At 51.3% G+C, this 55,118-nt stretch carries 67 protein-coding genes and 5 pseudogenes (2 of these 72 cut by a window edge); 20 read left to right on the top strand and 52 right to left on the bottom strand.

Annotation, left to right across the window (positions count from 1 at the left end):
- From IPG80_RS21680 to IPG80_RS21665, 4 genes and pseudogenes are all read left to right on the top strand, one after another.
- Positions 1-311, top strand: the final stretch of a protein-coding gene (locus tag IPG80_RS21680) for a tRNA-dihydrouridine synthase family protein (protein WP_345111804.1). Its footprint begins 661 nt before the window's first position; only the last 311 of its 972 coding nucleotides appear in the window; its start codon lies off the left edge, out of view; its stop codon occupies positions 309-311.
- A 113-nt stretch (positions 312-424) separates the two neighbouring features.
- Positions 425-814 (top strand): annotated as a pseudogene (locus IPG80_RS21675) (DUF6391 domain-containing protein); the annotation flags it as partial.
- A gap of 74 nt (positions 815-888) precedes the next feature.
- Entirely contained in the window at positions 889-1,653 is a 765-nt protein-coding gene (gene holA, locus IPG80_RS21670) for a DNA polymerase III subunit delta (protein WP_345111796.1), read from the top strand.
- On the top strand, positions 1,640-1,861 hold the full coding sequence (locus tag IPG80_RS21665) for a hypothetical protein (RefSeq protein ID WP_345111789.1): 222 nt from the start codon (positions 1,640-1,642) through the stop codon (positions 1,859-1,861). Before holA ends, IPG80_RS21665 begins: the two co-directional genes overlap by 14 nt.
- Here the strand turns inward: IPG80_RS21665 and IPG80_RS21660 are convergent, their stop codons facing one another.
- The 6 genes from IPG80_RS21660 to IPG80_RS21635 all read right to left on the bottom strand — a co-directional run bounded on the left by IPG80_RS21660 (position 1,862) and on the right by IPG80_RS21635 (position 4,312).
- A complete protein-coding gene (locus IPG80_RS21660) occupies positions 1,862-2,104 on the bottom strand; it encodes an antibiotic biosynthesis monooxygenase (RefSeq protein ID WP_345111787.1) in 243 nt (80 codons plus the stop codon).
- A gap of 143 nt (positions 2,105-2,247) precedes the next feature.
- Positions 2,248-2,628, bottom strand: a complete 381-nt coding sequence (locus IPG80_RS21655; RefSeq protein ID WP_345111785.1) for a hypothetical protein — start codon at positions 2,626-2,628, stop codon at positions 2,248-2,250.
- A gap of 227 nt (positions 2,629-2,855) precedes the next feature.
- Positions 2,856-3,137 (bottom strand): MGMT family protein, encoded by a 282-nt coding sequence (locus tag IPG80_RS21650; protein ID WP_345111783.1) that lies wholly within the window; start codon positions 3,135-3,137, stop codon positions 2,856-2,858.
- Between the two features lie 3 nt (positions 3,138-3,140).
- Positions 3,141-3,317 (bottom strand): hypothetical protein, encoded by a 177-nt coding sequence (locus tag IPG80_RS21645; RefSeq protein ID WP_345111780.1) that lies wholly within the window; start codon positions 3,315-3,317, stop codon positions 3,141-3,143.
- Between the two features lie 104 nt (positions 3,318-3,421).
- Positions 3,422-3,712, bottom strand: coding sequence for an MGMT family protein (locus IPG80_RS21640; protein ID WP_345111777.1), 291 nt, complete (start codon positions 3,710-3,712; stop codon positions 3,422-3,424).
- A gap of 135 nt (positions 3,713-3,847) precedes the next feature.
- A complete protein-coding gene (locus IPG80_RS21635; RefSeq protein ID WP_345111774.1) occupies positions 3,848-4,312 on the bottom strand; it encodes a hypothetical protein in 465 nt (154 codons plus the stop codon).
- 25 nt (positions 4,313-4,337) lie between these two features.
- On the opposite strand from IPG80_RS21635, the gene IPG80_RS21630 reads away from it, so the two are divergent.
- On the top strand, positions 4,338-4,610 hold the full coding sequence (locus IPG80_RS21630) for a hypothetical protein (protein ID WP_345111771.1): 273 nt from the start codon (positions 4,338-4,340) through the stop codon (positions 4,608-4,610).
- 39 nt (positions 4,611-4,649) lie between these two features.
- On the opposite strand, the gene IPG80_RS21625 is transcribed toward IPG80_RS21630, so the two are convergent.
- The 10 genes from IPG80_RS21625 to IPG80_RS21580 all read right to left on the bottom strand — a co-directional run bounded on the left by IPG80_RS21625 (position 4,650) and on the right by IPG80_RS21580 (position 10,148).
- On the bottom strand, positions 4,650-5,342 hold the full coding sequence (locus IPG80_RS21625) for a hypothetical protein (RefSeq protein ID WP_345111768.1): 693 nt from the start codon (positions 5,340-5,342) through the stop codon (positions 4,650-4,652).
- A gap of 56 nt (positions 5,343-5,398) precedes the next feature.
- The gene (locus IPG80_RS21620; RefSeq protein ID WP_345111765.1) at positions 5,399-5,575 is read right to left on the bottom strand and encodes a hypothetical protein; all 177 of its coding nucleotides are present in this window, start codon (positions 5,573-5,575) and stop codon (positions 5,399-5,401) included.
- The gene (locus IPG80_RS21615) at positions 5,572-6,912 is read right to left on the bottom strand and encodes a hypothetical protein (RefSeq protein ID WP_345111762.1); all 1,341 of its coding nucleotides are present in this window, start codon (positions 6,910-6,912) and stop codon (positions 5,572-5,574) included. The genes IPG80_RS21620 and IPG80_RS21615 overlap by 4 nt, the downstream gene beginning before the upstream one ends.
- Positions 6,902-7,597, bottom strand: a complete 696-nt coding sequence (locus IPG80_RS21610; protein WP_345111759.1) for a hypothetical protein — start codon at positions 7,595-7,597, stop codon at positions 6,902-6,904. Before IPG80_RS21610 ends, IPG80_RS21615 begins: the two co-directional genes overlap by 11 nt.
- Before the next feature lie 12 nt (positions 7,598-7,609).
- Entirely contained in the window at positions 7,610-8,068 is a 459-nt protein-coding gene (locus IPG80_RS21605; protein WP_345111756.1) for an ASCH domain-containing protein, read from the bottom strand.
- Positions 8,065-8,346, bottom strand: coding sequence for a hypothetical protein (locus IPG80_RS21600; protein WP_345111753.1), 282 nt, complete (start codon positions 8,344-8,346; stop codon positions 8,065-8,067). Before IPG80_RS21600 ends, IPG80_RS21605 begins: the two co-directional genes overlap by 4 nt.
- A 2-nt stretch (positions 8,347-8,348) precedes the next feature.
- A complete protein-coding gene (locus tag IPG80_RS21595; RefSeq protein ID WP_345112250.1) occupies positions 8,349-8,606 on the bottom strand; it encodes a DUF2721 domain-containing protein in 258 nt (85 codons plus the stop codon).
- A gap of 2 nt (positions 8,607-8,608) precedes the next feature.
- Positions 8,609-8,800 (bottom strand): DUF2721 domain-containing protein, encoded by a 192-nt coding sequence (locus IPG80_RS21590; RefSeq protein ID WP_345111750.1) that lies wholly within the window; start codon positions 8,798-8,800, stop codon positions 8,609-8,611.
- Positions 8,797-9,564 (bottom strand): 5'/3'-nucleotidase SurE, encoded by a 768-nt coding sequence (gene surE / locus IPG80_RS21585; protein ID WP_345111747.1) that lies wholly within the window; start codon positions 9,562-9,564, stop codon positions 8,797-8,799. Before surE ends, IPG80_RS21590 begins: the two co-directional genes overlap by 4 nt.
- A gap of 335 nt (positions 9,565-9,899) precedes the next feature.
- Positions 9,900-10,148 (bottom strand): hypothetical protein, encoded by a 249-nt coding sequence (locus IPG80_RS21580; protein WP_345111745.1) that lies wholly within the window; start codon positions 10,146-10,148, stop codon positions 9,900-9,902.
- A 143-nt stretch (positions 10,149-10,291) separates the two neighbouring features.
- Between IPG80_RS21580 and IPG80_RS21575 the strand changes: the two are divergent.
- Positions 10,292-11,308: pseudogene (locus IPG80_RS21575) on the top strand (NAD(P)-dependent alcohol dehydrogenase).
- Between the two features lie 43 nt (positions 11,309-11,351).
- Here IPG80_RS21575 and IPG80_RS21570 read toward each other — a convergent pair.
- Together IPG80_RS21570 and IPG80_RS21565 are read right to left on the bottom strand one after the other, a co-directional pair.
- Positions 11,352-12,239: a VOC family protein gene (locus tag IPG80_RS21570; RefSeq protein WP_345111743.1), complete on the bottom strand. Its 888-nt coding sequence runs from the start codon at positions 12,237-12,239 to the stop codon at positions 11,352-11,354.
- Positions 12,240-12,278: 39 nt separating this feature from the next.
- Positions 12,279-12,683, bottom strand: coding sequence for a hypothetical protein (locus tag IPG80_RS21565; protein WP_345111740.1), 405 nt, complete (start codon positions 12,681-12,683; stop codon positions 12,279-12,281).
- A 633-nt stretch (positions 12,684-13,316) separates the two neighbouring features.
- On the opposite strand from IPG80_RS21565, the gene IPG80_RS21560 reads away from it, so the two are divergent.
- Entirely contained in the window at positions 13,317-13,493 is a 177-nt protein-coding gene (locus tag IPG80_RS21560) for a hypothetical protein (RefSeq protein ID WP_345111737.1), read from the top strand.
- A gap of 37 nt (positions 13,494-13,530) precedes the next feature.
- Here the strand turns inward: IPG80_RS21560 and IPG80_RS21555 are convergent, their stop codons facing one another.
- The 13 genes and pseudogenes from IPG80_RS21555 to IPG80_RS21495 all read right to left on the bottom strand — a co-directional run bounded on the left by IPG80_RS21555 (position 13,531) and on the right by IPG80_RS21495 (position 20,456).
- The gene (locus IPG80_RS21555) at positions 13,531-13,911 is read right to left on the bottom strand and encodes an SIS domain-containing protein (protein ID WP_345111735.1); all 381 of its coding nucleotides are present in this window, start codon (positions 13,909-13,911) and stop codon (positions 13,531-13,533) included.
- Entirely contained in the window at positions 13,821-14,582 is a 762-nt protein-coding gene (locus IPG80_RS21550) for an SIS domain-containing protein (RefSeq protein WP_345111732.1), read from the bottom strand. The genes IPG80_RS21555 and IPG80_RS21550 overlap by 91 nt, the downstream gene beginning before the upstream one ends.
- Before the next feature lie 138 nt (positions 14,583-14,720).
- The gene (locus tag IPG80_RS21545; RefSeq protein ID WP_345111729.1) at positions 14,721-14,903 is read right to left on the bottom strand and encodes a hypothetical protein; all 183 of its coding nucleotides are present in this window, start codon (positions 14,901-14,903) and stop codon (positions 14,721-14,723) included.
- Between the two features lie 100 nt (positions 14,904-15,003).
- Positions 15,004-15,231 carry a hypothetical protein gene (locus IPG80_RS21540; protein ID WP_345111726.1) on the bottom strand — a complete coding sequence of 76 codons (228 nt, stop codon included), beginning with the start codon at positions 15,229-15,231 and terminating at the stop codon, positions 15,004-15,006.
- A complete protein-coding gene (locus tag IPG80_RS21535) occupies positions 15,228-16,100 on the bottom strand; it encodes a hypothetical protein (protein ID WP_345111723.1) in 873 nt (290 codons plus the stop codon). Before IPG80_RS21535 ends, IPG80_RS21540 begins: the two co-directional genes overlap by 4 nt.
- Before the next feature lie 95 nt (positions 16,101-16,195).
- Positions 16,196-16,474 carry a DUF6688 family protein gene (locus tag IPG80_RS21530; protein ID WP_345111720.1) on the bottom strand — a complete coding sequence of 93 codons (279 nt, stop codon included), beginning with the start codon at positions 16,472-16,474 and terminating at the stop codon, positions 16,196-16,198.
- A complete protein-coding gene (locus IPG80_RS21525; protein WP_345111715.1) occupies positions 16,471-16,671 on the bottom strand; it encodes a hypothetical protein in 201 nt (66 codons plus the stop codon). Before IPG80_RS21525 ends, IPG80_RS21530 begins: the two co-directional genes overlap by 4 nt.
- A 462-nt stretch (positions 16,672-17,133) precedes the next feature.
- Positions 17,134-17,268, bottom strand: coding sequence for a hypothetical protein (locus tag IPG80_RS21520; RefSeq protein ID WP_345111712.1), 135 nt, complete (start codon positions 17,266-17,268; stop codon positions 17,134-17,136).
- Positions 17,269-17,280: 12 nt separating this feature from the next.
- A complete protein-coding gene (gene rsmI, locus IPG80_RS21515) occupies positions 17,281-17,979 on the bottom strand; it encodes a 16S rRNA (cytidine(1402)-2'-O)-methyltransferase (protein WP_345111709.1) in 699 nt (232 codons plus the stop codon).
- Between the two features lie 134 nt (positions 17,980-18,113).
- Entirely contained in the window at positions 18,114-18,308 is a 195-nt protein-coding gene (locus tag IPG80_RS21510) for a hypothetical protein (protein ID WP_345111706.1), read from the bottom strand.
- A 306-nt stretch (positions 18,309-18,614) separates the two neighbouring features.
- Positions 18,615-19,581, bottom strand: a pseudogene (locus IPG80_RS21505) (serine/threonine-protein kinase).
- 126 nt (positions 19,582-19,707) lie between these two features.
- Entirely contained in the window at positions 19,708-20,106 is a 399-nt protein-coding gene (ssb, locus tag IPG80_RS21500) for a single-stranded DNA-binding protein (protein ID WP_345111703.1), read from the bottom strand.
- A 134-nt stretch (positions 20,107-20,240) separates the two neighbouring features.
- Positions 20,241-20,456 (bottom strand): hypothetical protein, encoded by a 216-nt coding sequence (locus tag IPG80_RS21495; protein WP_345111701.1) that lies wholly within the window; start codon positions 20,454-20,456, stop codon positions 20,241-20,243.
- A gap of 99 nt (positions 20,457-20,555) precedes the next feature.
- Here IPG80_RS21495 and panC point away from each other — a divergent pair, with 99 nt between their 5' ends.
- Entirely contained in the window at positions 20,556-21,389 is an 834-nt protein-coding gene (gene panC / locus IPG80_RS21490; protein ID WP_345112245.1) for a pantoate--beta-alanine ligase, read from the top strand.
- 241 nt (positions 21,390-21,630) lie between these two features.
- Positions 21,631-22,311 carry an alpha/beta hydrolase gene (locus tag IPG80_RS21485; protein ID WP_345111699.1) on the top strand — a complete coding sequence of 227 codons (681 nt, stop codon included), beginning with the start codon at positions 21,631-21,633 and terminating at the stop codon, positions 22,309-22,311.
- A gap of 60 nt (positions 22,312-22,371) precedes the next feature.
- On the opposite strand, the gene IPG80_RS21480 is transcribed toward IPG80_RS21485, so the two are convergent.
- The 17 genes and pseudogenes from IPG80_RS21480 to IPG80_RS21400 form a co-directional block, all read right to left on the bottom strand.
- Positions 22,372-22,800 (bottom strand): SRPBCC domain-containing protein, encoded by a 429-nt coding sequence (locus IPG80_RS21480; protein ID WP_345111697.1) that lies wholly within the window; start codon positions 22,798-22,800, stop codon positions 22,372-22,374.
- Positions 22,801-22,810: 10 nt separating this feature from the next.
- Complete coding sequence (locus IPG80_RS21475) at positions 22,811-23,170, bottom strand: DUF1801 domain-containing protein (RefSeq protein WP_345111695.1); 360 nt, start codon at positions 23,168-23,170, stop codon at positions 22,811-22,813.
- A 42-nt stretch (positions 23,171-23,212) separates the two neighbouring features.
- Positions 23,213-23,440: a hypothetical protein gene (locus IPG80_RS21470; RefSeq protein ID WP_345111693.1), complete on the bottom strand. Its 228-nt coding sequence runs from the start codon at positions 23,438-23,440 to the stop codon at positions 23,213-23,215.
- 148 nt (positions 23,441-23,588) lie between these two features.
- Positions 23,589-23,933: a hypothetical protein gene (locus tag IPG80_RS21465; protein WP_345111690.1), complete on the bottom strand. Its 345-nt coding sequence runs from the start codon at positions 23,931-23,933 to the stop codon at positions 23,589-23,591.
- A 117-nt stretch (positions 23,934-24,050) separates the two neighbouring features.
- A complete protein-coding gene (locus tag IPG80_RS21460; RefSeq protein WP_345111687.1) occupies positions 24,051-24,311 on the bottom strand; it encodes a cyclic-di-AMP receptor in 261 nt (86 codons plus the stop codon).
- Positions 24,312-24,369: 58 nt separating this feature from the next.
- Positions 24,370-24,705: a cyclic-di-AMP receptor gene (locus tag IPG80_RS21455; protein WP_345111684.1), complete on the bottom strand. Its 336-nt coding sequence runs from the start codon at positions 24,703-24,705 to the stop codon at positions 24,370-24,372.
- A 157-nt stretch (positions 24,706-24,862) separates the two neighbouring features.
- Positions 24,863-25,156 carry a hypothetical protein gene (locus IPG80_RS21450; protein WP_345111681.1) on the bottom strand — a complete coding sequence of 98 codons (294 nt, stop codon included), beginning with the start codon at positions 25,154-25,156 and terminating at the stop codon, positions 24,863-24,865.
- Between the two features lie 58 nt (positions 25,157-25,214).
- Positions 25,215-26,406: pseudogene (locus tag IPG80_RS21445) on the bottom strand (cation:proton antiporter).
- A gap of 97 nt (positions 26,407-26,503) precedes the next feature.
- Positions 26,504-27,597 (bottom strand): annotated as a pseudogene (locus tag IPG80_RS21440) (calcium/sodium antiporter).
- Positions 27,598-27,721: 124 nt separating this feature from the next.
- Positions 27,722-28,159 carry a hypothetical protein gene (locus tag IPG80_RS21435; RefSeq protein ID WP_345111678.1) on the bottom strand — a complete coding sequence of 146 codons (438 nt, stop codon included), beginning with the start codon at positions 28,157-28,159 and terminating at the stop codon, positions 27,722-27,724.
- Positions 28,156-28,881, bottom strand: a complete 726-nt coding sequence (locus IPG80_RS21430) for a glycosyltransferase (protein ID WP_345111675.1) — start codon at positions 28,879-28,881, stop codon at positions 28,156-28,158. The genes IPG80_RS21435 and IPG80_RS21430 overlap by 4 nt, the downstream gene beginning before the upstream one ends.
- Positions 28,878-29,060, bottom strand: a complete 183-nt coding sequence (locus IPG80_RS21425) for a hypothetical protein (protein WP_345111673.1) — start codon at positions 29,058-29,060, stop codon at positions 28,878-28,880. The genes IPG80_RS21430 and IPG80_RS21425 overlap by 4 nt, the downstream gene beginning before the upstream one ends.
- 1 nt (position 29,061) lies before the next feature.
- Positions 29,062-29,520 (bottom strand): universal stress protein, encoded by a 459-nt coding sequence (locus tag IPG80_RS21420; protein ID WP_345111670.1) that lies wholly within the window; start codon positions 29,518-29,520, stop codon positions 29,062-29,064.
- 29 nt (positions 29,521-29,549) lie between these two features.
- Positions 29,550-30,761, bottom strand: a complete 1,212-nt coding sequence (locus IPG80_RS21415) for a glycosyltransferase family 4 protein (protein WP_345111667.1) — start codon at positions 30,759-30,761, stop codon at positions 29,550-29,552.
- Positions 30,758-32,101 (bottom strand): glycosyltransferase family 4 protein, encoded by a 1,344-nt coding sequence (locus IPG80_RS21410; RefSeq protein WP_345111664.1) that lies wholly within the window; start codon positions 32,099-32,101, stop codon positions 30,758-30,760. Before IPG80_RS21410 ends, IPG80_RS21415 begins: the two co-directional genes overlap by 4 nt.
- A gap of 770 nt (positions 32,102-32,871) precedes the next feature.
- Positions 32,872-33,792 (bottom strand): alpha-amylase family glycosyl hydrolase, encoded by a 921-nt coding sequence (locus IPG80_RS21405; RefSeq protein ID WP_345111662.1) that lies wholly within the window; start codon positions 33,790-33,792, stop codon positions 32,872-32,874.
- A gap of 94 nt (positions 33,793-33,886) precedes the next feature.
- Positions 33,887-36,268, bottom strand: coding sequence for a hypothetical protein (locus IPG80_RS21400; protein ID WP_345111659.1), 2,382 nt, complete (start codon positions 36,266-36,268; stop codon positions 33,887-33,889).
- 136 nt (positions 36,269-36,404) lie between these two features.
- Here IPG80_RS21400 and IPG80_RS21395 point away from each other — a divergent pair, with 136 nt between their 5' ends.
- From IPG80_RS21395 to IPG80_RS21350, 10 genes are all read left to right on the top strand, one after another.
- Positions 36,405-36,854, top strand: coding sequence for a MaoC/PaaZ C-terminal domain-containing protein (locus tag IPG80_RS21395; protein WP_345111656.1), 450 nt, complete (start codon positions 36,405-36,407; stop codon positions 36,852-36,854).
- A gap of 57 nt (positions 36,855-36,911) precedes the next feature.
- Complete coding sequence (locus tag IPG80_RS21390) at positions 36,912-40,085, top strand: transglycosylase domain-containing protein (protein ID WP_345111653.1); 3,174 nt, start codon at positions 36,912-36,914, stop codon at positions 40,083-40,085.
- Positions 40,082-40,792, top strand: a complete 711-nt coding sequence (locus tag IPG80_RS21385) for a hypothetical protein (protein WP_345111650.1) — start codon at positions 40,082-40,084, stop codon at positions 40,790-40,792. The genes IPG80_RS21390 and IPG80_RS21385 overlap by 4 nt, the downstream gene beginning before the upstream one ends.
- Before the next feature lie 306 nt (positions 40,793-41,098).
- Positions 41,099-44,932 (top strand): DNA-directed RNA polymerase subunit beta', encoded by a 3,834-nt coding sequence (rpoC, locus tag IPG80_RS21380; protein ID WP_345112242.1) that lies wholly within the window; start codon positions 41,099-41,101, stop codon positions 44,930-44,932.
- Positions 44,910-45,293, top strand: a complete 384-nt coding sequence (locus IPG80_RS21375; RefSeq protein WP_345111647.1) for a hypothetical protein — start codon at positions 44,910-44,912, stop codon at positions 45,291-45,293. Before rpoC ends, IPG80_RS21375 begins: the two co-directional genes overlap by 23 nt.
- A 62-nt stretch (positions 45,294-45,355) precedes the next feature.
- Complete coding sequence (locus tag IPG80_RS21370) at positions 45,356-46,162, top strand: methylase (RefSeq protein WP_345111644.1); 807 nt, start codon at positions 45,356-45,358, stop codon at positions 46,160-46,162.
- 47 nt (positions 46,163-46,209) lie between these two features.
- Complete coding sequence (locus tag IPG80_RS21365; RefSeq protein WP_345111641.1) at positions 46,210-47,139, top strand: SH3 domain-containing protein; 930 nt, start codon at positions 46,210-46,212, stop codon at positions 47,137-47,139.
- Positions 47,140-47,456: 317 nt separating this feature from the next.
- The gene (gene gyrA / locus IPG80_RS21360) at positions 47,457-50,066 is read left to right on the top strand and encodes a DNA gyrase subunit A (RefSeq protein WP_345111638.1); all 2,610 of its coding nucleotides are present in this window, start codon (positions 47,457-47,459) and stop codon (positions 50,064-50,066) included.
- A 96-nt stretch (positions 50,067-50,162) separates the two neighbouring features.
- Positions 50,163-50,438, top strand: coding sequence for a type II toxin-antitoxin system Phd/YefM family antitoxin (locus tag IPG80_RS21355; protein WP_345111635.1), 276 nt, complete (start codon positions 50,163-50,165; stop codon positions 50,436-50,438).
- Positions 50,435-50,851: a type II toxin-antitoxin system VapC family toxin gene (locus IPG80_RS21350; RefSeq protein WP_345111632.1), complete on the top strand. Its 417-nt coding sequence runs from the start codon at positions 50,435-50,437 to the stop codon at positions 50,849-50,851. The genes IPG80_RS21355 and IPG80_RS21350 overlap by 4 nt, the downstream gene beginning before the upstream one ends.
- Positions 50,852-50,938: 87 nt before the next feature.
- Here IPG80_RS21350 and IPG80_RS21345 read toward each other — a convergent pair whose 3' ends face one another.
- From IPG80_RS21345 to IPG80_RS21330, 4 genes are all read right to left on the bottom strand, one after another.
- Positions 50,939-52,444 (bottom strand): sulfatase, encoded by a 1,506-nt coding sequence (locus IPG80_RS21345; RefSeq protein ID WP_345111629.1) that lies wholly within the window; start codon positions 52,442-52,444, stop codon positions 50,939-50,941.
- Position 52,445: 1 nt separating this feature from the next.
- Positions 52,446-53,012 (bottom strand): HD domain-containing protein, encoded by a 567-nt coding sequence (locus IPG80_RS21340; RefSeq protein ID WP_345111626.1) that lies wholly within the window; start codon positions 53,010-53,012, stop codon positions 52,446-52,448.
- A gap of 63 nt (positions 53,013-53,075) precedes the next feature.
- Positions 53,076-53,723: an ElyC/SanA/YdcF family protein gene (locus tag IPG80_RS21335; RefSeq protein WP_345111623.1), complete on the bottom strand. Its 648-nt coding sequence runs from the start codon at positions 53,721-53,723 to the stop codon at positions 53,076-53,078.
- 4 nt (positions 53,724-53,727) lie between these two features.
- The gene (locus IPG80_RS21330; protein WP_345111621.1) at positions 53,728-54,738 is read right to left on the bottom strand and encodes a PhnD/SsuA/transferrin family substrate-binding protein; all 1,011 of its coding nucleotides are present in this window, start codon (positions 54,736-54,738) and stop codon (positions 53,728-53,730) included.
- Between the two features lie 122 nt (positions 54,739-54,860).
- Between IPG80_RS21330 and IPG80_RS21325 the strand changes: the two genes are divergently transcribed.
- Positions 54,861-55,118, top strand: the start of a protein-coding gene (locus tag IPG80_RS21325) for a DUF4230 domain-containing protein (RefSeq protein ID WP_345111617.1). It continues 414 nt past the right edge of the window; only the first 258 of its 672 coding nucleotides appear in the window; the start codon lies at positions 54,861-54,863; the stop codon falls past the right edge of the window.

Raw genomic sequence — 55,118 nt, 5'->3', positions numbered from 1 at the left:
CGCACGCCAACGTTGATGCAGTCATGATCGGGCGCGGAGCCATTCCCAACCCGTGGATATTCTCGCGCCTCGACCGCGACCAGGTCCCGCCGGATGTGGTCAAAGCCACCATCCGCAAGCATCTTGCACGCTGCGTGGAATTCTACGGCGACGAAGACGGCTCACGTCTCTTCCGCAAGAACGCCGTGCAATATGTGATGATGAATCACCTCAGCCGTGACGAACGCAAAGAGATCCTCAAGTCACGTCCATCTGCCGAGTTCCTTGAACTACTCGAAAAGATTTATGATTCTCCCGTCATGCAGATATAACATATAATCATCCTATGATCCTCGATCTTCCCCCTCATTCTCGAAACACGGCGCAATCATGCGTTTGAGCATGCCACCATTCATTTGCTGTCACACAAGCATCCCGGCAAACGCATGGCGGGACATTCCAACCCGACCGGCTTTTTCTACTTGGCGATCTGACCACGCAGCAGATCTGGGAATCTGCAACGGAAGCTCACACGCGACTCAACTCCGGCGAAAGCGGACTCGCTGTCCACCCGGGCTGCGGAACCAACATGGCGACCACCGCGCTTCTTGCCGGTTCCTTTGCCTGGATGCCGCTGCGGGGAACCAAGTCTACACTGTGGCGTCTCTTACTCATTCCGCTTGCTTTGTTGTTCGCGCTGGCTGGTTATCAACTCAGCAAACCGCTCGGACCGTGGCTTCAGAAATACGTCACCACCGAAGCGAATCTGGGCTCGATGCAGATCATAGATATTGTGCCTGTCCGCAAGGGTGTGCATCGCGTCATCACAAAATGATTAACCACAAAGATACACAAAGTTTCACAAAGGTTTTCCTTCGTATACCTTTGTGACCTTTTGTGGTCAAAAATATGCCAACTATTTTTTTACTCTACGGCAACGACGAATTTGCCATCACGCGCAAGCTCAAAGATTTCGAGTCTGAGTTCACCGACCCCACCACGGCGGACATGAACACGACCCGTCTCGAAGCGCGCTCCATGACCGAGAATGACTTGAACAATGCGGTCAATGCCATGCCGTTCCTCGCACCGAAGAGATTGGTTTATATCGCGTATCCTTCTGGTAAATTTACCAAGCCCGATGCCCGCAAAAAGTTTTTGGAATTTTTAGAGAAAGCGCCTGATACGGCAAAAGTTGTTTTGTATGACACGGTTGAAAAAGCCAAAGATGCCGAAAAGCATTGGCTCGTCAAATGGGGCGAGAAGAATAAACCGCATGCTCGCATGCAAGCCTTCTTCCTGCCGCAACAACGTGATATGCCCGGGTGGATCATCAACGAAGCCAAGAATCAAGGCGGGCAGATCGAACCTGCGGCAGCGGCGCGTCTCGCGGAGATGTCCGGCGTGGACACCCGTCAGGCGGGCATGGAAATCTCAAAGTTGCTGGCGTATGTTAACTGGGAGCGACCCGTGCGCGGGTCCGATGTGGAGGCGGTTTGCATCGTCACCTCCCAGCAAAGCGTGTTCGACTTCGTCGATGCTTTGTCGCAGGGCAATGCTAAAACAGCGCAAAAGTTATTGCATCGTTTGTTAGAGAATGAAGACCCATTTTCATTGTGGGGGATGGTCGTGCGTCAATTTCGTTTGCTGCTTCAAGCGCGTGAAGATCCTTGATGCGCGCGGCAATAAAGACGATGTGGCGCGCGCGCTGGCGATCCATCCGTATGTTGCCGAAAAGACCACCGGACAAGCCGGACGTTTTTCCATGGATGCTCTCGAGGCGATCTATCACCGTTTGTTGAACATTGATGAACGAGTCAAAACGAGCCAGATCACACTGGACCTGGCTCTTGATACGCTAGTGGTTGAACTGGCGCGTTAGTTAACCCTTCTTCCAATCCCCTTCTTCCGGATACAACGCTAAAAATTCATGCCCATCGCCTTTGCGCTCCTGCGTGGCAAGGTAGACGTCTTTCCATTTCAGGAAGTGTTCGGTTTGCAGGTGCGCATCACGCGCCGCCATATCGGCATAGACCTCGAATAGACTGAAGTGCGCCGGATCTGCTGCGTCTTGGAAAAATTCAAAACGCAATACACCCTGGCTCAAGCCGTGTCTTTTGTGCATTTTCCAGTGTGACGGCTTTATAGGCTTCGATGCCTTCCGGTTTGATATAGTGATGGACTTGAAAGATATACATAATTTGCCTCCGTTGCTCCAAATGTACTTGAAAGGGAGGAAGGTAAATTATGCAATTTCATGACAAAGAACTAGGGCGCAAACGAGGGCATATCTGCAGCGGAGATGCTGCCAACGGCGATCAATATGAGTAGTAGGCAATAGGGTGCAAAACAAAGGAAGTTGATTATCAACCCGGCGATGGCGATACCGCGTTTCGGGTCTGCTTTCCGAAGCGCCATCACGCCAAGGATGATCCCTGCAAGGGTGAGCAGTACAGTTAAGACCGCCATCACCACGCCGCCGCCGAAGACAATGGCGTATCCTGCGGTTTCACCGTCCATGCCGAAGGTGGCGCCGCCCTCGGTCATGGCGGCGAAGAGGGCGAAGTAAATACACCAGAGCACGACAACGATGATGGCGAGAATGAAAGATATGGTTCCGAGCTTGGTTGTTTTTTCGGGGGATTGCATGGGTATACTCCTTGATAAAGTTTTTTTGAGACGATAGATAATTAACTCAAGTTGCTACCTTACATGTTTTGCGTGACGCGTCGAATTTTTTTCGCGAAGTTGCTAAGGCGCTACGATTTAAGTGATCGAAATAAATTTCAAAAGAGCATCATCCTTGCAGGGAAAAGCGTGGCTCTCCATGCCGGAAATCTTGTTATTTTTCCATACGGAATTTTGATCAAAAGCATTCAACTGCCCGTTTCTGTTACCTGTTTAGAACAGGGCTGCCTGTTTTGGCACATCGTCTTCGTTCTTTCCGCTCCAACCGAACTTTTCAAGTCTACTTTGCCTTTGGCATCAAAGACCACGCCTTCTGCTTCGAGCAGCGGACGTTGCCTCTCCGCACCCGGTCGTTCGCTGATCTTGCCTTGCGAGTTGATCACTCTTTGCCACGGCACATCATCAGGGCAGTTTGCCATTGCGCCGCCAACCCACCGCGGACCGAATGCAGCATACGCTTCGAGTTCCACCCATTAGGCGGCGGAATCATTTTGCGATCTGCCCGTAGGCGGCGACTTTCCACGCGGGATGAGGCGGGCGATCGCCCAGACTTGTTCGTAATAGGCTTGCGGGTTGGGGGAGAAGAGAAGGACATAAGTTTTAGAATTTTGAATGCAGAATGAGGAATATGAAGATGGATAATGAACCATATGTTATCTTCCATTGTCCGTGGTCTGGAGTTTATTTTGTTTTCCATCCCAGCCATATTTTCGCATATCGATGCGCCCTCTGGGATTAAAATGGGACGCCCTCATCATAAAGCATGAGTTTTGACGCTTCGCCTGGAGTCCATCCCGTTCGGTGATCTCCCTTTGAGTTGACCACCCGCTGCCACGGAACTTCGTTGGGGCTGGCGGCGACGGCATTGCTGACTCCACAGCGCGCCGAACTCGGCGAAGGTGGCTTCATCCACACCGGCGGGCGGTGGCAGCATCTTGGCGATCTGCCCATAGGAAGTAACTTTTCCGCGTGGGATGCGGGCGACAATGTTCCATACTTGAGCGTAGAAAGCTTGAGGGTCTGGGGGAGTTGGAAGTTCGGGCATGGGGGCCTTTTTTGACGGTGGACGATGGATTTTCCATGGTCTGCGGTCTGTCGTCCATGGTCTTGAAATTAACGTTTGGTTATATTTTTATAGAAAAATGCCTGTCGAATATTGGCGATGAAGTTCTGGGAAAGTTCATCGGTCATGAATTGAAGTGTTGGCAGGGCATCTGCAGTGAGAGCCGGGATGTTCTTCTTCCGGTTTGCCGGGTTGGGCAAGTTTGGTGATCGGGTCTGGAGGAGAAATCACAGGCGGCGCAAATCTTGCAGGGAAGTGGTAATCGTAAGTGCGGTAAATGGAGCGGTTGATTTCGTAGATTGGGGTGAGGGAACCTAAAATCAGTAAACAGTAAACAGGAATTAGTAATCGACGTGGAGCGGATTTGTCGAAGATCATTTCACCAGTCATCAGCATGAGGTAAAAGAGTGGCGCAATGGAGGCGCGCATGACGAAGTCGCGGTCGCTGCCGAGCTGGATGAAGGGGATGAGGGCTAGGAGAATGCCGGTGATGATCCAATGTGGGTCTTTGTATTTGGATGGGGCGAGCACCAGCCAAAGAACTCCGCCTTCAAGCAGGAAGAAGGCGAGGAATTTATCCACGGGCAGGGGATTGGAATCCGCGGGATTGGGCCGCGGTGTTGGCGGTGAAGAAGAAAAAGGAAAGAAGAAAGATGATTACGGCAGAGAGAAGTTTCTCCCAATGGAGGTTTTTGAATGGAGATTTGAAGTCGGTTTGTTTGATAAGTTCGATGATGATGTAGGGGAGAAGCCCCACCGAGGCGAGGGGGGCGAAGAAGAAGCAAAACGACCAGAGGAGAATGATTTCGCTTCGCGTGTCACTCTGAGCGGAGCGACCCATGCGCCGCAGGGTGGTGAGAGTCTCTGGCGCAACATTTGAGAGACCTTCAGCGCTTCGCGGCTCAGAATGACAATTAAGTTATGCATAACCATGCCGGAATGGCTTGATTGAAGACCCAAAACAACTGAGTGGTGAAAGATGAATATTGTAAATTCCCGCCCAGGTTTCGAGGTGGGTGATAGGTGGCAGAAGAGTGGGATAGTCTTTGGCAAAGAAAAGCGTGCCAAGAACATCAAGTCCGCTGAAGAAGAGGAAGAGGATAGTAGCTTTGAGGTTGGAGGTCTTGAAGAAATTGCCGAGTTGATGAGTAACGAGTAACACGCCAAGGAGTGACCAGATGAAAAGGGCGAAATTGGCAACTTGCCAGTTGGTAAATTTTGCAATGAGAGCCGAAGGCAGCCAAAAGCCGACGTAATAGACGAGCATCTTGACCGGTCCGCTTTCGGGTTGGGCGTAGTAGACGGGCCAGTCGAAGTTCATCAAGTCACGCAGGACAACGTTGCGCCAGTTATGGTCCCAGTTTTGGAAGGCGTAGCCGCCGATGCCGGAGAGGAAGAGCCAAAGAGCAGTTATTAGTAACCAGTAAGCTGTTGATGGTTGGTGGTTGACCGTTGATGGTAATTGGTAATTGGCGATTAGTAATTTGTAGAGCGTAAAGAGAATGATGATGGCAAGAGGGATAGCGATGGTGAGGTGGACCCAGCCGAAGAGGAAGAGGATGAAGGGAAGAGTGAGGTAGAGAAATGAGAGTTGGCGGGTTGATTTCAGCAATTAGGCCGCGGATGACGGACAGCAGACCTTTGGCAAGCTCAGGACAACGCCATGGTCTATCGTCGTTCGTAGATGATGTAATCTTCTTTTTCCATTGTAACGGAATAATACTCATTCAGAAACGCGCGCAGTTCGGGGAAGTCGCGAGTGGTGTCTTCGCCGGTGACCCAGGGTTTGTCGATGGCGGTGACTTCGATGATGAAGCGCGGCTTGGATTCGCTTAGTTGGGTCATGAAGTCTGCGCGCAGGGATTGGATGTAGGGATTCGAGATGTGATGATAGAAATAAAAATCGAAGACATACGAAGTGGCAATTGGTGCGCGGGTTTCGAGCATGGCAAGCAACGTGCCGCCGGTCCAATCCAATGGCTGAACTTTGTCTCCGGGTTCGAGATTTTTTCGAGAAAGGCTGATATCTGCGCGGCGCGGTCTGCGGCGATGGCGATGTCTTTGCCTTGGAGTTGGCGTAGGAAGGTTTGGGAAGGTTTTACGGTGATGAGGATGGTGGCGAGGAGGATGAAGGATGAAAGAGGAAAGATGAAAGAAGGTGGATTGGTAATTGGTAATTGGTAATTGGATGATAGTGAAAGCGATGCAACGAGGATGATGGTGTAGATGAATGGAATGTAGTGATAGGGAAAGAACTGCCCTGTCAGCGCGGGATAAATGGCATAGATGGTTGCAAGGCTGGCGAGTAGATAGGTTTGGCGGTTGCGATGGAGATAGATGCCAATCCCGGCAGGGATGAGCCAGAGTCCGCTTCCGCCCAGACGCCAGAGTTGATTTAGCAAGTAAGCCATGCTTCCGCTGATGGTGTGATCGCCATCTCGCCGTTGATCTGGGTGTAGAGTGGGACGTAGTTGAGGATAATATCGATAGAGAGGGAAGAGAGATTGAGTGAACGTTAGATAAAGAATGACGAGTAAAACGGGAATTGCAAACCCAATGGCAACAGGAAGGATGATTTGCTTTGCAAGCGATGACAGAGAAAGTTCACGGCGTTGTCTAAGGTCTGCAATGTCAAAGAGCAGGAAGGGGAGGAGTCCGAGCGCGGCGTGAGGTTTGAGGGTGGCGGCGAGTCCGTAGAGGAGACCCAGCATGAGGCGTTTGCGAAAGGTCAGAGAGTCGGTCACGCCGATCCAGATCGAAAGAGAAATAAAGATGAGGATGATGTATTCGCGTTGCAGCGAGAGGTTGGGACCGCCTTGCAAGTATTTGAGCGCGAAGAGGATGGGCGCGGCAAGGGCTGTGAATTTTCCAAAGCGGCGCATGGCGAAGTAGGTGATGGTTGAGATGGCGGCGAGGATGATGAGGTCGAGGATGCGGATGCGAAGCGGACCGAAGTTGCTGAGGATGCCGAGAAAATAGTAGGCGAAAAAACTTCCGGGCATTTGAAAGTCGAAGAAGTCTTTGTAGGGGATCTGCCCGTTTTGTATAAGGAAGGCTTCGTAGAAGAGCGGAGCTTCGTCGTGGGCGATGGGCCATTGAAGCGAGAATGCCGCCTGTGTGAGGAGCAAGGCGGCAAGCAAAACGAAAACGATGGTTGTGATGCGTTGAAGATTATTTGACATCTTCTCCAAGGTCCATTTCGGTGGTGGATAGAATTTCACGCGTGATGGGGTTGACCCTGGCAATGAAGTTCTTGTCGTTGACGTTGTAAATGATGATGAAGTTGGAAGAGTCTTTGTAATATTGCGATTGGATGGCGTCTACGTTTTCGATCAACTCGGTGTAGTTGCTGCCGCTGACATCGGAGATGCCAATGGTGAGTTTGTCGCGGTAGTCGAAGAAGGTATCTCCGTTCGTGTCGGCTTTGACAATGTTGTAAATCCAAAACTCGATGACCGGGGCGGGCTTTTCGGGGTCATTGGAATCATAAACGAATTGAGGGAACCCGGCAGTTTGCTGGATGACAAGATCATTTGTGGGCAGGAGGCGGTGATATTCCCCGGTCTGTGTGTTGAAAAAAACGTAGTTATAGGTGACGTAGGAAGAGTAGCCTGAATATCCGCTGCTGCTGATCCACTCGAAGGGATTGAGGCTGGAGTCACGAGCCATTTCGATGGGGACAATGCCCGCCATGAGATAGTCGGTGCCAGCGATGGCGGTGAATGAAGAAAGAGTCTTTTCAACCGGGATAGGTGCAGCGGGCTCCTCCACGCTTGGGGCGGAACTCTGCGGGATGATGTTGCGGCTGCAAGCAAAGGTTGAGAGGGGAAGAATAAGAACGAGCAGTGGGATGAAAAAACGTTTCATGACAACCTCACTTTATTTGTAGATGACGCGAAAGCGTTCACAGACGAGCGGCATGTCTTCTGAAAATTCTTTGCCGATGGGAGCTAGGGTGCGGGTGAAGAAGCGTTTATGCCCTGCACGCCAACTTTCAAGCGTTAGATCATCTTCGCCTTCGGCACGGGCAAAGTCTGCATCCACTTCGTTGTATTTGCGGAAGGTCACTTCGATGGTTTCGACCACACACATCGGTTCGTTGCGTCCGTCGAGTACAAGCCAAAGCGTGCCGACTTGTGGAATGGGTTCGCCTTCGGCTTCGTAATTCCATACGGCAGAGCAGGTGGCGGATTTAAGTCCGCTTAAGACGAGGTTGCCGAGTTCATCGGCAAGGGCGGGGTTATCGCCAAAGGGTTCGGCAATATAAGGTTTGCCCTGATAAGAAGGATTCGCGGCGAGGAAATTTTCCCAGTAGGCTTCGATGTGTGGTTGTGTCACTCTACGAACTCTCCGCCAATGACTTCCTGTTCGATCATTTTTCGGTCGGCGTTGAATTTGAAATTGGCTTCAATGCGTTGGAAGCATTTGTTTTCGCCGATCAACACTTTGCGGGCATAGAACACGTCGCCGTCTGCTTCGTATTCAACACTGAGGTCGTTGTCAATGTCGATGCGTCCGGTGATGGTCTCGCCGCAGCGTTTGCATTTGACGGTAAAGGTGTAATATTCTTTCTTGTAGGGTTCGCGGGGAGCAAAAAGTTTTTTGAGAAAATCCATGATTAACCTTCCTTGGTTTCATACCCGTACAACTCCACCTTGAAAGCGGAGAGTGAGCGGTTGATGTCGGTGATAAAAACGATCAGTGATGCGATCAATGACCCTAAACACGCTATGAAAATGATACTGAGCAGCCAGGCGTCTTCAATGCCGAACAAAGCGGTGATGAACAAAATAATGATGAGCAAAGCCGCGCACAATAAACTGATAGCAGCGAAAAAGATGGAGAGGCGGATCAACTTTGCCTGACTCCATAAAATATCTATCTGTGCAAGCGTTTTCTGTCGGGAAGGTCCGCCTTGGGTCTCGAAATTGCCAATAAATTGCGGGCACGATCAATGACGCGCGAGAGGCGGTTGGTCATGCTGAGCAAAAGCAAGCCAACCCCCGAAATCAAGATCACGGGTCCGATGGCGGTTTGCAAAACGGGGATGAGTTCCTGGATCGAGGTCATTTGAAATTCCACTTCTTCAACACATCCATCGCTTTGAGGTGAGTCAAATCCAATTGCAGCGGCGTGATGGAAACCATGCCCGCACGCAATGCGCCAAAGTCGGTGCCGGGTTCATCCACGCCGGTGGGGGCTTCGCCGCCGATCCAGTAATAGGGCTTGCCGCGCGGGTCACTGCGCACATCAAGCGCATCGCGATATACACGCAAGCCTTGCCTTGTGATCATATAACCCTTGAGTTCGGATTCTTTCAGATACGGAACATTGACATTAACCACGACGCCTTCCGGCAAGCCATCGGCAATAACCTGTTCGACAACGCGCCTTCCTACTACGGCGGCAGTTGAGTAATCGAGTGGACCTTTGTGACCCTCGGGCGAATCCAATGAAACGGCTACGCCGCGCACGCCCGCAATGACGGCTTCCATCGCGGCAGTGACGGTGCCGGAGTAGGTCACATCGTGCCCCAGGTTGGCATTCGGGTTGATCCCGGAAACGACGATGTCAATTGGGTCTTCGATCAGTCCGAGCAATGGCAATGCGACACAATCCGATGGCGCGCCATCCGATGCGAATGCAGATGTACCATCTGCAAGAGTCACTTCTTTGACGCGCAAAGGACGTTCCATGGTTTTGACATGTCCCGATGCAGACCAGTTCTTGTCCGGCGCAAAGACGGTCACTTTGCCAAGTTTGCGCATTTCCTGCGCGAGTGCGAGGAGTCCGGGGGCGGTGACGCCGTCGTCGTTGGTGATTAGGATATGCATGATTTAATTTTCCGATTTTGTTTGAAATTGGTGATTGGCGATTGGTAATTGAATTATACGCCATGCGGTTGGCAAAGAAAAACGCCCTGCTTTGCGGGCAGAGCGCTTTAGGGATGATGTACGATAGACCACTGACCATGGACTGACAAAGATCGTCCTGGTCTATGTCTATGGTTAGGGTATCAACATGATAAGCAAGGTAATCCCCAACCCTACCAAAGTTCCTTGGCAATGACTTTCATCGCCTGACGCTTGATCTTGGCATCTTCTGCTGAGTCTTTGACCCGTTCATACTTATCTGAGGTGCGGCGTACACTACGCGCGGCGAGGGCTACTCAGGTTTTGTCGAGGGCTTGAAAGATGGAAACCGCGCCGGAGGAGAACATGGCGAAAAGCGGCAGCCGCCAGAGCTTGTCTGCGCCGAAGTAGAGCATGGCGGCAAGGATGCCAAAGGTGATCACAAGCTGGAGGATGCCGAAATCCATGCGCTTTTTTCGTTCGGCTGGGCTGATATTGGGAACGCAGGCATCGCCTGTGCTGTTGCCTTCGGGGTTGAAGACGATTTTGGGGGTGGGTTCGCTCATACAAATCCCTTTCGTGGTTTAGAGACGCTCCCAGTTTTGATATTTTTACTGAAATTAAACTGAGCTCCTTTGCAACCAAATTTGCAAACTGGCGTAAATCTTCTCAACGTACTCTAAATTCAAAGGAGCAGATAGGAATTTACATGAAAGCGATCATTGCAGAGCGATATGGCACTCCCGATGTGCTGGAATTCAAGGAGACAGCAAAACCTACCCCTAAAGATAACGAAGTATTGGTAAAAATCCATGCGGCGTCCTTAAACATGTTTGACTGGCATTTATTGACCGCGGATATTTTCCTTGTGCGTTTGAATGCCGGGTTGTTCAAGCCCAAGTATAAAATCCCTGGTGCAGATGTTGCCGGGCGGGTCGAAGCCGTTGGTAAAAAATGTGACTCAGTTCAAAGTTGGGGATGAAGTCTATGGCGACCTGGCGGCAAGCGGCTGCGGCAGTTTCGCAGAATATGTGGCGGTGCCGGAAAAGCGCTGGCGTTGAAACCGGTCAACCTGACTTTTGAAGAGGCGGCGGCTTTCCCGATGGCGGCAGTGACAGCCTTGCAAGGTTTGCGTGACGCAGGCAAGATTCAAGCGGGGCACAAGGTCTTGATTCAGGGCGCTTCGGGTGGAGTCGGTTCGTTTGCGGTGCAGATCGCCAAAGTGTTGGGTGCGGAAGTCACTGCTGTGTGCAGTACCCGTAATATAGAATTAGTCCGTTCGCTGGGCGCGGATCATGTCATTGATTACACCAAAGAAGATTTCACCAAGAATGGAAAACAGTACGACCTGATCCTTGCTGTGAATGGGTATCATCCCATCAACGATTACAAACGCGCGCTTACCCCCAAGGGAATTTATGTGATGGCGGGCGGTACAACGAAGCAAATTTTTGAAGCGGTACTGCGTGGTTCGTTCGTTTCTGAAAATGACGGCAGGAAATTAGGTGCACTAACGGCGCAGCCTAAACAAGAAGACTTGGTCTTTCTAAAAGGTTTGGCAGAGGCAGGTAAGATTAAGCCTGTCATCGATAAACGCTATCCATTAAGCGAAACTGCACAAGCCCTTCGATATCTTGGAGAAGGACATGCGTGCGGGAAAGTTGTTATTACCGTAGCATCGTTGAATAAAAAAATCCTGAAGGTTTACTTCAGGATTTTTGTTTAATTGGATGGCGCAACTTAACGTAACCACACCATTTTGTGAAGGGTTACATGAATAGCACCCGTCTTGGCAGGATGCCATCATCCGTCTTGTTGTAGGGGATGCCTGCATTTTCCACGCGGGCGGTGACTTCGGCGAGCACGGAAGGATTCGGGTAATCCACGGTCATGAAGCGCAGACCTACGGCATCGGCGGGGGGCGGAGGCGCGCCGCGTCCGTTCCAGGTGTTGAGACCGATGTGGTGGTGATATCCACCAGCTGAGACGAATGCCATGCCGATTCCCTTTGAGATGCCCATCACGTCGAAGCCGAGGACGCCGTGATAAAAGTCGATCGTTTCAGGGATATCGCGCACATGCAAGTGGACGTGCCCCATGCGGGTTTCAGCAGGGATGTTCACATCGAGGCGGTCATCTTCTTTGAGGTGAGTGAAAAGCGCATCGACATCGAGCGCTTCGCGTCCATCGCTCCAGCGTCCATCTGCCCAGCGGGCTTCGTAGTTGCCGTCTTTGATCGTCCATGAACCATCTTCGGGAGATTCACAATACAGTTCAATGCCGTTGCCTTCGGGGTCATTGAGATACGTGGTCTTGGTCATGACATGGTCGGTGGGCGAGTTGGGAACTTTCAACGCAAACAAACGCGCCATGGCAATGGCAAGTTCGCGGCGATTCGGGAAGACGATGGCAAAGTGATACAAACCGGTTGTGCGTTGATATCGCTTGAGGTTCGGTTCTTCGGTGAATTGAAGAAGATCCGCGCCGCCAGCGCCGAGCCCGGCTTTGTTGCCTTCGCGCCAGTGGACTTTGAAGCCCATGGCTTTTTCGTAAAAGAGAATCTGATTCTCAAGGTTGGCAACGGTCAGGGCGACGTGTCCCATTTTGGTGGCGGGGTGAACCGAATATTCCTGAAGCGTGTTTGGTTGCGTCATCATGTTTACCTCTAACTGAGCGTGTTTGGTTGCGTCATCAGTTTACTCTGACGCGATCTTGGTGTCCGAGGATCCCTGCAACACGATGTGCAGCAACTGAGCGCCTCGATCTGGCGGGCGCGGAGCCGGTCCACGGCGCGCTCTGGTGACAATTGGCGACCTGGCTGCATCGGCATCGTCACCCGCGATGAAGACATCGAGCTTTTGTCCGCCTGCCTCACCGGCAATGAGTGTGCCAGCAAAGGTGGTGTTGAAGGCTTTCACAACCTTCGCACCAGCCACGAGAGCCTTGGCGAGATCTTCGGCAGAGGAAGAATCAGGCGCGGTGGCGAGACCATCGTACGTAGCGTTGAGCGGGTTGGCAATATCCACAACGACTTTGCCAGCGAGTTTATTGCCAAGCTGCTTGGCAATTTCAATGTTGGTGCCATACCAAACGGCGAGCACGACCACTCAGGGGGGGGCGAGGTGGCGCTTCGGCTTTCAAATCTGCGGCGGTTTTTTGAGCGGTTTCGGGGTTGGCAAGTCCAAAGACCTTGTGTCCCCCCCCCCCCCCCCCCCCCCCCCCCTCCTTTTTTTCCCCTCTCTGGAAAATTTGATTATGACAATGTAAAGCGACCGTATGCTGCAATGATTGCCAGCACCAAAAGAACAATGTTCACAGGAATGACCTGATATTCTTTCTTTGGCAGGTGTACGGTGAAAATAGCAAGCACCTGAATAATGGCAAGCCCAACAGCCGCCAACGGTGTGAGCCAGGCAGAATGCCGGTGAGGGCGGGATGATCAATCCCACTGCGCCAAGCAATTCAGAGATCCCAACAAAGCGGATGTAACCATCCTGTTTGCCATGTGCCCAGGTCATTTGCGGATTTGTGCGCACTTTATCTGGTGTGAAGGTCTTCATACTACCTGCCATGCCGTACATGCCCGCCAATAAAACTTGTATGATCCATAAAGCGATGTTCATTCTTGACTCTCCTTGAGTTGTTTGATAATATACATCCGTTGTTTACACAACAGATGTTGCCTAATTTACCAATCCCCACTTTGAAAGTCAACCAACAAAGACTTTCAATTGTTGACTAAGCAACAAAGGAGTGAAAATGTTGCCGAACCCAAGCCCGCTACCGTTGCCACGTGGGCGATCTATGGCTTGGCATCACACTACAGCCACATGAAAAAACGCCCCGCCCTCGAAAAATTCGTGGACGAAGCGTATCCGTTGGTGGCGGTCAATTTAGAACAGTTTGCGTAATGATATTGTAGGGGCGGATCGCGATCCGCCCCTACGATTAGGATAACGATCTTTTGAAATTCACAAACGCATCTTCTTCAGAGGGGTCAGCGCCGTACGCCATGGCGAGATAATACGCCATGTAATCGCCAAAAATGATCAACGTCCACAAATGAGCAATGATCGATTCGCCGCGTGCATCGATCACATCCGTGTTCAAGGCTTCGAGCATGAAGGCTTGACGCATCAAGTCTGAACGCAGTTTGTTGCGCGGATGGTCGCTGGGCGCGCGCATGAAAAGCGTCATCGTGTGCGCGTTGAGAGTCGGATTCGGGTTGATGGTGGCGATCAGCGTGTTATGCGTCGCTTCGGGGATGATCTCGATGTTCGCGCCAGCTTTGGCAAGCTGATTGATCTGAGTCTTCCAGCGATATGCCACGGGGCAAGATTTTCAGTCGCAACGAAGGTCACCCAACGTCCCACTAATTGACCGGCATAACGTTTTGCAGGATTCTTCGCCGCGATCATCTCTGGGACGATGTGCTGTTGCGAGCGCTTCATCATCGCTACGGCTTCGGCAACATCTTTTGATGGGTCAGGGATGAAGCCGAGGCGGGCGAAGAGGGCGAGGGTCAACGCGTAGGGATAGGCAATGGCGGTTGTGTCCATGCCGGAGTAGGTGAAGTTCCAAACGGGGAGATTGTTGGCTTGGGCTCGTTTGGTTAGCTCGCCGCCGGTGGAGATGACGATCACTTTACATCCATTTTTAAGTGCGGACTCAAATGCATCCAACACTTCTTCCGAATTGCCGGAATGCGAGAGACATACCACCAAGGTATTATCTGTGGCAGAAGCAGGCAGCCCATAGCCGCGATGAACGCTCACGGGGAGTGAGAGGCTTGAGAAAATAGAAGCAACTACCAGTTCGGCAGCCGAGCCGGAGTCTCCCATCGCACTGAGGATGATGTTGTGGATGTCATCCAAAGTTGGCAGCGGCAAAGTCTGTGCCAAATCCCATGCGGATTGAAGTTGATCGGGCAGACCGTTGATCTGCGCGATCATGTTTAGTCTATCTATTTGTTTGAAGAGGTCGAGGTCGTCAAGATTCATTTTTCTTTTTACCCATTCTGTGACAAATGCAAACAAGATCAGCCCCACGAAAGGACGCTGAAAATACTAGGGGTGTAGTTTAGGATACTTCTAATTGTTCAAGCGACCCTGGAAAACGATATGAGTTGATCCATATTGTTAACCGTCGGTAAATTGATGACGTCGAGAGTCTGACCAGCGCCGCGAAGAACAGGCGATGATGAATAGAACGGATGCACGGGGCGATACGCGAAACTTCACCAAGGCAAGCACAAAGCCTGCCAGCCAGATCAAACATAAGATAGGGGTTGCGTAAACCTGTATTTTTGCTGCAAGTACCATACTGTTCCTTTAGTTCTAAAGAATTGGCTGAAGCAGAGTTCTTAACCTGACTCAGCCGATGGACGATAGACCATGGTCTATCGTCCATCGGCTATGGTCGTTAACTTGCATCCTTGATAAATTTGCTCAGATCTTTTTTCATCTGCTTGAGCGAAGGCATGTGGACGTACATCATGTGACCGGCTTCGTAATAGCCCATGCTGATATTGCCGCGCAGGGACTCGTCGAGGGCGAGGTGATCGAAGGTGTATTCGGTGGCGAAATAGGGCGTACCGAGATCGTAGTAACCGTTGGCGACGAAGACCTTGAGATATTTATTGAAGGTCATTGCGGCGCTAGGGTTTCAGCGACGTTGACATATTGATTCTCAAAGTAGCCATACGACCATTGCCGCCAGACCTTCTCGCTCAAAATTTCGTACGTGGTATCGGTTTCGAATTTGAGTTCGGTGCGGATGTAGTCGTTGAATGCCGCGGTGTAAGGTCCGTTGACCTGCGCAAAGAGCGGGTCATACTCAAAGGTCTCGGTTACGCCGAGGCGGTCGATGCCGGTGTAGCGGCTGTCGAGCCGACCAACGGTCTTGCCTTGATCGCGCAGGAGTTCCTTGAAGAAGTGGAAGGTATGAATGCGCAAGTTGCCGCGTTCAATAAACTCAACAGAAATGCCTAAATAGCCCGAGAGTCCTGCCGCGCGGGTAGTGCCATAAGATTCGCCCGCGAGGAATTTCGGCGAGAGCCAGCGGTTGTAGCGCGTGGTGTACAGGCGGATGAAATCGCCGACCGAGGCAATGTCTTTATGAAAAGTGTGAAAATCTTTCGACTTCTCGCCTTCCACCGGGCGGCTGAAGCCGGTGCTCATCGGGTCGATGAAGACGAGGTCGGAATCGTCTAGGATGGAGTATTCGTTGTCGGTCAGCTTGAAAGGCGGCTTGGGCATTTCGCCGTCATCGGTCATCACCACACGGCGCGGACCGAGCACACCGAGATGCAGCCACACGGATGAAGAACCGGGTCCGCCGTTGAATGAGAAGGTGATCGGGCGTTTGGCTTTATCGCGCACACCGTCGAGGGTATACGCAGTGAAGAAGATCTGCGCGCGCGGCTTTTCGACCTCATTCTCCTTTTCAGTCACCTCTTCTTTCAAAACCATCGTTCCGGTCGTCACGGTGTATTTGAGCGTCTTGCCGCCGATCTTCACCGAATGCTTGGTGGTGACGATATTGTCTTTCGGGGTTGCTTTTTCGTCTTTCTTCTCTTCATCTTTCTTTTTTCTTCAGCCATGGGAATCTCCTTTTATGAACGATATAAACGTTCCGTCAACGTTTGAATTTCAGGGATGATCGATTTTAGTACAAAGAACGAAATCCATTCTACGGGAAGCAATATCAAATAAGCAATATCCGCGAGAATTGGATTTTGGATATACCTCGCGAGGCGTTTGCCAAGGACATCATACAAGCGCCGCATCATTCTGTGACTTGGAGCTGATACGCCCATCAAAGCAATTTCCAGCGCCTTGAGCCTCTGCAACTGACGGTTGACTTGCATGGATTTTCCGTTTGCCAACGTCACCTCTTGCGAGCCGACGAAGCGTGGATGTCCATTCGCGGCGGCGGTGGCGATGTAGCAATTGGGCGGCTCGGGTGGAGGGCGGCGTAAAGCTCATACATTTTCAAGATGTTGAAGCGCAATGCGAAAACATACGCCGAAAGCCAGGCGAAGATGCCAAGTCCGCGTGCAAAAGAAAACTTGGTTTCGTAGTGTTTCAAAAGCCAACGAGAAGCTTGTAAGGCGATAAGGAATGACCAGAAAGGGGAAGCCCGAGCCAAAGATCGCTAGCACGAAGAAAATGGCCACAGCAGAAGGGCTTTGATAGATCAATGGAATAGCAATGCAACAAATCGATCCAATTTGAATAATGTACTTCCCATTGAGCGGTTGACCAAGGATACAACTTTGGCAAGATGAGTGGGGAAAAAATGCCAGAATGACGAACCAAAAGAACAGGCGCAATGAATGAGTCAGAAGGCTGTATTGCAGGGCAAGGAATGTGCCGCTATAAATTCCAAGCCGGATGATCATAGGATTTGGCATAACGCTCAGTGTCCCAAAGCAGGAGGATGTAACTTAGAACTGCATAGGTAAGGAAAGGGAAGAACCAAAGCGAGGCTTCTGGCAGAAAGGAACAACTAGATGTAGGATGAGAAATTTCCATCCTGCCATTCGGGTTTTCAATAATTCGATAAGATGAAATTGAAGATCGGGGCAGCGACAACAAAAAGCCCAAAGAGAATGCGCTTCCAGGTTTTATCTAATAATGGCGGAACAATATTTTCCCCGCTGGGTGTTTGAACTACTTCTTCCATGCACGGCTCCTGTTATTTGAGCTGATTCACCAGCGCGTACACTTCCTTTTTATTCCACCCGCTTTTTCTCGCCAGTTCTGCAGAAATTTCTTTGGCAGATTTACCAGCCTGTAATTCATGCTTGATTACTTCTATAAGTTGTGCCTCTGCCCACACGGTTCTTTCTTCTTTTTTCTTTCCTTCGATCACCAACGTAAATTCTCCGCGAGGCTCTTTACTCTTGAAATACTCAATTGCCCCATGAATATCTCCGCGCCAGAATTCTTCATACATCTTCGTCATCTCACGCGCAACACAGATGCGACGATTGCCAAACATGGCGAGCAGGTCTTCGAGTGAGTCAATGAGACGATGCGGAGTTTCGAGGAAGAGATGAGGTGCAAAGCCTGAGACTTCTCCTACAAAGCCGCGGCGTTCGCTGGATTTATGAGGGAGATAACCAAGATATAAAAACGAATCCGTGGGTAGCCCTGAAACGGTCAGAGCGGAAATGGGGGCTGAGGGTCCAGGGACAGGTCGAACGTCGAAAGAGGCGGCGAGGGCGGCTTGAACCAATTCATAGCCAGGGTCGTTAATCGCGGGCGTCCCTGCATCGGATACCAAAGCCACATCGCCTTGAGTTAGTTTTTCAAGGATGAAATCAAGTTTGTTGAGTTTGTTGTGTTCGAAATAACTGGTGAGTGGGGTTTTGATCTCGAAGTGAGCGAGCAATTTGCCGTATGGCGGGTGTCTTCAGCGGCGATGAGAATTGATTCCCGCAGAATCCGCAACGCACGCGCTGAAATATCTTCAAGGTTTCCGATGGGAGTAGCGACAAGATATAAAATGCCCATGTAGAGATTGTATCAAATAAAAAATCGGGCTTGCGCCCGATTTCGTTTAATTACAGCCTTTAAGTTGTATTTCTTGTACCACGCAACCTGCTTCGTCCAGCGGAACCGCCACACAACAAGATTTTCAGCGTTGAAGGTGGAGTCTGCCGAAACACGCCAGGTCAGCTTTGTCAGCGTTGGTGGTGTGCAGACCTTGGATTTCGACATTCGAGGAAATCTGGGCCTGTAACAGGTGAGGACTTTGCTTCTCGTTGTCTTGCCTTGCATGCACTTTTTCCCTCAGCAGTTAAGACTTTAAATTCGGCATCTGCGAAATGGCACGTTGTATAGGGATCTTTTGTTGACAAATTGGGTTGGTCTCTTTCGCTTCGGGCAACGGGAAGGCGACACTGGCGGAACAGGCCGGAGCGAACGCTGATTCTGTAATCGTTTCGCGTGGCGCGCTTCGGTAGAGATGCAAGTTTCGTTGACGGCAATAGGAGCGCGGTCGGTTCATCGGATGCGAAGAGTTGATTACTGACCAGGAAAAAGCCAGCCACTGCCACCAGCAGAACAACACCAGCCACGACCAAACCGGTGGTCTGACCACGGGAAAGTTGCGTTGTTTTGGAAGATTTTAAGCGAGGGTGAAATGCCTGTGTTTGTATGATAGGTAAGGTTGCCTGCACTCCCAAATGCAACCGTGTTCAAGGCTTTCGCCAATTCGATGGTGTTGGGATAGCGCTGTTCCCTGTCTTTTGCCATGGCGGTTTTGATCACCGCATCGACTTCGGGTTGCAGGGTTGGCAGGATCTTTAAGATTTCTGGCACAGGTTCAGTGATGTGTTTGACCACCACGCCCATGGGAGTATCTGCACTATAAGGTTGGTGCCCGCTCAACATTTGATAAACGATGACGCCCAATCCGTACACGTCACTGCGCTGGTCGATCTCCATCCCTTGTGCTTGTTCGGGGCTCATATAGCCGGGTGCCGATCACGCCGCTGCCGGTCAGGTTGCTGCCAGATTCAGATAACTTGGCAACCCCAAAATCTGAGATGAAGGGTTCGCCGTTTTCATCGAAGAGGATGTTATCGGGTTTTAAGTCGCGGTGAATGATGCCCTTGCGGTGAGCGTAGGCGAGTCCCTGGGCGATCTTTTCGACAAGGCGGGCTGTATCTTGAATGGGGATGCTGCCAGCCTCGATCAGATCAGATAGCGAGCCGCCATTCATGAAGCGCATAACGAAGTAGGGCTGCCCATCTTCATTACCCACATCATAGACCGGGACAATAGCCGGGTGCTCAAGCGAGGCGATCATTTTGATCTCGCGTTCGAAGCGCGAACGAAACTGCGGGTCGTGCAGCATTTCGCGCGGTAACACCTTGATGGCAACCTCACGATCAAAACTTGGGTCGAAGGCGCGGTAGACAGTTGCCATACCGCCGCGTCCAAGTTCTGATTTGATTTCGTAGCGTCCGATTTTTTCAGGGATTGGCATGATGGCAAGTATAAACCAGCCAAAACATAGATGCAAGCATTTTATTATCGAGTTACAGCCTTGGCATGGATGTGCTAAATAAAAAAGACGGTTACCCGTTCAAGGTAACCGTCTTTTGTTTTATTGTTACTCCCCAGCCAATTCGTACTCGCCGGGTTCTTCTTCAACAGCCATCATGGGCTCGTCTTTTTCTTTTTTATCGAGGAATTGCAGGCTTTGGCTGACAACCTTGGTGAAGTACTTGGTCTCGCCGTTTTCCCGGTCTTCGTATTTATCGGTCTTCAAGCGACCTTCCACAAAGATCAGGCTGCCTTTCTTGAGGTATTCCTGGCAGATCTCGCCAAGCCTGCCCCAAGCCTCAATGTTGACCCACTCAGTGCTTTCTTTGGTCTCGCCGTTCTTGTCTTTCCAGCGGTTGCTGACGGCAAGGCTAAAGTGGCAGACTTTCTTGCCAGTGGGGGTGTACTTGCTCTCTGGGTCCTTGCCCAGACGTCCGATCAATTGAACGCGGTTTAGTGAAGGCATGTCGGCTCCCCTTTGGTTTTAGTGGCTTTTAGATGCTGTGTACGTGTCATAATTAGTCTCCTATTTATCTAAAAGAACAGGTTTATGTATTCTGCCCGAACGCCGGGCAAAAATTGATCAGGGTTATACTTGAGTTACGACCCTGTGTTCTCCGTATTGGTTGCTGCGGCGGGTGCTTCAGCCTGAACCTTCTTCAGCACGAGCATACCGGTCTTCATTTCGACCACGTTATACCCGGCGGGAACGGCATCCAGAGCGCCATCTTTCACTTCCTTCGAGAAGAAGAACATTCTGCCGTTGGAATGCAGGTAATAGGTAGCCCCTTTAGAATTAGTGTGTGCGTAAGCCATTTTTGTCTCCTTTAGACTGAATTGTAATAAGAGTGTAGAACAAAATTTCTAGCCTGTCAAGTAGTACTTTAGATAATGTCTAGACAAATCGAGGTTTCAATGGATGTACTTTCCTCTCTTGCTGACTTACGAGCCGCCCGCCTCTCTCTCAACGGGACGGTTGGTCTGGTTCCCACGATGGGTTATCTCCACGAGGGGCATTTATCGCTTGTCTCTCGCGCCAAGGCTGAGAACCAGCATGTGATCGTGACCATTTTCGTCAACCCGACTCAGTTTGGCGCGAACGAAGACCTCTCGAAGTATCCGCGTGACCTTGAGCGTGACCTAAGCTTGCTCCGCCCGCTTGGCGTGGACCTGGTTTGGACGCCCACAGCGGAGGTGATGTATCCGCCTGGCTACCAAACCTGGGTGGAGGTAGAGGCGTTGACGAGTCCGCTAGAAGGGGCGATGCGACCGGGTCACTTCCGCGGGGTGACGACGGTGGTGGCGAAGCTCTTCAATGCCACCCAGCCGACGAAGGCGTACTTTGGTCAAAAGGACGCCCAACAGGCGGCGGTGATCCGACGCATGGCAGTGGACTTGAACTTTCCGCTCGAAGTCATCATCTGCCCGACCACGCGTGAGGCAGATGGGCTGGCGATGTCTAGCCGTAACAAGTATTTGAGTGAATCCGAGCGTAAGGGCGCGACCGTGCTGTTCAGGGCGTTGAGCGCGGCGAAGGCGTTGTATGAAGGTGGGGAACGCGATGCGGAAAAACTAAGAAGAAAGATGAAAGAAGTGCTGGTGAGCGAACCGCTGGCTCAGATGCAATACGTTTCTTGCGCCGACTATGATTCCTTGCAAGAGTTGGATGCCGTGACAGGCAAAGCTCTGCTCTCGATGGCGGTGTATTTTGGCAAGACACGCCTGATCGATAATTTTGTGTTGGGATAATCATTGGTAGGGGCGAGGTCTCCTCGCCCTTTGATATTTATGAAAAGAATTCGTTACTGGCTGAATCTTATCGGCGCAGCTATTTTGTTTGTCCTGACGGGCACTCTGGTTGGAGCCTTGATTTTTACCAATCGCTGGACTCAGTCTATTTTGCATCCGCATACGCCTGTATCAACAGGTGACTTACTTCTAACAGAGGCATACCCTTTTTGAAAATGTCACACTCGCCACAAAAGACGGCTTGGAACTTGCCGCACGGTATACACCTCCGCAAAATGGCGCGGTGATCCTGATCGCGCATGGATACAACGACAATCGCCCTGAAAGCATCTATGCCATGTTCGTAGAAAATGGATATGGCGCCCTCGCCTGGGATTTTCGCGCCCATGGCGGTAGTGATGGGGAAATGTCCACATTGGGCTATTACGAACGAATGGATGTAGAAGCGGCGCTGGATTTTGCATTTGCGCAAGCAGGCGTGGACCATGTTGGTGCATGGGGCGGTTCAATGGGTGCGGCGACGTTGATCCTTTCGACGGCGGAGAATCCTGAGATCGAAGCCCTGGTGGCAGATAGCGCCTATCCCTCTTTGGAGGATGTACTGCGATTGAACATGCCGGTTAAGTTATTTCAACCCTTTGTGATTTTCTGGGCTGAGTATTACAGCGGCGCCGAGATCGACGATGTGAACCCGGAACTCGTGATCGGACAGATTAGTCCACGCCCGGTTTTCGTCATTGACGGGTGGGAGGGCGGCGCAATTGAAATGAACGCACCGTATCGTCTATATGAGGCGGCGAACGAACCAAAGGAAATTTGGGCGGAAGATGATGTTCCGCACTTAGGGACGTTTACACAGTATCCGAATAGATACGAAGACAAAGTGGTTGGTTTTTTCGATCAATGGTTGTTGGGCGAATGAAGCTCATTCAATAAAAAAGCTTGAAGTGAACTTATCACTTCAAGCTTTTTTATAATTACGTCAGTCTATTTTTGTGTTTTCCGCACGTTTCTTGAGCGCAGCGGCAAAGTTGTTGAAATTTTCCGTCAGGTCAGGGATGTTCTTCCCAAAAATAGGTAGAAGCAGCCCGCTGAAGATTTCTTCTGTCTTGAACGTAATGCTGCCGTCCTGGTTGGCGGTTAGCGTATGAGTTCGTTCTGACTTGAATAACCCCAATGGCATGCCGCCTGTGAGCACCATCTTCCTGCCGGGTTCAAAGGCTGTGACTTTCACCGGGAAGGCTTGCGCGCTTAATTTGGTGAAGAACTTGACGGTTTCGCCCAGTGCCAATTTGCCTTCGATGTGGTCCATGCTCAAATCCCATGAAGGATACCCCTTGGCATCTGTTAGGATATTCCAGACCGTTTCTGCAGATGCATGGATGGTTGTAGTTGCGCTGTATGTTTTCATGGAGTGTGTCCTATTTCTCGTTTTTCAAGGTTTGTTTGACGTAATCGGTCAGTGCCTTTTTATTGAACTCAGAAGAGGTAATGCGCATGGTTCGCGCCTTGCTGCCGTCGCCTTCGAGCAATCCGTATTTGTCATTTAACGATACGCCTTCGAAAAAGATCAAGGAGACCTTGCCCTTGCCGACCACGGTTTGAATGTGATTCTTCAACGTGGAATACACAAGGCAGTTCTTCCACTTGATGCTTTCGTTGAAGGCTGGTCCCGCCGCCAGGACGCAATCACGGATATCAAGAAAGAGCGGCGCGATCTCTGGGTCTAGTCCTTCGATATAATCGTTCACAATATCGTTCTTTGATTTCTTGAATTTCATGGTTGTACCGCTTCCTTTCATTGAATGTATCGGTATTCTATACTACCCATTGGGATTCTCATTGTAAGAAGCGGACATTAAGTTGTCTTGCAAGATCGAGTTGTTCTCAAAATACTCCACGGGTGAAAACCCGGTCATCTTTTTGAAAGCATGGTTTAGGTGGGGTTGATCATAAAATACATCGGGTGTGACGTGTTCAATAATACGCGGGTTTTGATTTCCAAAATCGCAGGTTTGCTCCAGAAAGATATGCAGGTTTTTGATGTTCACGAGATCTTTTCGACTGATTCCAAAGGCATTTTGGTAAAGTCGTCGTTTATGACGGGCTGAGTAATGGGTCAACCAGTCAGCCTCATTTAGATTTTTTGAAATTAAAGGACGGGGAATTTATTGAATTTATGCCTGCGGATGAAGTCTTTTATTTGAATGGAAAATCGCCAAGGTCTGTGACCTTTTTGCTTACCCACCTCTGTTCCGGGATCGAATTGGCTGTCATCTCTCCCCAAAACAAAGATGCAAAACTTAATGAAAGGCGTGCTCCATATAGAACGATTGGAGTAGAGAATTCAAGAACGAGAGGACGAGTATGCAAAAACTTTAATGCTTGCTGTGGGAAAGAGACCGGTTTCTTTGTCTCTTGATCGCGATATCGTACTTCCCCTTTATCGACAAAGAAATAATCGAAATATAGATCTGGGATGAATTTATCGTTAAATACAACGGCGCGTTTTGAGCGAACTTCCAAGCGCCAGAAAAAATCCACGCCAAGGGACTTTTCTCCGTCCTGTTTTTTGGAAAAGAAATATCCATCGCCTTTTAAAGAAGTACAGAGTCGGAATGCCGACTCTGATCAATTTAACACCTTGCTTTTGTATAAAAATTACACCTGCTCAAAATGCGTCACGGGTACCACAAACACAGTGGCGCGTTTTTCCGTTCCTTTGGGGGGCAGGGCGTTGCGCACGGTTTCAATGACGGCATCCACCTGCCCGTCTTCCACGCCCAAAAGCATGGTCACCACGCCGCTGCGTAAAAAGCCACCAGTGGATGCGACCCGCGTCACGCGGAAACTTGCGGCGGTAAATGCCTGGGTGAGCGTATCGGCGTCATTGTCGTGTACTATGGCGATGATCATTTTCATGGCGAATTCTCCTCGAGTTAAGACCTGACAGGTTTTAAAACTTTTAGGGTCTCGAAATTTAAATTTGTTCAAATCGTTCCACAGGCAAGGCAAAGACCGTCGCGCCGCCCACCGTGACCGGTACAGGCGCAGGCATAGGCATGGGCGAACCTTCCAACGGCAAGGTCATATACTCGATGCGTTGACGACAGGCTTCGTGCAGGATCTTCAGCGACTCTTGCAATTTATCCGCGGGCAAACCGACCAGCAAGGTCGCATTACGCCTGCCTAAGAATCCACCTGCGCTCGAAAGATAAGTCAATGACGCGCCGATCTTTTGTAAGGCTTTGGTGGCGGTCTCAAGATCTTGCTCCTGGATCACTGCCATCAACAATAAATAAGAAGGATGTTCCATGTGCTTCTCCTTTGGATAAAACACGCTGCGATGTGATCAACCCTCAAACAGACGCTTCATTTCCACGCCCGGGCTTGGATCTTGTTTCGACGGTTGTGTTTCCGCTTTGATATTATCAGATGTCAGGAGATGCTTCAACACTTTGATGGTTTTTGTTTCATGACTCGAGCCCATAGGCACGCGCCACCGGGGTGACGATCATGACGCCAGTATCGGGGTTCTTTAGATCTCCGACCAGTTTTTGGGTCACGTCGAGCAGTTTATCGACCATGACGTCGTCATTGACCACAGTGAAGATGGTACGGTTGAACGTTTGTGGTGCTTCGTAAAAATCATCCAACGAAGGGATCAAGGGGAGGTCGTCGCGGATGGTTTGCTTCTGGCGCATTCCTGCCCATGCCAGAGCTGAACAGAACAGTTGCGCCCTCCACACCGGCATTGGTCCATGCATCTAATAGTTCTTCCAATAAATCAGGATCATGCAAAACGAACGTGACGAGATACATATACTAAGATGCCTCCGATTCATTTTCTTTTTCAACTTGATTTACGTGGACTTTATGGGCAGGTTTCTTTGCTTTTTCACGCATGAACAATCCGCGCAGGATGGGTGGGGTGATAAGTGTTGTCACTAATATCATAACCACAATGGCGGAAAATTCCATATCATTCATTAGTCCGTTTTGCATGCCAACACTGGCGACGATCAAACCGACCTCGCCGCGTGAGATCATACCGGCTCCCAGCTGAACCGATTCCGAGGTGGGCAATCCACCCAGTTTTGCCCCCCATCCTGAGCCAAACCACTTTCCTGCCACTGCGCCAACGGTGATGGCGACAGTCAGCAACAGGGCTTCCACCTGAAATTCACGCAAGTTAATGGATAACCCAATATTGACAAAGAACACGGGCACAAACAAACCATATGCCAGCGCATGCGCCCCTGCTTCAATGCGTTCCTTCTCCGGTGTGCGCGACAACATCAACCCGGCAAGAAACGCGCCTGTGATGGCAGCCATGCCGCCGAACGCTTCAGATGCGATTCCATAGGCGAGCATGATGACGACGGAAATGGTCAACAAGCCCTGGCTGATGGGAAGTTGCGAGACCCGGCGGATGATCCACGGCAGCGCCCACAAGCCGACCATGACCGAAGCCACCAAAAACAGGATCATACGCACAAGGATCATTAATGCATCACCCGTGCTGCCTGCTCCGCCTTGCAAGGGCGAGGAAAACGGAAAGCAAAAGGATGATAAGAATGTCATCGAATACAGCAGCACCCAGCAAACTCAAACCCACGCGGCTGCGCAAGACTTTTAGTTCGATCAAGGTCTGGGCGGAGATGCTGACACTGGTGGCACCCAGCGTCAACCCAAGAAAGATCGCGGAGGATTGTTCAAAGCCAAAGAGCAAGCCCGTTCCCCATCCCAATAGGACAGGAATTACCACGCCCATCAAGCCTGCCAGCGCCGCCACACGGACGTTCTTTCGCATCTCACCCAGATGCAGTTCCAGCCCGGCAAGGAACATCAATAACAACACGCCCAGCTCGCCAAGTTTAGCAACTGTTTCCGCCAGTTCATGTTCGATGAACGGCAGATTGAGCAGGTTGATGATGGATGGACCCAACAAAATTCCCGCCAGCAATTCACCCAGCACCGAAGGCTGACCGAGGCGAATGCTGATATATCCTGCCATCTTTGCAGACAGAAGGATGATCGATAGTAGAAAAGCAAGTTGAAGAAATAGGCTCATAATTAGTTTTTACTTTGTTTGAAAAATTTGAAAGTGACCATTATCCAGAACCTTCATAGACATTTCTGGCGCGCATGGAACGAAATGCGGCGACTGACAGTACAAGAAATGTAACTGGAACAAAAACTGAAATGAATATGGCGAAACCAGACAGCGCAGAACTTTCAGCCGCACGCAAAATCACATACACCACATAAATGACGTAATACGACAAGAGCAAACCACCTTCAAAGCGCGAGATGCGGCTATCAATATAAAAGACAGGCAGGGTTACCAATGCCACGAAGATCATGACGGGCAGGTCGAATTGCATAGCGCGGCTTGCCACTGATATTCCATCCGGGGCGGCTATGGCACCGATGCCCAACACACCAAGTAGATTGAAGATATTGCTGCCCACTGCATTGCCGACGGCAATATCGCTTTCACCTTTGAGTGCCGCCATCACTGAAGTTGCCACTTCCGGCAGGGAGGTTCCCACAGCTACGATGGTTAGACCGATCACCAATTCGCTTATGCCCAGAGATTTGGCGATCTGTGTAGCAGATTCGACCAGCCAATTCGAGCCGAGGACGAGTAGTGCCAATCCGATAAGGATGAAAACAAGATTGATGCTACTGCTGCGTATGGTTGTCTTTTCCTTCGGCGCGAATTCCTCGGCGTATTCCTTTTGAACCTTCTTGCTTTCCAGTCTGCTTTGGCGCAGGGCAAATCCCATATAAACGACCAGACCAAGCAAAAGAATGGCTCCATCCTGCCAACTGAGTTTGCCATCAATGGCAAGAACAAAGGTTAGTAAGGAGATTCCCAGTACGATGGGCGCATCTTTTCGGATGAGTTGCTCGGCAATGGCAATCGGGGCGACAATCGCTGTAATACCAAGGATGACCAGAATATTGAAAATATTCGAGCCAAGGACGTTACCCAGGGTCAAGTCACCTGACCCGCCGCAGCAGCTTGAAGAGAGACTGCGATTTCTGGTGACGCAGTCCCTATGGCGACGATGGTCAATCCAATAACGAGCGGCGCAACACCAAATGCCGCCGCGAGTCGTGATGCACCGCGTACCAACAGGTCTGCACCGACGATCAATGTGATGAGTCCAGCAATGAAGAGGAGGATGGTTGTTGTCATGGCGTTGTTCTCGTATTTAAATCCCACAATTTAAATACCATGAAAAATTTTTCTTAAGATTAATTCCCTCATAAGACAAAAGAGACAGTCATTTTTAAGATGACTGTCTCTTGCTTTGCTCTTTTCATCTTTTCCTATTTAAATATTCCGGCACCTCGATCATGGGTGGGCGTTCATATTCGGCGATCTGTTCCACGTCGAGGAAGTATCCCTTGTTATCGTGGCGGATCATTTTCATGGAGCGGTTCACATCTTCCAGCACGGCGCGACCGAAGCGCTTCTCCAATTTGCGGATGACGGTTTGGATGATAGCAAAGGACATTTTGCTCAACGCTTCCAAATGCTGGTTATGGTGGATGCGTTCAAGTAAATCGACCTGGGCAATCGATTCCAAATGGAACTTCTCGAAAATATCGATCAATAAACCGGTTTCCACGCCGTAGCCTGAATAGAAGGTGACTTGTTCCAAGGCTTTGCGTCTGCCGCCATATTCACCTGAAAGCGGTTGGACCACCCCAGAGAGTTCCGGGTAAAACAAATTTAACAACGGGCGCGCGGTCAACTCGGTGACTCGTCTCCACCGCCGGCTTGCATTTTTTGCCCGACCTTCAATGGTCTGCGATAAAAGCCTTTTACCAATTGCATGGTTGGGTTAATCAATAACGGACCAATGATGCCATACACAAAACGCGGATGAATATTGACAATGTCTGTATCTATCCACACAATGATGTCGCCCTTGGTGACCAGTAAACTTTTCCATAAGGCTTCGCCTTTGCCGCGGCGCGGCTCCATATCTGGCAGTAATTCCTGATGGATATAAACAGGCACGCCTTCTTTTGTTGCGATCTCGCGTGTGCGGTCGGTTGAATTTGAATCGATCAATACGATCTCATCCAGCAATGGAAAGCGCTGCATCAATTCTTTTTTCATGGTGCGGATCACTTTGCCGACCGTTTCTTCTTCGTTCAATGCAGGCAATGCCAAACTGATCGTGACCTCTTGTTGTTTTTTTAGTGCAACCAGTTCACGTAAGTTGCTGAACTCATCGGCATGGAAGGTGTTCTCACCAAACCATTTATCTACGAGAATTGAGATGGCATCGAAACTCAACGTTTCATCGAATTTGATGTGCGGCAATGGGCGTCCGCTTTTGACGGCGATCACAGCACAAGAGGCTTCATGCAAGAGACGGTCTGCCACAACACCGAGCGAAGCAGAACTGGTGATGGGTTGAATAGTGGTGCCCAAAATGACCACATCTGATTTTTTAGCGTAATTCAAAATGACTTGCGCCGCATCTTCTGTGACTTCGAACTTTTCTGCACTTCGGGAATTTGATACAACACACGCTCCAACGGTTTGAACGGAGCATCGGTTCCGGCTTCGGGGTCTTCGGGTCTGCGGATGTGCAGGGATGTCACCCCTTGTGGATGCAACCCCAAGCCCACGCGCACTGCCAACTCAGCATGTGGACCTCCCTCTTACTGGAACCAGAACCTGTTTCGGCTTACCGGAAATTTTCCCTCGCACCAGAGCCACGTCGCAGGGCGGACGGGAGAGCACATCACTGGCAGTGACGTGCAAAGCTTTGAGATGTGAATCAAACTCAAGACAAAGCAGATCCGGGTTTTCATCCTGAATCAGGTTTGAAAGTTCTTCCCAGGGTTGATGTGAGACGATCACATGAGTCTTGCTGGTGATGCGTTTGTCTTTGCCGTAAATTCGCAAGGCGCGGCGTACCGCGCGCGCCGCAACTGCGCCGGTGCTGAGCGATTGTCCTTCGGGTACAACGACAACACCCACCAGAGTTATTTCGGCGTCGAATTGACGCGCGGCATCGAGGGCATACAGACCGGGTCCGTCATGGATGAAAGGGACGAGGATGGTATGAATGGGGGCAAATTCGGAATGGCGTTGCATTGCAATCTCCTATCTATGGCTCATTGGCTTTATAACAACGGTGCGATGTGTTGACGATAGATGGCTTCCCAACGGAAGGAAGCCCGTGCCCGCATGGCGAGTCGTGCGGACATGGAGGTTTGAAAATAGTCCGCGATCATTTTTGCGACCCTTGCCGGGTCTTCATCGGGAGAGAAGAATTGAGCGTCGCCCAAACCTAATTTTCTGAGTGGCGGAATATTGGCACAAAAGGCGGGCAGGTGACTGAATGCTGCTTCGATGAGTGGAATGCCGAAGCCTTCTTCACGACTGGGAAAAAGCAAAGCATCAGACACGCGATAAAAATCCGCGATGACTTCATCAGGCAAAAAGCCATTGTGTGCCTCCGCAAGAAAATGGACAGAACCAACCAAGCCCAATTGCTTGCGCAGGTCGGTGAGTATTTCAAAATATTTAATGTTATTTACGTTGTGTGGACCCAGCGGACCCGTCACTACCAGTGCAGCCTGTGGAAAATCTTTTTTTAGAGCCGCCAGAGTCCATAAGGCAAGTTCAATATTCTTGCGGGGTGTGATACGCACAGGCAAAAGCAGAATCGGCGAAGCGTCGAGTACATGCGTTTTATCCAGCAACTCTTGGGTGAGCGTTTCGAGTTTGTAGAACCTGTCCATGTCTACACCGTTGGGGATGACGTGAACTGAGTCGCGGTCAAGCTGCATCAAGTCTGCGAGTTCTTCACGCCGCAATTCCGAAACGACGACATGGGTGGTTTTGCCCCAATCTGTTTTGAGTAAATTCCATGGGTAGCCTTCATGCATCTCCGGCAAATAGCGTGGAGTCGTCCATGCGAGGTCGTGATGCCAGAGGATGAGATGCGGCAGTTGATTTTCTTGATGCAGTTTATGCAAAGCGGCGGTTAACGCCAGATTTTTGTTGAGCGAGCAGACGTTGTGCGCAATGAGCACGTCCATGCCTGTGAGGGCTTTTTTTAATTCGTCTGCCAATTCGTCACGCAGAGAATCTAAATCTGAAGTCACTTCGCCGCGATCCAGTTGTGTTTTGACTTGTGCCACACGTTCGTGACGCGAATCCGCGAGCGGGATATAGGTCAGTGGAATTTGTTCACTCATTGCCGATCCGCGTGCTGCGATGAGACGTACGGAATGTCCATCTGCGGACATCAAGCGCGCATGATGCGCAATGACACTTTCCACACCGCCGACGATAGGCGGGACGGAATAATGCAGAATAGCGATCTTCATACTTGATACCCTAAACAATCTGCCACAATCGATTCCAATCTGCGTTCAAGTACCGTGTATGAGAAATACCGTTTGGCAAGTTGATAGTTCGTCTCTGCCCATTCATGCGCTATTTCAGGATGTCTTAGGGATTTTTTTACAGCCTCCAAGGTGTTGGTGCTGATGAACCCATCGAACCAGAGCGTGTGGAAACCTTTGGGTTTGATATCCACTTCGTAAATGGAATAGTTGTTGACTAGAATTAAGCGCTTGTAATAAACAGCCTCAAGGAAGGCATTGCCAAACCCTTCAATGCTTGAGGGATACGTCACCATATCTGCATGTGGATAAACATCGCCAAGCGTGTAAATTTTTTGCCCATCTTTGGTCGTGCCGCGATAGTCCTGCACTTGGTCTGCTTCAAAGCGAACGGTGACGTCTAGCAAGTGGGCATATTCTCGAATGCGTTGTTCATAATCATTGCCCTCGTCACCCGAGGCATGCGAGATGATGAGCTTGGCGGGCAGGTCGAGGCGGCGCATCAACTCGATGGCGTGTTCAATGCCTTTGCGTTGAATGACGCGAGTTGGTTGCAGAAAAAAATATTCGCCCTCGCCGATCCCAAAATCCGCGCGAACCGATTGGGTGTATTCATCGGGTGGAGGCGGCGGAGAGTCAAAATCCATGACGTTGGGAATCACGCGGGAAGCCAATCCATAACGCGAGGCGACCTGTTGCGCCTGCACCGAGTTGATAACCACGTGTCGAATCGATGGCAGAGATGGGGGGAATGCCGCGGCGAGATAATCACCTACGCAGTTGACCTGAAAGCGTTGGCGTTCCCAATGAAAGTCGTGATGATGTGCAATGGTGGGGTAGCCTGTTTCGGCAATGAACTCGGTGATGGCAAGCCCTAACGGCAGGTTGAGCGGAATGGTCACCGCATTTTCGATGACGAGAATCTCGAGATCAAAGCGCCGCGCAAATTTATATAGTTCCTCTTTGAGATACTCTTTCAACTCATTAACACGCTTCGTCATCGTAGGCGGGCGCACATAGATCGAGAAAAAATCTTTTTGTAAGTCTTCCATTTCAGGGTGAGCCGCGCGCGCCTCTTTCGTCACTGTCCAACTGCCGGAATAGGCTTGTTGATTCAACTTGTCAATTTCAGGATGACGATAGAACGCTTCCGGCACGACGTGAGATGAATCAGTGCTGCGGTCACATTCGCCTGCAAAGTAAAAACACTGATGCCCCAGCCGCTCGAAGATGGTTGCCCATTTCTGCGTTTCAAGCGAGACGCCGTCTGTGCCTGCAAAACGGGTGGAGATAAAGCCGATCTTATGGGAAGCAGGATTCATGGATCACCTTTAAACTTTTTTCAACCATAAAATTTCATAAGGCTGAAGAATGATGTCTGAGCCGTCTTTCATGGAAAAGGAAACGGATTTTTGACTGACATTATGCAAGCACAACACATGTGCATTTCCATCCGGGGATGTCCGCTCGACGGCGAAGACCGAAGGATGCAGGTCAAGTATTTTTTGAGTCCCATGCGGGTCGAATGCAGTTGATGTGCTTCTGGTTTTTAGCAATTCACTATATTTCGAAAAAACTTTGGAGCGCAATGAGTTTTCGTCCGCAAGTTGACTTTGCAATTCATCGAACTGAAGTTTCTCGCGGTTGATGCTGCGATTGCGCCCGGTCTGCTGAACGCCATCCGTCCAGCCGCGTGAGCCGAAGAGGCTGTGGAAGTAAATGCCCGGCATGCCAATGAGGGAGAGCATGATGGATTGGGCGGCGATAAAGCGGCTCACTTGTAGCTCTTGCGGTTCATCCCCATTTGGCAAGGATGGGTTTGATAACGCATCAAAATAGTTGATATTCATCTCGTACGGACTCTGCGTTCCGTCCGCGTTGTGTTTGTAGGAGATCAAGCCGCCATGTTCGATGATCTTATTCACCAATGAGTCGATCTCAGCGTCAGATAAAATTCCTCGGGCAGGATTCAGCCCGATCCCGTCGTGTGAGGCGAGGAAGTTAAAGAAGGTGGTTTTGTCTGAGGGCAAAGTCAACGTCCGTGCCCAGTCCGATAAGATGCGCGCGTCGCCGGTGTGGAAGGTGTGGAGAGTCAGCGGCGGCAAGGCGAAGTTGTAAACGAGTTGCGCTTCGTTCGTGCCATCGCCGAAATAGGAAATGTTATCGCTGTGCGGCACATTGGTTTCGGTGATGAGCTGCACATGCGGCGCGACGTCACTGATGGCGGCGCGCAGAAATTGAATGACCGCATGCGTTTGCGGAAGGTGAATGCAGGTCGTGCCGATTCTTTCCACATGTAGGCAATCGCATCGAGACGGATGAAGGTCGCGCCGCGTTCGATGTAAAGCAAAAGAATGTCGAGGATTTCGAGCAAGACTTCGGGATTTTTGAAGTTGAGATCGATCTGGTCTGCGCTAAAGGTCGTCCACACTTTTTTCTCGCCGGATGGAGTGTTGAACGATGTCAGCAATGGCAGCGCGCGCGGACGGATAACCTGCGAAAGATCAGGCTCACCTTCGATGGTGATGAAATAATTTTTATAGTGCGGGTCGTCTTGTAGGAACTTTTGGAACCAATCGCTTTTCGCTGAGATGTGATTGATGACGCCATCGAACATCAAACGAAAGTTTTGCATGGACGAGACATCATCCCATGTGCCAAGTGAAGGGTCGATCTGGCGATAGTCCACGACCGAAAACCCATCATCGGATGTCCACGGGTAAAAGGGCAGGATGTGAATGCTACTGAGGACGTCGGTTAAGTATTTATCGCAAAATGTTTTGAGCGTCCGCAACGGTTTTTCATTTGGCGCTTGCACCTGATCGCCATATGTAATGAGCATTGCGTCGCGCTCGGTCAACGTGTCGTTGCGCGGTTTGATGCGTGGATGATATGTATTTAGTATGTTTTGAGTTTGCTCGAATAGACGTGCAGAGATATTTCCCCGTACAGAAAAGTGAGTTGATCTATTAAAGTTTTTTTCATTCGCCTCTGAAAATGGTTTAACGTCCAAAATTTTTATACCATGAATCGAGGCGTTTAGATTAAATCCGGTTTAAAAAAGTGACAGTCACCTCGAAGGTGACTGTCACTTTTGTTTGATTTATTTACATCTCAACAATACAAGGCGCTTCGTCTTTGACGATCACGCTTTCACCGTTTGCAAAAGTGACCGTGGTCTGTTCCTGCCCTCTTGCGATCGACATACCTTTGTATTTGATCGTCACTGCAAATGGGAAAAGATTTCTTCCTTCAAGTTTTACGCGTGTGCCGGAAAGGACCGTCACGCCCAGTGCTTGCATGAACAAGCCAACGGGTGCAAACCCGGTCAATGAATTGCGTTCGCCGATGCCTGTCCCTTTTTCGGCGTGATAGCGTTGATAAAAAGCGCGGTTCTGTTTTAGGTTTTGAATGATCGCATTCATGATATGCGCGGTGAGTCTGGTCGCTTCGGCGCGGAAGCCGTACGCAAGCAAACCTTCAGCGAGCAGCGTATTCCATGGCAGGCTTACGCTCAATGCAATTTGTTCTGCATCTTTATCCGGTACGGTCGGCATGGATGGCATGCCAAAGGGTCTGTCGAATCGATCCGCCGTCATGAGGTTGCGTCCGATCATGGCGTAGGCACGTTGTTGCTCTAAAACCCCTGCCCACAACGGCAACCCAAGTGTGATGTCTTCACCGGTCATATCCACGATCTTGACGTTGATCTTATCGGTCTCTTCCAGACCTACAACGCTGATCCTGCCAATGCGCGAGAAGGTCATTTGAGTCGTTGCCACCAAACCGCCTGTGCGCCACTGGAATTGATGCCCGGCGATGACTTCTGTTTCGCCTTTGGATTTGGTGAAGTATTCGCTGATCTCCACTTCCGGTCGCTTCGCGGCTGGACTTTTGGTCTGGATCTCCACCAGCAAGCGCACCGGCGTCTCAGACTCGAACTTCGGGCGCATCGAGCCATCGCCCTTGCGTTTGGCAATAACTTTGGGTTCGGTCATGATGCCAGTTTCGCGGTCACGATAGGAATAATAACTAATGCGCGCATTCCAACTCGCATCCAGCGATTCTTTTAATTTGTCGGCTTGCGCAAAGATCAGTGTGGTTTCTTCATCGGGCTTATTAAGTTTTTTGCCCATCTTTATCAATGTCAACGCTTCGCGATACAGCATGGACTCAAGCGATGGGCTGTGGACGAAGGAAACGTCCATGCCTTGTGACCAGGGATTCCAGACATCGAACAAAGGATTATCTTCCAACCCCGTTTGCAAGATGTGATCCCATTCGGGTGAGCCGTCGCGGTTGCGGTCATGTGTGCTAGAGAACCACGACCAGAAGAACTTCACCAATTTTGGGAAAACATCGGCAAGAAAATCATGGTCTTGAGTCGTTTGATAATACTTCCATGCCATGCTGGCAAGAATCGGCATGGCGAGGAAACGTCCGCGTTGACCGGCGATGCCGGGTTTGCCGTCGACTTCGCCGTCTTCGTTCTGCGTGGCGAGGAAGTTGAGCACAAGATTTTTTGCCACCTGCGGGACGACGTTCAAAATGCTGGCGAGGTAATACGCATCCAAAACAAATTGACCGTTCCATGCGGGCGGGTAATCGGTGCCATCGCCTTTGTTGGAATGTCCATGGTCGCTGTGGCGGGCTTGCACAAAAGATGGATGTGGCAATTGGTCGCTGTGCATGAACAAGGCATGCGCAGCTTTTTGGCTGAAGGCGAAAGTAGCATCCCAGTCCGGGTCGCCGGTGCGGATGTCAAGAGTCTGGCTGGCATCCAGCATTTCAATGCGGGCGAGTTCGGCTTGCCATGCGCGTGCTGCCGTTTTGCGTGCGAGATCAAAACCTTCGGGGATCGTGTCGAGGGCGGCTTCGGCGAAGGAAATGGTTCGAGTGGCACCCGGACCCAGCTCCAGTTCCAGAATGAGCGAGGCGTGTGGTCCCGGTCCGTGTTTGGGTCCGCCCGTCATGAAGATCACAGGGGCGATTCCGCTGGTTTGTCCGGCTAAGATGTTGACAAGTTGTTGTTGGGTGGGGATGATGGATTGCCCGTCGAGATGGGCGAGTGTGGCGCAAACTTCGAGTTGAATGTTGCGTACAGCGGTGGTTTTGTTGACGAGGGTGACGCGCCCGGCAACGGCATGTGATTCAGGCACCCAAAAATCTGCCGTGGTTTGCAGGTTTTCCAAGGGAACAAAATCGAGGGTTAGGAAGTTTGGATAGAAGCGGCGTAGTGACGGTTTGGTGACGAAGGTGTTAGGGTCTGTAACGCTGGTGCCGCCCTCGGTGAAGCGTAAAAAGAGGCGCATCGAGCGCGCCCGTGAGCCGTAGGTGGTGGTAATGCCAACCGCCGAGCGTTCGGGGTCGTTGGTGCCAAGCTCCACTTCCCAGATGTGGTCGTTGGGATAATCTGGCTTGGTCAGGCGGGCATCCGCTGCAAGGGTGAGGTGGAGCGGGTCGCCGAGGCGTAAAGACCAGTCGCGCATGGCGCCAATTGTACGGGCAGATGGGCGGAAGGTCAAACAGGTATAATTTGGTTTGATAGTCGTGTAGTCGTTTCGTCAAGTTTCCAAACGATGAATGGACTATCTGACCAACAGACTATTAAACGAGGAGATTACTATGGCTGGACTTTATTTCGAAGAATTTTCGGTTGGGCAAACAGTTACGACCCTTTCGCGCACGGTGGGCGAAGATGCCATCAATAACTTCGCCGGGCTGACGGGTGACTACAACCAGATCCATACCGATGCTGAGTTTGCAAAGACGACTCCGTTCGGTCAGCGCATCGCGCATGGACTTTTAGGCTTGTCCATTGCAACCGGCTTGATCATGCGCACAGGCATGCTCGAAGGCACGGTCATTGCTTTTCGCGAAATTCAAGAGTGGAAATTTGTAAAGCCCATTTTCATTGGCGATACCATCCATGCTGTGCTGACCGTATCCGAAACCAAAGCGATGCCGCGCATTGGCGGCGGCGCTTTGATCTCACAGGTGGAAGTCCGCAATCAAAGTAATGACGTGCTTCAAAAAGGCACATTGAATTTATTGGTACTGAGCAAGCCGAAATAGGGTATTGCATAACCGTAGGGCGGGGAACCTGCCCCTGCATAAGATAATAGGTAAACGATGAACAAAGATGACAACGATAGACTGCGCCGCTTGATCCATTCCGAAGAAGAGACGCGTAAGGATATGGAACCTGCGTCTCCCTCCGACGGGACGACAGCTTCACGCAAGCCGACGGGGAATACAACGCCGCTTCTCAATCTGCCCGACCTCGACGAAAATAATATGCCGCTTCCCAATCGAGTCGAAGAGACCGACCTCGATGGTACGCGTGTGACCAATGCGGCGTATCGCCCCTTGCAAGAGACAAAGCCTCCACGTCCCAGCCAGGGTCAGTCCAACCAACGACCAACCTATCGTTTGCCGCAAAATCAGAATCAACAGCCTCCGCAATATCAGCAGCCACAACAATATTCGCAATATCAATACCAACAACCCGTGCCAACAGGTCCATCTTTTATGGATCGTCTTGGCGCATTCTTTGGCGGAATTGGCTCCGCTTTACGCGGAAACAAAGGCTGCCTCACCCGTGGTTTGATCATTGCCGCCTTTGCATTTGTGATCATCGGCTTGTGCAGCAGTTCGATCCTTGTTTATCAGTATTATTCCATTGCCAGCACCCTGCCCGATGTAGCGGACTTGAAGAATCGCTCTTCGCAATTTCAAACCACCCGCATCCTCGACCGGAACGGTCAGACCCTGTATGAACTGAACGATCCCAATGCCGGGCGTCGTAACTACATTCCACTGAGCGAGATATCGCCAAACCTTGTCGCAGCAACCATTGCCACCGAAGACAAGGATTTTTACGATAATCCTGGTTTCGATCCCGTAGCCATCATCCGTGCTTTATGGCGAAACTACGTCACGCAGGGCGAGGGCGGCGGCGCCTCCACGATCACACAGCAGTTGGCGCGTGCCTTGCTGCTTTCTCCCGAAGAACGGACCCAGCGTACCGTCTCCCGTAAATCACGTGAGATCATCCTTGCCGCAGAGATTACCCGCCGCTACTCAAAGGATGAGATCCTTGAGTTGTATCTCAATGAGATCTATTACGGCAATCTTGCCTATGGCATCGAAGCTGCCTCAAATACCTATTTCAATAAATCTGCCAGAGACCTCACGTTGGGTGAAGCCGCCTTCCTGGCGGGGTTGCCGCAGTCTCCGGCTGTCTATGATATTTATACCAACCCCGAATCGACGCTGGTTCGCCAACAGCAGGTGTTGGTCTTGATGTTCGAGTTGAGCCAGTTACAGGGCTGTATCGAAGTCAGCAATAGTGAAGAACGCGTCTGCGTTGACCCGGTTGCTGCGACCGCTGCCGCAGAGCAGATCAAAGCCTATCCATTTGTGCCGCCTTCCTTTGGTGCAACCAACTATCCGCATTGGGTCAACTTCGTCCGTGCAGAGTTGGAAGAACTCTACGATGCGCAGACCATTTATCGTTCCGGTTTTGTTGTGTACACCACGCTTGATCCTGTGCTTCAAGATCAGGCTCAATTGTTGGTGACCAATCAAGTTGCTGCCATGGTGGATAACAATACGAAGAATGGCGCGCTGGTCGCCATTCAACCTTCCACCGGGCAGATCCTTGCCATGGTCGGCTCGCCCGATTTCAACAATGCTGCCGTCTCCGGGCAGATCAACATGGCGATCAGCCCTACGCGTCAGCCTGGTTCATCCATCAAGCCGTTGACCTATGTCGCCGCTTTTGAAAAAGGCTGGACGCCCTCCACTTGGATCTGGGATGTCCCCACCCAATTCCCCGATGGTGCCAACCCGCCATACGAACCGCGCAACTACGATGGCACTTTCCATGGCGGGTTGACTGTACGGCTTGCGCTTGCAAACTCCTTCAACATTCCCGCCGTCAAAGCGCTTGAATTTGTCGGCATTTATGATGACCCCAATACTCCCGAGAAGGAAGGCATGATCGCTTTTGCGGAGCGTCTCGGCATTACATCGCTCACCCGTGATGATTATGGCTTGTCCCTCACGTTGGGCGGTGGCGATGTCAGCCTGATCGATATGACCACCGCCTATGCGGTCTTCGCCAATGGCGGCAAAAAAGTGCCGCCTGTTGCGATCCTCAAGATCACCACCTTCGATGGAGAAGTGGTGTACGAGTACCAACAGCCCGAAGGCGAGCAGGTCGTCCGCCCTGAACATGCCTACCTGATCTCTTCTATCCTTTCGGATAATGAAGCCCGAAGTTTTACTTTTGGGCGAAACTCCGCTTTGAATCTTTCCTTCCCTGTCGCGGCAAAGACCGGTACCACCAACGACATCCGCGATAACTGGACAATGGGTTACACCCCTGACTTGGTCACCGGTGTATGGGTGGGCAACGCCGACTACACGCCCATGGTGCGTTCCTCTGGCTTGAGCGGCGCCGCGCCGATCTGGTCGCAGTTCATGGAATTTGCGGTGCCCTATCTCACCAATGGCTCGCCAACTCCCTTCGTCCGTCCTTCCGGCATTGTGGATAAAGTGGTTTGTCGATTTGGCGGCACAGAGCCTTCCAATGCTTGTCAGGGACAGTTCTCAGAAGTCTTTGCGTTTGACCAACCTCCACTGCCGCAGGATCAAGACCTGGTTCATCGTGCAAAGATCGACCTGTGGACGGGCTACGAAGCCTCATCCGCTTGTGATGGTCCATCCGACGAGCGAGAAGTGTTGAATGTCACCGATCTCTGGGCGCGTAAATGGTTTGAAACCGGCGAAGGTAAAGCCTGGCTGATAGATCATGGTTTGGATGAAAATCCAAACTATGCTCCCGAACGCGAATGTCAGAAAGGCGATCCACAGCCAAAGATCCAGCTGAACCTTAGTGATGGGCAGGTCATTGTTTCACCCGTATTCGATGTTCAAGGAACTGCCAATGCAGACGGAGGTTTCAAACAATGGCGGCTTGAATTTGGATTGGGCGAAAACCCCGATGGCTGGACCGTCCTTGCCGAAGGTGATAAGCCCGTTGAAGACGGCACCTTCACCGCTTGGAATGTTTCCGCCCTCCCGAACGGGATCGTTTCCCTGCGCCTGACTCTCATTGGCGATAAAACGGAAGTGGACAAGCGCATCCGACTTAATTTGAGCCTGCCCATTCCAACCGTGCCAACATCCACGCCGACGCCGACCTCCACTCCCACCGAGACCCCGACGATCGTCATCATCGTGCCTCCCACCGACACGCCAACACTCGAACCCACACCTACCGAGACACCAACGCCATGAGCGCATTGAACTGTCCTAATTGTGGCGCGGCACTTCCGCCAAGTGCTGCTAAAGCGGATATCGCCGTCTGTGATTTTTGCGGAACCAGTTTTCGCCTGCCCAAAACACTCACCCCTGAACCCGATATGGGTGACTTGCTTCTTGGTACTGACTTTAGTAAAAAAGTGATGCCCGGCTGGGAAATGGTCAACGAAGACAAGCTTACCTTCCATAAAGGTCCACCCGCCGAATTACGCGGTAAATTTTCGCCGCAGGTCAATTCTTATTACGTGTTGAAAAGCTCCGGCTTTTTGGATAACTTCGATGCCAGCGCCACTATTCGCTTCTTTGAAGGCGAACGGGAATGGATCCGTGCTGGATTCTTTTTCCGTCACTCTGCTGAAGGCGGCTATGGCATCATGGTTTCGGTTCAATCTTCATATACTTTTGGGTATGTTGCCAAGGATGAAAAAGGGGAGCTGATCTTTTATAAGATCATGCCGTGGGCAACGCACTCGGCGCTACGTTCCGGCAATAAGGAGTTCAACCGTCTGCGTGTGATCTGTAATGGCAGCAACTTCCGCATCTATTTGAACGGTATTCTGGCAACATCTTTTCAGGATGAACGCTTCAAAATGGGGAAGTTCTACCTGGCTGCTGAACCGAGCGATAAGTCGTCTATGGAGGTTGGGTTCTCCGATCTTCAGGTGAGGGAAGTGCCCAGGTAGCTGAATCAGGCAAAAATGAGGACTGAGGCGCTGATTCCGCCTTAAAGTCAGGCTCTCTTCACTGATTAAGACCTTGACTCATGACCCTTGAATCCATATAATAGTCCTGTTGGATGTAAAAAAATGAGCTAACACCAGCAAGCGCTTGAGGAAATCACTCAATGCGCTTGCATTTGTTTGTCTCTGGTACGCGTCACCTATGCGATACCGTAATTCTCAAACGATTTTTATTTTTTAGGAGAGGATCCAGTGGAAACCAAGGGATTAACTGCACTCCGTATCAGCCTTGCCTCACCGCAAACGATCATGTCTTGGTCGTATGGCGAGGTGCTGAAACCCGAAACCATCAACTATCGCCGCCTGCGCCCTGAGAAGGACGGGCTCTTCTGCGAAGCGATCTTCGGACCGACCCGCGATTGGCAATGTTATTGCGGTAAATACAAGAACCCCCGCTACAAAGGCATCACTTGTGAAAAATGCGGTGTCGAAGTGACCCGCTCTTCTGTGCGCCGCGAGCGCATGGGGCATATTGCGCTTGCCTCCCCTGTGGCACATATTTGGTATACCCGCCGCATCCCATCGCAGATGGGTATGCTGTTGGACATTTCCCGCCGCAACCTCGACCGTGTACTTTACTTTGCGCAATACATCGTCACCTATGTGGATGAGGAAGCCCGCAAGAAAGCCCTGCAGCGCCTCGAAGATGAGATCACCGTATCCGAACGCGAACAGGCTACGGAGATCAATGCCCGTATCGTAGAGATCAAGACCAAGCGCGATGCGAACATTGCCGAGTTGAAACAGAAGCAAGCCACGCTCGAACAAGGCTACGATGAAGGCATTGCCGAACAACTCGACCCGATCATCAAAGAAGGTCAGCGTTTGGAGCGCCTGCTTCAGGATCAGATGGGTGAAACCGTCAAGAAAGCCATTGCTTTTGAGCAAGGCGGCGAGAAGATCGTGGACGCTGGAGAAAAAGTTGCCAGCAAACACCTTACCCTGATCCAAAAGACCGTTCAGAAGAAACTCGAATTGCTCGAGAACGAACTGAAGGATAAGCGACAGGCTGAGATCGATGATCTCAAGACCAAGGCTGCCACCATCAAGGCTCAAGCAGATACCGAGATGGAATCCCTGCGCAACCAATTGGAATCACAGACTTCTGTCTCTTCAAGCAACTCATCCCGCCTGCGCGATGAATTGCTTGAGCTGCGTCCCTTCACCTTCATCAGCGAAATTCGTTACCGCGAACTTAAGCAGCGTTGGGGGCAGGTCTTCCGTGCCGACATGGGTGCCGAAGCCTTCTATGATGTTCTCGAACGTCTTGACCTCGACAAACTTTCTGAAGAACTCTGGCACGAAGTTCGCACCACCAAGAGCAAGCAGAAGCGCAAGAAAGCCACCACCCGCCTCAAGGTTGTGGAAGCTTTCAAACGCTCTGGCAACCGCCCTGAGTGGATGATTCTGACCGTGCTGCCCGTGATCCCTCCAGACTTGCGCCCGATGGTGCAGTTGGATGGCGGTCGCTTTGCCACCTCCGATCTTAACGATCTGTATCGCCGCGTGATCAACCGCAACAACCGCTTAAAGAGATTGCTCGAGCTCGGTGCGCCGGATGTCATCATCCGCAACGAGAAGCGTATGTTGCAGGAAGCCGTTGACAGCCTCATCGATAACAGCCAGCGCGGCAAAGCTCTCTCCCGCCGCGGACGCCGCGAACTCAAGTCTTTGAGCGATATGCTCAAAGGCAAGAAGGGTCGTTTCCGCCGTAACTTGCTCGGTAAGCGCGTGGACTATTCCGGTCGTTCCGTGATCGTGGTAGGTCCGACTCTCAAACTGAATCAATGCGGTTTGCCCAAGAGCATGGCGCTCGAACTGTATCGTCCGTTCGTGATCGCCCGCCTCGTGCAGAACGGTTATGCTGCTAACGTGAAGGGCGCCCGCCGCCTGATCGAACGCAACCGTCCTGAAGTGTGGGAAGCGCTCGAAGGCGTGATCGGCGACCGTCCTGTATTGTTGAACCGTGCTCCTACACTCCACCGCTTGGGTATTCAGGCGTTCGAACCGATCCTTATCGAAGGCTCTGCCATTCAGCTCCACCCACTCGTCACCACCGCTTTCAACGCGGACTTTGACGGCGATCAGATGGCTGTACACGTTCCGCTCTCCCAGAAGGCAGTTCAGGAAGCTCGCGATTTGATGCTCGCTTCGAAGAACCTGCTCAAACCTGCCGATGGTGAACCGATCATCTCCCCGTCCAAGGACATGGTGTTGGGTGTGTACTATCTCTCGATGAAGCAAGAGGCCAAACATAAGGGTGATGGACGTGCCTTCTCTAATTTCGACGAAGTGGAACTCGCTTACGCTCTCGATCAGGTGCATGTTCACTCCGAGATTAAACTCCTTGCGAAGACCTGGTACGACGATAAGGGCAAACGCCTGGCTGAGCCGGAAACCCGCATTATCGAAACGACTGTGGGGCGTGTTCTCTTGAACCGCATTCTTCCCACCGAAGTGCAGTTCGTCAACAAAAAACTGGACAAAGGCGGCGTGAAGGACCTAGTCGCTGAAGTCTATGAACTGTGCGGTCAGGAAGTGACCACCAATGTTGCCGACGCGATCAAGAGCATCGGCTTTGAATTCGCCATGAAATCCGGCACCACTCTCGCGGTTGCCGATATCTCCATTCCGCCGGAACGCAAGCCGATCATCGATGAAGCCTTGAAAGCTGTCGAAGTCGTACAGCGTGACTTCCGCCGCGGTCTGCTTACTGAGCAGGAAAAGAACGAACGCGAAATTCAGATCTGGCAGGAAACGACTGATAAGGTCGGTGAAGCCGTCAAGAAGCATATGGATCCCGATGGGAACCTTTCCACGATGGCGACCTCTGGCGCGACGAAGGGTGGTTTCTCCACCATCTCGCAGCTGGCGGGTATGCGCGGTTTGATGGCGGACCCCTCTGGTCGTATCATCCCGATGCCGATCCGTTCCAACTTCCGCGAAGGTCTGACGGCGCAGGAATACTTCATCTCCACACATGGTGCCCGTAAGGGTCTTGCCGATACCGCTCTGCGTACTGCAGATGCCGGTTATCTCACCCGCCGTCTCGTAGACATTGCACAGGACATCATCATCAACGAACATGACTGCGGTACCCACGATGGCGTGTGGATCCGCCGTGCTGACGATGTGGCAGGTCAGAAGATGGACAGCCGCGTATACAGCCGCCTGGTTGCAGAGCGTATCATTCACCCGCAGACCGGGGAAGTGATCGCTGAATACAACGACGTGATCACTCATGATCTGGCGCATGTCATTGCGGACTCTGGTGTGAGTGAAGTCAAACTTCGCTCGCCGCTGACCTGCGAACTCACCCACGGTATCTGCGCCAAATGCTACGGCATTGACCTGGGTCGCGGTATCATGGTGGAGCTTGGTTCTGCGGTTGGTATCGTTGCTGCCCAGTCCATCGGTGAACCGGGTACTCAGCTCACACTGCGTACCTTCCATACCGGCGGTGTGGCATCCACCGGCGCCACCGACATCACCACGGGTCTTCCGCGCGTGGAAGAAATCTTTGAAGCGCGCAAACAACCGAAAGGCGAAGCTGCCGTTGCCGAGATCAGCGGCATGATCCACATTCAGCAGTCTGAGAAATATGCAGACATGCGCGAAGTTCACATCGAACATGCTGAAATGGTTCACGATGAATACGCCATTCCCGAAGACTGGAAGATCATGGTTAAGGACGAATCTGAAGTGCAGGCTGGCGACATCCTTGCCACTAAGGAAAAGGCCACCATTGTTTCCCAGCATGGCGGACGTGTGGCTGTCGAGAAGAAGGACCGCAAGGTCATCGTCTCCTACGAACAGCGCGAAGAAGTTGTCATGGATATCCCCAACACCTCGCGCATTCTCGTTCGGGATAACTCGCATGTGGAAGCAGGTACACCGCTCACCGAAGGTTCACTGAACCCGCACCGCATCCTGAAAATTCAAGGACGCGATGCCTGCCAGATGTACCTCATGACCGAAGTGCAGAAAGTGTATCGCTCGCAGGGTCAGAACATTCACGACAAGCACTTCGAGGTCATCATCCGCAAGATGTTGAGCAAAGGTGCAAGTCACCCGCCCCGGTGATACCAGACACCTGCCCGGTGATGTGATCGACCGACTCGATATTCGCAAGCAGAACGAGGCATTGATCGCGGAAGGCAAGCAGGCGGCACGCTTTAGCGAAGTCCTGCTCGGTGTGACAAAGGCGTCGCTTTCCACCGACTCATTCCTCTCTGCTTCGTCCTTCCAGCACACCATCAAGGTGTTGGCGAGTGCAGCGATTGGCTCCACCACCGACCCGCTCTACGGTTTGAAGGAGAACGTCATCATCGGTAAGCTCATTCCGGCGGGCACTGGCTTCATCCACGGGCGCTTTACCCCTCCTGGTGAAGAAGCTGCGGCAGATACCACCGAAGAAATGCCAGACACCACAGTTGGCGACTAATCAAGTTGAACGAATGCCCCGAATGAATGTTCGGGGCATTTTTGTTTTGTATAATCACGGTCATGAAACGAAATACCCAAAAGCCAGAGGGGCAGCCAACGCGCGGCAAGACAGCCGCCAATCGGCTTCGGCGAGTCGATAACTTTATTTTGCTCTACGAGCCTGCGCTTCTCACGCGGACCGATGGGCTGTTTTCTGATTCCCTGTTCGTTGATCTTGGCTATGGATTTGATGCGCGTACCACGCTTGAAAGTGCAGTGCGTTTCCGGCGTGCCAATGCAACCTTGCGCATCCTTGGTGTGGAAATAGATAAGGAGCGTGTTGAAGCTGCCCTGCCTTTTGCCGATGAACAGACGTTCTTCCGTTTGGGCGGATTCAATCTTCCCCTGGCCAGCGGGGAGCATGTGCGGCTGATCCGTGCTTTTAATGTGCTCAGACAATACGAGGAAAAAGATTTTGCGCCTGCCTATGAGCGGCTTGCCGAGTATGTTTTGCCCGGCGGTTTGATGATCGAGGGAACATCCACACCATTTGGGAGTCTTTGGGCGGCGAATCTGGTTCGCTGCGTTGGAGCAGGTCAATGGTCTTTCGAGGCGCTGGTTTTCAGTACCAACTTCCACGCTGGTTTCGATGTCGAAGAATTTCAGACCATCCTGCCAAAGAATCTCATTCACCGTGTGGTGAAGGGCGAGCCGATCCATGATTTTTTTGAGGCATGGAAGCGCTCTGCTGCCGAGACGGCTGCCGCGAAGACATTTGGGTTGCAGCAATGGTTTGCCGCTTCAGTAGAGGCGTTGGCTCAAAAAGGATTCGATGTTGATCGTCATCGGAAGTGGCTGGGGAAGGGGTACTTGATCTGGTATCTTTAGCCGTGGTGATTTTCGTGTCATAATTGGGTTTGAAACTGGAGAAATTCATGCTGCGTCCGAAACGACTTGTTCCATTCATCCTGCTTGCCCTTACCGCCTTGGCGTGTGCCATTCCCAGTGTCACGCTGCCGGGCGCGGGGTCTATTAGTACCTCTGCTGCTGAGACGGTGATCGCCGGGCTTACTCAAAGTGTGACTGAGACATTTACTCCGAGTATCACCCCCACCTTTACCCGAACCTTTACGCCGACGCTGGTCTATCTTTCACCACGCGTGCCCTCGGAGACGCCAACTCTGGTTGTATCTGCGGGAGCTGAAACATCAACGCCCGTTGCTACAGAGACTGCCACCCAATCTCCTGTAACCATGAGCGTTTCGCGCCCCACAAATTGTCGGACGGGTCCGGGCAAGTCGTATGAGGTTGTTGGCTCGCTGTTGGTAGGGGATACTGTGCCTGTGCTTGGGCGTGACCCGACCAATGAATATTGGTATATTCCCAATCCGTATGTGTTCACTGAATTTTGCTGGGTTTGGGGCGAATATGCCACCTTTACCGGAAACCAGCTTTATTTGCCGGTGGTTCAACCTCCACCTACCCCCACGAGCACGGCGACAACCGTACCCACCATTGAATATAGTTTGCAGAGTGCCGGATCATATTCCTGTGACTCCAGGCGTTGGGTGAACATTACGATCACGAATGAGAGCGAATATCTGCTAAATTCCATAAAGATCGTGGCACAGGATAAGACGCGGAATATCACGCGTTCGGTAACTTATAATAACTTCCCGATCGTAACGGGATGTGATGGATTAACCTGGATCGAAACGATCGGCGGCGGTTCTTCCACGATCGTCTCTGGACCGAAGTTCGATCTCAATATACGCGGGGATAAGCTGGATGTCTCCGTTACGATCTGTACCGCGGAGGATCTGGCAGGTATCTGTACGACACGTGAGATCAAGATCACTCCGTAAGAAGACCCATGACTGAAACCCAAACGGGCATCTGTATTGGTTGCAGATGCCCGTTTGCTTTAATTATTTATGTAAAGACTAAGCGCGAATTCACATAAGATTTTCTGACTTTGCAGCGATCGTGAGACCAAAAGCAAGGGGACTTGACGCATCTCTTCTTTCCCCGTAAGATAAGCCCCGCAATAGAACATTAATTCAAGAATTAAACACAAGGGAATGGGCTTAAAGTGTTGCACTGGGTTTAGCGAAAACGCACAAGCGGATTTTCTGCATGCCCCATGCGTCTTTTGTGTTTAGAAAAAGGTTTTGGAGCCAATATGGAACTTGGTATCGTACGAAAAATTGACATTGACACAGAGATGCAGCAGGCGTACCTCGATTACGCCATGTCGGTGATTGTGTCACGCGCGCTGCCCGATGCCCGCGACGGCATGAAGCCGGTACAGCGCCGCATTTTGTATGCGATGTATGACATGGGCATCCGCGCGGATACGGCATATAAGAAGTCTGCTCGTATCGTCGGTGAAGTGCTTGGTAAATATCATCCACATGGCGACTCATCTGTGTATGAGGCGATGGCTCGTCTTGCGCAGGATTTTTCGATGCGCACCATGCTTGTGGATGGACAAGGCAACTTCGGTTCGGTCGATGGTGACCCGCCTGCTGCGATGCGTTATACCGAGGCGCGACTAACCGCCGCCGCGCTCGACATTTTGACTGATCTCAACAAAAATACAGTGGACTTCACTGCGAACTTCGACGACACACTGGAAGAACCGAGTGTGTTGCCCGCTGCGATTCCGAATCTGCTCGTCAATGGCGCGACGGGTATCGCGGTCGGTATGGCGACGTCGATCCCGCCGCATAACTTAAGTGAAGTTGTGGACGCCCTCGTGTTCATGCTCGAACGCTGGGAGAAGCTCGACGATATTGACGTTGAACAGTTGATGAAGTTTGTGAAGGGACCAGACTTCCCAACCGGTGGTCTCATCATTGAACAGACCGGCGAAGAAGGCATTGATGCTGCTTATGGCTCCGGTCGCGGACGTGTGATCGTGCAAGCCAAGGCGCATGTCGAAGAGATGGAGCGCGGCAAGAGTCGCATCATCGTCTCCGAATTGCCGTACATGGTCAATAAGTCCAGCTTGATCGAACGCATCGCCGAGCTGGCGCGTGATGGTCATCTCGAAGGTCTCTCGGACCTGCGCGATGAATCAGACCGCCAGGGCATGCGCATCGTGCTCGAACTGACCAAGAACGCCGATCCTAATTTCGTTCTGCGTGACCTGTACAAGCGCACTCCGATGCAGACCACCTTCAGCATCAACCTGCTGGCATTGGTGGACGGCGAACCGCGCACCTTAACTCTCAAGCAGGCACTCCGTGTCTATTTGGAGCACAGGCTCACGGTTATAAAGAGGCGCGCGGAATTTGACTTGGATAAAGCCAAAGCGAGAGCCCACATCCTCGAAGGGTATCTCGTCGCGTTAAAAAATCTGGATGAATTGATCGAACTGATCCGTTCCGCGCCGGATGTTGAAACCGCTCGCACCAAACTGATGAAGCGTTATAAGCTCTCGGAGTTGCAGGCGAACGCGATTCTTGATATGCAGTTACGCAGACTCGCCGCGCTCGAACGCAAGAAGATCGAAACTGAATACAAAGAAGTGACCGGCATCATCAAAGAGTTGACCACGCTCTTGAAGACTCCCAAGATGATGCGTGGTGTGGTGGCGGATGAACTTCAGAAAGTGAAAGCCGCGTATGGCGACCGTCGCCGCACACAGATCATCAATGTAAAAGACGGCGCGAAGGGCGGCAAGGCGCTCACCGCCAATGATACGCTCCCACAGCAAGTCGTGTGGATCGGCGTGACGGATGATGGTCTCGTCTCGCGCACCGCAGACGAAAAGCAACCAAAACATTCCGGCAACGATGCACCCAGATTCCTGGTGAAGGCATCAACGACCGATACGATTTTCTTCGTGAGCAAACTCGGCAAAGCCGCTGCTGTGGCCGCGCATTTGATCCCTGAAGCCAGCAAGATGAGTCAGGGCATTGCGTATCATAAGGTCTCGCCGCTGAACGATACGGACGCACTGGCGGCAGTGTTCTCATTACCTGCCAGTAAATCGTCATTGGGTGAAGAGACTTGTGTCATTACCATCACGCGCTTCGGTATGATCAAGAAGAGTCTGCTCACCGAATTGCCCGGACCTTCCTCGCAGACTTTTGTGTTGGCGAAAGTCAACGAAGGTGACCGCCTCGGTTGGGTGGGTGTGACGGATGGCAAGAAGAAGGAAATCCTGCTGGTGACTGCCAGCGGTAAGGCGATCCGTTTCAAGGAAGATGATGTGCGCCCGATGGGTCTTGTCGCAGCGGGTGTGAACGGTATGAAGCTGGAAGACAAGGATGAAGTCGTTGGCGCGGAAATTTTGCCCGTGGATGGCGAGATCTTCCTGTTGACCAATGATGGCAAAGCCAAACGCGTAGACCAGAAAGAATTCCCCGTGCAAGGACGTTACGGCAAGGGTGTGGTCGCGTGGGACTTGCCGAATAAGTCCACACTCTCTGCAGTTGCCACTGGCAAACCGAATCATGTTCTCACCATTCACATGAGCAAGGGCGCGCCCAAGTCCGCCCGGCTGGATGCGGCGGCTGTCAGAAAACGCGCTTCCTCGAAGGGTGACCTGGTCGTTGAAGTGAAACCTGGCGAGACGATTACTGCGATTGCCTTTGGTTGGATGTTGGAGAGTTATATCAAGGTGGCGAAGACGGAGGAGCCGAAGAAGGAAAGTGGAAAGAAGAAAGAAGTGAAGGCGACTTCAGCGAAAAAAGCTGCTAAGCCGATTGCGAAGGTGAAAGCGAAGCCGGTGAAGAAAACGTCAAAACCGGTAAAGAAATCACCCACGAAGAAAAAGAAATAAAGTCAAAGACCTCGGAGAAGTTTGAGAATTCCGAGGTCTTTTTTATCTTGACGGTAATCAACTCAGAAAGTAAGATGTAGTCACAGAGGTAACCACATGGCGCGAAAGCAAAAGAAAATGGAAGAGATCGGTATACGGGAGTTGAAGGCGCACGCCTCCGATGTGGTCCGTGCCGTAAAGGAACAACGCGCTCGTTATGTGATTACGCAGCGAGGCGTGCCTGTGGCGGTGATCATTCCCATGGATGCCATGTTGCCAGAAAAGAACAACGGCGAGGCATTGGAAAAGATGATGGAAATCCGCAGGAAACTCAGTAAGAGCAAACAAAATAAAAAGAGTTCAGTTGATATTCTTTCGGAAATGCGCCGATGAAAAATGCTGTCACTGTCGATGCCAGTGTTTTTGTGAATGCGTTTAGTTCTGACGAGAATGGCAGCGATGAAAGTATGAATTTTTTGTCTCAATTGAGCAAAGATCGGGTCTCTTTGATCCAGCCAACTTTATTCCTGCCGGAAGTTGCCGCTTCGATCGCGCGTAAACAGGACGATACAGATGCCGCGTTGGAATTGGAACGGGAACTCAAAGATTTTCTCAACATCACACTCGTTGATCTGGATGAAGACATCGCCGATTTTGCCAGTGAGATTGCCGCAAAACACCGCTTGCGGGGTAGTGACTCGGTCTACGCCGCTGTTGCCTTGCGATTTGGCACAGAATTGATCTCACTGGATAAAGAACAACTGGAGCGATTGCCCAAAGTCCTGCCCGTACGGAAGCCTGGATAAGGCACTGAAAATTTAGAAATCCAGAAAATAGAGCTCCAGGATTATTAATCCTGGAGCTCTATTTTCTCTTATCTCGCAAAATAAAATCTATTCCTCTTTCAATTCCTGCAAACGTTTTGCAAGATCTTCCTGTATGGCGCGATAATCTTTCTTGCCTGCCATGTTTTGCATTTCATAAGGATCATTGACCAGATCGTATAGTTCCACTTCACCGGTAACGTATTCGGTGTATTTCCATTCCTGGGTGCGGATGGCGTAGAACTCAGGGATGCTTGAGCCGGTGCCTTCATCTGTGGGCCAGTGTTCGATGAGAAGCGCATCTCTCCACGGGGCATTGGGATCTTCGAGCAGGGGCGCCATATCCAACCCGTCCACACTTTCTGGGACTTGGAAACCTGCCCAATCTGCAATAGTGGCGTAGAGATCAATATTGGCAACCAGGCTGGTGTCTGTGCGCGGCTCGAAATAGCCCGGCCCATACACAATGAATGGAACCTTGGCGCAGGCTTCGTATGGACAATTCTTCGTCACACCGAAGCGGTGATCGCCAAGGGTTAGTCCGTTATCGGTGGTATAGATGATGATGGTGTTCTCATCCAGCCCGGCTTTCTTGAGCGCCGCGTCGATGGAAGCGACGCCGTCATCCACCGAAAGGAGCGAGCGTAGGATCTGTAAATGGGCGGTATCCAGTTTTTCTTCAGGGAGAGGCGATAAGTCTCCGATGTACTCTGGTTTATCGCGGATATTCTCCTCGTTGAAACTGGGCGGACGATACTGTACCCAGTCCCAATTGGTGCTGGCGCGGAAGGCGTCTTTGTGGCGCGGCGCACAGATGTAGGGGGAGTGCGGATTGTAGTAATTGACCGCCATGAAGAATGGACTATCTTTTGAGTCGCGGATGAAAGCAAGTGCCATGTTGGTGATGATATCCGCGCTGAAATTGTAATCGTTGCGTTTGTAATCAACAGCTTCGCCGTTCTGAGAGAGTGTAAAGTTGTAGTAATACTGCAGATTCCCCGCATCTTCGTTGTTGACAAGATTCTTGCCAAGGAAGACGTTCCAACTATCCCAGCCTGGAGGCACAACCCCGCGCGGAGTCAGGTCGTCGTACCCGTTCATGTATTTACCAAGATAGGCAGTCTCGTATCCGCTGTCTTGAAGTTGGATCGAGAAACTGGTGCTGGCATCGAACTTGGAAGCACTTCCCCTTGGCAGGGTGTTCGTCAATACTTGATGGTTGTGTGCATACTGCCCGGATAAAATGCTGGCGCGGCTTGGGCAGCAAAGCGGAGTGGTGGCGAATCCGTTCTCGAAGACCACGCCGTTCTGCATCAACTCGGTTTTGACGAAAGGCATGTAGTCAACGGTGTGATAGGGCTGGTCGTCTGTGACGATGAGGATGATGTTCGGTCGTGAGTCATTCATCCGTTCGGCGGATGCGGGGGTTGTGATGTCGATATCGAAAATGGTCGGTTCATGATCGACGACAGGTGTGGGTGGGGTATAGGGGGCGGGTAGTTCTTCTGTGGTGCCAAACGGAGACAAGCAGGCGGCAAGCAGGAAGGCTAACCCAAAAAGTAAGCTCCGTTTCATATCACCCTAGATTTCCAACAAGGTCCAGTTCGGGCGCGATCTTGCGCATGGCTTGGATCACATTGCCTACGTGTTCCCAGACATCGATGCCGAATCCTTTGGCGGCGTGTTCCATTTCTTCGCGGTTGGTTCCAGCGGCGAAAGCTTTATCCTTCCACTTCTTTTTGACGGAGCTGGCTTCAAGGTCATACAACGAACGCGACGGGCGCACGAGTGCCACTGCGGTGATCAACCCGGTCACTTCATCGCAGGCGCAAATGGCTTTGCGGCGCATGGTATCGCGCGGCATGTTCAAGTGGTCGGCATGGCTGAGGATATCCTGAATGATATCTTCAGGGACGCCGCGTTCGCGCAGCATGGGGGCACCGGCTTGCGGGTGTTCTTCAAGTGTGGGGTGAATTTCCCAATCGAAATCATGCAGCAGACCTACCAAACCCCAGGTTTCCACGTCTTCGCCGAATTTCTCGGCGTAGAACCGCATGGCGGCTTCGACCGAAAGCATGTGCCGTACCAGGCTTTCGCTTTTAACATATTCACGTACAAGGGCAAGGGCTTCTTCGCGATTCATGAAATTCTCCAAAAATTTTTTCACCTCTGGAAACACAAGGGTTACAGAGGTTTTGTAGAAAGGCTAGTATATCGGTTCTGGTTCGCCCAATATGGGCAGCGGCTTGACGATGAGCAAGTCCCATCCGGCTTGGAAGACGGCAAAGGTTTCGCGGAAGTTCCACCAGGAAACGGCACGATTGCGGAAATTACGGTTGTTGGCTTCCACGCCAATGGAATCAATACCGAACCAGTTGCAAAGAGTCAGTGCTCTTGGCATGTGGAACTCCTGTGTGATCAGGATCGCCTCTTCTACACCGAAGATATTTCTGGCGCGATAGCAGGTATCGTACGTGCGCCTGCCTGCAAGATCAAGCACAATATCTGCGTCTGGCACGCCGCGTTCGAGCGCGTATTGCCGCCCGGCTTCCGGCTCATTGTATTCAATGAAACTGTTATCGCCGCTCATCAGGATCTTGTCCACTTTACCGGCGAGATATAAGTTTACAGCGGTTTGCATGCGGTCGCTCAAGACGGGTCCCGCCGAGCCGTCGCGCAGCAGACCAGCACCAAAGACGATGGCAACGCGTGTAACGGGGACATCCTCCACTGTAAATATTCTCGGGCTGGCATACATCTTCATGATGAGCCCTGGCATTACTAGACCAAAAGCAGCGAGTGCGCCGGTAAGGAGCGCAGCCCGCAAGAGGAACATAATCGATTTTTTCAACACGATATTATTCTATCAAATCCAACAGGTTTAGCCCTGAAGCATTCACCAGAGCGATGAATTCGGTATAGGCGGCATCTTCCACGGGTGCCATTTCATCAAAGCCATATATGGTTTGCATGGCAGCTTTTCCGTCAGGCGTGCTCATAAAGTCGATCAGCGCACGTTGGACCGTCCGCCGCATTTCGAACGGCAGCTCGGCAGACATGGAAATATTTTCATACGGAATGACCTTTGGCATGCGCCAAGCCACGCGGACCTTGTCCATAACATCGGGGTAATCTGCTTCGAGGATGGGTGATGTGCGGGCATCGACAAAGGTTGCCCCGAAATCACAAATATCTTTGGCGTAGACTCCTCTCACCACGTTGGGTTGACCTTCAAGGAATGCCCCGGCTCGGGTCTGGACCTGAATCTGACTCAGCAATCCGAACGGCGCCACATACCCCGAAGGTGAGGTTGTATCACTCCAGCAGGGTTTCTTGTCTTGAAATTGTTTCAAAGCGGTGGCGGCATCTGCGATGTTCTCAGCGCGGACATCATCGAAGTAGGTCGTGAACTCACTATCACGGTTGATGATGATCTGCGCGCCGTAGAACATTTCCCCATTGCGGACGCGTGCCAACACGGCAGTGACCGAACCGTCTGCACGGGCGAGTGTGAAGGCATATGGTGAAAGGGATGCAATGTGTGCGTTACCTTTCGCGAGCGCTTCCACCAACTCCGCTTCGGATGCAGGGATGACGGTAACAATGCGGTAGCCGCTTCGTTCTTGAAGATACGCGGCAAGCAGGTCGCCTGCGGCGAGTACAACTTCGGTTGGATGCGGGGTGGGAGCCAGAGCGAGGATCAAAGGATTCTGGTCCGTGCCCGGCTCAGCGGTGGCAAGCGGCGCCTGTGTGGAAGAAAGAGTGGCTGTAGGGATTGGGCTTTCCGTGGGAATCGCGAGGGTCACTTGCAACGGGAAAGAACATCCAAGCGTACATAACAGTGTTAAAAGAAATAGAGTTTTTTTCATCGTTTTTGCCCTCCAGGATGATGAACTTGCTATGCTGCATCGGGTCATAAATCAGCCTGCCTGGCAGGAAGTGTAATTTATGACCGTGAGTATTATATAATAGTCAAAATGAAAGGAAGAAAATGAAAAACACGTTCAGCACAATTATGTCCATCCTGATTTTGGTAGTGCTTGCCGCCGGGGTCTATTTTATCGTACAGACCGTGCGCGAGACTGCCGTTTCGGCGGCTCAGCCGTTCGAGCAGGTGAATCAGGCAAACCAGGCGTTGCAGACTCAGGTGGCGCAATTGGCGAACCCCACGCCCACGATCATCCCTGATCCGGTCACGTACATCAATGAGATCCGCGCACTGGCTCGTTTGGAGACGATCCAGTACAGC

Origin of the sequence: Candidatus Villigracilis vicinus (genome assembly GCF_016702885.1) — a bacterium.
Classification (GTDB): domain Bacteria; phylum Chloroflexota; class Anaerolineae; order Anaerolineales; family Villigracilaceae; genus Villigracilis; species Villigracilis vicinus.
This window is presented reverse-complemented; position numbering and strand designations above follow the sequence as displayed.

What these genes read in the sequence shown, in the direction of transcription:
- IPG80_RS21385 (WP_345111650.1), top strand. Translation starts at nt 40,082, where the DNA reads ATGAGCGCATTGAACTGTCCTAATTGTGGCGCGGCACTTCCGCCAAGT.
- IPG80_RS21480 (WP_345111697.1), bottom strand. Translation starts at nt 22,800, where the DNA reads ATGAAAACATACAGCGCAACTACAACCATCCATGCATCTGCAGAAACG.
- panC (WP_345112245.1), top strand. Translation starts at nt 20,556, where the DNA reads ATGGATGTACTTTCCTCTCTTGCTGACTTACGAGCCGCCCGCCTCTCT.
- rpoC (WP_345112242.1), top strand. Translation starts at nt 41,099, where the DNA reads ATGTCTTGGTCGTATGGCGAGGTGCTGAAACCCGAAACCATCAACTAT.
- IPG80_RS21340 (WP_345111626.1), bottom strand. Translation starts at nt 53,012, where the DNA reads ATGAATCGCGAAGAAGCCCTTGCCCTTGTACGTGAATATGTTAAAAGC.
- IPG80_RS21350 (WP_345111632.1), top strand. Translation starts at nt 50,435, where the DNA reads ATGAAAAATGCTGTCACTGTCGATGCCAGTGTTTTTGTGAATGCGTTT.
- holA (WP_345111796.1), top strand. Translation starts at nt 889, where the DNA reads ATGCCAACTATTTTTTTACTCTACGGCAACGACGAATTTGCCATCACG.
- IPG80_RS21370 (WP_345111644.1), top strand. Translation starts at nt 45,356, where the DNA reads ATGAAACGAAATACCCAAAAGCCAGAGGGGCAGCCAACGCGCGGCAAG.
- IPG80_RS21450 (WP_345111681.1), bottom strand. Translation starts at nt 25,156, where the DNA reads ATGCATGGACCAATGCCGGTGTGGAGGGCGCAACTGTTCTGTTCAGCT.
- IPG80_RS21390 (WP_345111653.1), top strand. Translation starts at nt 36,912, where the DNA reads ATGAACAAAGATGACAACGATAGACTGCGCCGCTTGATCCATTCCGAA.
- IPG80_RS21620 (WP_345111765.1), bottom strand. Translation starts at nt 5,575, where the DNA reads ATGACCCAACTAAGCGAATCCAAGCCGCGCTTCATCATCGAAGTCACC.
- IPG80_RS21545 (WP_345111729.1), bottom strand. Translation starts at nt 14,903, where the DNA reads ATGGTACTTGCAGCAAAAATACAGGTTTACGCAACCCCTATCTTATGT.
- IPG80_RS21655 (WP_345111785.1), bottom strand. Translation starts at nt 2,628, where the DNA reads ATGCAATCCCCCGAAAAAACAACCAAGCTCGGAACCATATCTTTCATT.
- IPG80_RS21640 (WP_345111777.1), bottom strand. Translation starts at nt 3,712, where the DNA reads ATGCCCGAACTTCCAACTCCCCCAGACCCTCAAGCTTTCTACGCTCAA.
- IPG80_RS21510 (WP_345111706.1), bottom strand. Translation starts at nt 18,308, where the DNA reads ATGTCGAAATCCAAGGTCTGCACACCACCAACGCTGACAAAGCTGACC.
- ssb (WP_345111703.1), bottom strand. Translation starts at nt 20,106, where the DNA reads ATGCCTTCACTAAACCGCGTTCAATTGATCGGACGTCTGGGCAAGGAC.
- IPG80_RS21330 (WP_345111621.1), bottom strand. Translation starts at nt 54,738, where the DNA reads ATGAAAAAAACTCTATTTCTTTTAACACTGTTATGTACGCTTGGATGT.
- IPG80_RS21365 (WP_345111641.1), top strand. Translation starts at nt 46,210, where the DNA reads ATGCTGCGTCCGAAACGACTTGTTCCATTCATCCTGCTTGCCCTTACC.
- IPG80_RS21455 (WP_345111684.1), bottom strand. Translation starts at nt 24,705, where the DNA reads ATGGAACATCCTTCTTATTTATTGTTGATGGCAGTGATCCAGGAGCAA.
- IPG80_RS21475 (WP_345111695.1), bottom strand. Translation starts at nt 23,170, where the DNA reads ATGAAATTCAAGAAATCAAAGAACGATATTGTGAACGATTATATCGAA.
- IPG80_RS21345 (WP_345111629.1), bottom strand. Translation starts at nt 52,444, where the DNA reads ATGAAACGGAGCTTACTTTTTGGGTTAGCCTTCCTGCTTGCCGCCTGC.
- IPG80_RS21520 (WP_345111712.1), bottom strand. Translation starts at nt 17,268, where the DNA reads ATGGAAGAAGTAGTTCAAACACCCAGCGGGGAAAATATTGTTCCGCCA.
- IPG80_RS21550 (WP_345111732.1), bottom strand. Translation starts at nt 14,582, where the DNA reads ATGAATCTTGACGACCTCGACCTCTTCAAACAAATAGATAGACTAAAC.
- gyrA (WP_345111638.1), top strand. Translation starts at nt 47,457, where the DNA reads ATGGAACTTGGTATCGTACGAAAAATTGACATTGACACAGAGATGCAG.
- surE (WP_345111747.1), bottom strand. Translation starts at nt 9,564, where the DNA reads ATGCATATCCTAATCACCAACGACGACGGCGTCACCGCCCCCGGACTC.
- IPG80_RS21495 (WP_345111701.1), bottom strand. Translation starts at nt 20,456, where the DNA reads ATGGCTTACGCACACACTAATTCTAAAGGGGCTACCTATTACCTGCAT.
- IPG80_RS21395 (WP_345111656.1), top strand. Translation starts at nt 36,405, where the DNA reads ATGGCTGGACTTTATTTCGAAGAATTTTCGGTTGGGCAAACAGTTACG.
- IPG80_RS21660 (WP_345111787.1), bottom strand. Translation starts at nt 2,104, where the DNA reads ATGCACAAAAGACACGGCTTGAGCCAGGGTGTATTGCGTTTTGAATTT.
- IPG80_RS21415 (WP_345111667.1), bottom strand. Translation starts at nt 30,761, where the DNA reads ATGAAGATCGCTATTCTGCATTATTCCGTCCCGCCTATCGTCGGCGGT.
- IPG80_RS21610 (WP_345111759.1), bottom strand. Translation starts at nt 7,597, where the DNA reads ATGAAACGTTTTTTCATCCCACTGCTCGTTCTTATTCTTCCCCTCTCA.
- IPG80_RS21600 (WP_345111753.1), bottom strand. Translation starts at nt 8,346, where the DNA reads ATGGATTTTCTCAAAAAACTTTTTGCTCCCCGCGAACCCTACAAGAAA.
- IPG80_RS21355 (WP_345111635.1), top strand. Translation starts at nt 50,163, where the DNA reads ATGGCGCGAAAGCAAAAGAAAATGGAAGAGATCGGTATACGGGAGTTG.
- IPG80_RS21590 (WP_345111750.1), bottom strand. Translation starts at nt 8,800, where the DNA reads ATGACCTCGATCCAGGAACTCATCCCCGTTTTGCAAACCGCCATCGGA.
- IPG80_RS21540 (WP_345111726.1), bottom strand. Translation starts at nt 15,231, where the DNA reads ATGACCTTCAATAAATATCTCAAGGTCTTCGTCGCCAACGGTTACTAC.
- IPG80_RS21400 (WP_345111659.1), bottom strand. Translation starts at nt 36,268, where the DNA reads ATGCGCGACTGGTCTTTACGCCTCGGCGACCCGCTCCACCTCACCCTT.
- IPG80_RS21570 (WP_345111743.1), bottom strand. Translation starts at nt 12,239, where the DNA reads ATGATGACGCAACCAAACACGCTTCAGGAATATTCGGTTCACCCCGCC.
- IPG80_RS21615 (WP_345111762.1), bottom strand. Translation starts at nt 6,912, where the DNA reads ATGTCAAATAATCTTCAACGCATCACAACCATCGTTTTCGTTTTGCTT.
- IPG80_RS21410 (WP_345111664.1), bottom strand. Translation starts at nt 32,101, where the DNA reads ATGAATCCTGCTTCCCATAAGATCGGCTTTATCTCCACCCGTTTTGCA.
- IPG80_RS21645 (WP_345111780.1), bottom strand. Translation starts at nt 3,317, where the DNA reads ATGGTTCATTATCCATCTTCATATTCCTCATTCTGCATTCAAAATTCT.
- IPG80_RS21420 (WP_345111670.1), bottom strand. Translation starts at nt 29,520, where the DNA reads ATGCAACGCCATTCCGAATTTGCCCCCATTCATACCATCCTCGTCCCT.
- IPG80_RS21580 (WP_345111745.1), bottom strand. Translation starts at nt 10,148, where the DNA reads ATGAGCGAACCCACCCCCAAAATCGTCTTCAACCCCGAAGGCAACAGC.
- IPG80_RS21460 (WP_345111687.1), bottom strand. Translation starts at nt 24,311, where the DNA reads ATGAAAATGATCATCGCCATAGTACACGACAATGACGCCGATACGCTC.